General features: G+C 41.0%; 46 protein-coding genes (2 of these 46 only partly in view). 12 read left to right on the top strand and 34 right to left on the bottom strand.

Features of this window, described 5'->3' with window-relative positions:
• The 6 genes from CIT02_RS02950 to uvrB all read right to left on the bottom strand — a co-directional run.
• A protein-coding gene (locus CIT02_RS02950) for a methanogen output domain 1-containing protein (protein WP_292613858.1) crosses the window boundary here: on the bottom strand, positions 1-836 show its 5' portion. Its footprint begins 55 nt before the window's first position; 836 of the gene's 891 nt are visible here — the first part of the coding sequence; it begins with the start codon at positions 834-836; its stop codon lies beyond the left edge, outside the window.
• Positions 836-2,602 (bottom strand): response regulator, encoded by a 1,767-nt coding sequence (locus CIT02_RS02945; RefSeq protein ID WP_276699192.1) that lies wholly within the window; start codon positions 2,600-2,602, stop codon positions 836-838. Before CIT02_RS02945 ends, CIT02_RS02950 begins: the two co-directional genes overlap by 1 nt.
• Positions 2,603-2,695: 93 nt before the next feature.
• The gene (locus CIT02_RS02940; RefSeq protein ID WP_048073460.1) at positions 2,696-3,139 is read right to left on the bottom strand and encodes a response regulator; all 444 of its coding nucleotides are present in this window, start codon (positions 3,137-3,139) and stop codon (positions 2,696-2,698) included.
• A 69-nt stretch (positions 3,140-3,208) separates the two neighbouring features.
• Positions 3,209-4,111: an ATP-binding protein gene (locus tag CIT02_RS02935; protein WP_048073459.1), complete on the bottom strand. Its 903-nt coding sequence runs from the start codon at positions 4,109-4,111 to the stop codon at positions 3,209-3,211.
• A 540-nt stretch (positions 4,112-4,651) separates the two neighbouring features.
• Complete coding sequence (gene uvrA, locus CIT02_RS02930; RefSeq protein ID WP_394340424.1) at positions 4,652-7,588, bottom strand: excinuclease ABC subunit UvrA; 2,937 nt, start codon at positions 7,586-7,588, stop codon at positions 4,652-4,654.
• A gap of 78 nt (positions 7,589-7,666) precedes the next feature.
• Entirely contained in the window at positions 7,667-9,622 is a 1,956-nt protein-coding gene (gene uvrB, locus CIT02_RS02925; RefSeq protein WP_048085263.1) for an excinuclease ABC subunit UvrB, read from the bottom strand.
• A gap of 233 nt (positions 9,623-9,855) precedes the next feature.
• Here uvrB and CIT02_RS02920 point away from each other — a divergent pair, with 233 nt between their 5' ends.
• The 4 genes from CIT02_RS02920 to CIT02_RS02905 all read left to right on the top strand — a co-directional run bounded on the left by CIT02_RS02920 (position 9,856) and on the right by CIT02_RS02905 (position 14,825).
• On the top strand, positions 9,856-10,653 hold the full coding sequence (locus CIT02_RS02920; protein WP_292613849.1) for a DUF169 domain-containing protein: 798 nt from the start codon (positions 9,856-9,858) through the stop codon (positions 10,651-10,653).
• Positions 10,654-10,805: 152 nt separating this feature from the next.
• A complete protein-coding gene (uvrC, locus tag CIT02_RS02915; RefSeq protein ID WP_292613847.1) occupies positions 10,806-12,674 on the top strand; it encodes an excinuclease ABC subunit UvrC in 1,869 nt (622 codons plus the stop codon).
• 107 nt (positions 12,675-12,781) lie between these two features.
• Positions 12,782-14,059: a GGDEF domain-containing response regulator gene (locus CIT02_RS02910; RefSeq protein ID WP_292613845.1), complete on the top strand. Its 1,278-nt coding sequence runs from the start codon at positions 12,782-12,784 to the stop codon at positions 14,057-14,059.
• Positions 14,060-14,114: 55 nt separating this feature from the next.
• A complete protein-coding gene (locus CIT02_RS02905) occupies positions 14,115-14,825 on the top strand; it encodes an ATPase domain-containing protein (protein WP_292613843.1) in 711 nt (236 codons plus the stop codon).
• Positions 14,826-15,090: 265 nt separating this feature from the next.
• On the opposite strand, the gene CIT02_RS02900 is transcribed toward CIT02_RS02905, so the two are convergent.
• The 4 genes from CIT02_RS02900 to CIT02_RS02885 all read right to left on the bottom strand — a co-directional run bounded on the left by CIT02_RS02900 (position 15,091) and on the right by CIT02_RS02885 (position 17,339).
• Positions 15,091-15,399, bottom strand: a complete 309-nt coding sequence (locus tag CIT02_RS02900) for a hypothetical protein (RefSeq protein ID WP_292613841.1) — start codon at positions 15,397-15,399, stop codon at positions 15,091-15,093.
• A 143-nt stretch (positions 15,400-15,542) separates the two neighbouring features.
• Entirely contained in the window at positions 15,543-16,571 is a 1,029-nt protein-coding gene (locus CIT02_RS02895; RefSeq protein WP_048073451.1) for a M42 family metallopeptidase, read from the bottom strand.
• Between the two features lie 67 nt (positions 16,572-16,638).
• On the bottom strand, positions 16,639-16,860 hold the full coding sequence (locus tag CIT02_RS02890; RefSeq protein WP_048073450.1) for a hypothetical protein: 222 nt from the start codon (positions 16,858-16,860) through the stop codon (positions 16,639-16,641).
• A 62-nt stretch (positions 16,861-16,922) separates the two neighbouring features.
• Entirely contained in the window at positions 16,923-17,339 is a 417-nt protein-coding gene (locus tag CIT02_RS02885) for a class III signal peptide-containing protein (RefSeq protein WP_292613838.1), read from the bottom strand.
• 308 nt (positions 17,340-17,647) lie between these two features.
• On the opposite strand from CIT02_RS02885, the gene CIT02_RS02880 reads away from it, so the two are divergent.
• The 7 genes from CIT02_RS02880 (at position 17,648) to CIT02_RS02850 (ending at position 24,643) form a co-directional block, all read left to right on the top strand.
• The gene (locus CIT02_RS02880; protein WP_292613836.1) at positions 17,648-18,577 is read left to right on the top strand and encodes a hypothetical protein; all 930 of its coding nucleotides are present in this window, start codon (positions 17,648-17,650) and stop codon (positions 18,575-18,577) included.
• Between the two features lie 5 nt (positions 18,578-18,582).
• A complete protein-coding gene (locus CIT02_RS02875; protein ID WP_292613833.1) occupies positions 18,583-20,673 on the top strand; it encodes a hypothetical protein in 2,091 nt (696 codons plus the stop codon).
• Between the two features lie 13 nt (positions 20,674-20,686).
• Positions 20,687-21,760 (top strand): hypothetical protein, encoded by a 1,074-nt coding sequence (locus CIT02_RS02870; protein ID WP_292613831.1) that lies wholly within the window; start codon positions 20,687-20,689, stop codon positions 21,758-21,760.
• Between the two features lie 33 nt (positions 21,761-21,793).
• Positions 21,794-22,207 (top strand): hypothetical protein, encoded by a 414-nt coding sequence (locus tag CIT02_RS02865; protein WP_292613829.1) that lies wholly within the window; start codon positions 21,794-21,796, stop codon positions 22,205-22,207.
• An 8-nt stretch (positions 22,208-22,215) separates the two neighbouring features.
• Positions 22,216-22,662: a peptidase gene (locus CIT02_RS02860; protein WP_292613827.1), complete on the top strand. Its 447-nt coding sequence runs from the start codon at positions 22,216-22,218 to the stop codon at positions 22,660-22,662.
• 319 nt (positions 22,663-22,981) lie between these two features.
• Positions 22,982-23,785, top strand: coding sequence for a hypothetical protein (locus CIT02_RS02855; RefSeq protein ID WP_048085251.1), 804 nt, complete (start codon positions 22,982-22,984; stop codon positions 23,783-23,785).
• A 174-nt stretch (positions 23,786-23,959) separates the two neighbouring features.
• Positions 23,960-24,643 (top strand): TIGR00289 family protein, encoded by a 684-nt coding sequence (locus CIT02_RS02850; RefSeq protein WP_292613824.1) that lies wholly within the window; start codon positions 23,960-23,962, stop codon positions 24,641-24,643.
• Between the two features lie 87 nt (positions 24,644-24,730).
• Here the strand turns inward: CIT02_RS02850 and CIT02_RS02845 are convergent, their stop codons facing one another.
• From CIT02_RS02845 to gatC, 13 genes are all read right to left on the bottom strand, one after another.
• A complete protein-coding gene (locus tag CIT02_RS02845) occupies positions 24,731-25,108 on the bottom strand; it encodes an RNA-binding domain-containing protein (protein WP_292613822.1) in 378 nt (125 codons plus the stop codon).
• A complete protein-coding gene (locus tag CIT02_RS02840; RefSeq protein WP_048085248.1) occupies positions 25,098-25,685 on the bottom strand; it encodes an AAA family ATPase in 588 nt (195 codons plus the stop codon). Before CIT02_RS02840 ends, CIT02_RS02845 begins: the two co-directional genes overlap by 11 nt.
• The gene (locus CIT02_RS02835; RefSeq protein WP_292613820.1) at positions 25,686-26,444 is read right to left on the bottom strand and encodes a phosphopantothenate/pantothenate synthetase; all 759 of its coding nucleotides are present in this window, start codon (positions 26,442-26,444) and stop codon (positions 25,686-25,688) included. It lies immediately after the preceding gene.
• Between the two features lie 135 nt (positions 26,445-26,579).
• On the bottom strand, positions 26,580-27,476 hold the full coding sequence (locus CIT02_RS02830; protein ID WP_292613818.1) for a DUF2101 family protein: 897 nt from the start codon (positions 27,474-27,476) through the stop codon (positions 26,580-26,582).
• Between the two features lie 114 nt (positions 27,477-27,590).
• Positions 27,591-28,013: a hypothetical protein gene (locus CIT02_RS02825; RefSeq protein WP_292613816.1), complete on the bottom strand. Its 423-nt coding sequence runs from the start codon at positions 28,011-28,013 to the stop codon at positions 27,591-27,593.
• A gap of 126 nt (positions 28,014-28,139) precedes the next feature.
• Positions 28,140-29,300, bottom strand: a complete 1,161-nt coding sequence (locus tag CIT02_RS02820) for an A24 family peptidase C-terminal domain-containing protein (RefSeq protein WP_048073438.1) — start codon at positions 29,298-29,300, stop codon at positions 28,140-28,142.
• A gap of 24 nt (positions 29,301-29,324) precedes the next feature.
• Positions 29,325-30,938 carry a glutamine hydrolyzing CTP synthase gene (gene pyrG, locus CIT02_RS02815; RefSeq protein WP_048073437.1) on the bottom strand — a complete coding sequence of 538 codons (1,614 nt, stop codon included), beginning with the start codon at positions 30,936-30,938 and terminating at the stop codon, positions 29,325-29,327.
• Between the two features lie 274 nt (positions 30,939-31,212).
• Positions 31,213-31,935 (bottom strand): type 1 glutamine amidotransferase, encoded by a 723-nt coding sequence (locus CIT02_RS02810; protein ID WP_048073436.1) that lies wholly within the window; start codon positions 31,933-31,935, stop codon positions 31,213-31,215.
• Positions 31,936-32,036: 101 nt separating this feature from the next.
• Positions 32,037-33,461 carry a Mur ligase family protein gene (locus CIT02_RS02805; RefSeq protein ID WP_292613813.1) on the bottom strand — a complete coding sequence of 475 codons (1,425 nt, stop codon included), beginning with the start codon at positions 33,459-33,461 and terminating at the stop codon, positions 32,037-32,039.
• 95 nt (positions 33,462-33,556) lie between these two features.
• Positions 33,557-34,828, bottom strand: coding sequence for a cofactor-independent phosphoglycerate mutase (locus CIT02_RS02800; protein WP_048085242.1), 1,272 nt, complete (start codon positions 34,826-34,828; stop codon positions 33,557-33,559).
• Between the two features lie 173 nt (positions 34,829-35,001).
• Positions 35,002-36,015: a homoserine dehydrogenase gene (locus tag CIT02_RS02795; protein ID WP_048073969.1), complete on the bottom strand. Its 1,014-nt coding sequence runs from the start codon at positions 36,013-36,015 to the stop codon at positions 35,002-35,004.
• Positions 36,016-36,066: 51 nt separating this feature from the next.
• Complete coding sequence (locus CIT02_RS02790) at positions 36,067-36,555, bottom strand: amino acid-binding protein (protein ID WP_048073434.1); 489 nt, start codon at positions 36,553-36,555, stop codon at positions 36,067-36,069.
• Entirely contained in the window at positions 36,552-36,767 is a 216-nt protein-coding gene (gatC, locus tag CIT02_RS02785) for an Asp-tRNA(Asn) amidotransferase subunit GatC (protein WP_048073433.1), read from the bottom strand. Before gatC ends, CIT02_RS02790 begins: the two co-directional genes overlap by 4 nt.
• Before the next feature lie 284 nt (positions 36,768-37,051).
• On the opposite strand from gatC, the gene CIT02_RS02780 reads away from it, so the two are divergent.
• Positions 37,052-38,020, top strand: coding sequence for a transposase (locus CIT02_RS02780; RefSeq protein WP_231553394.1), 969 nt, complete (start codon positions 37,052-37,054; stop codon positions 38,018-38,020).
• Here CIT02_RS02780 and asnB read toward each other — a convergent pair.
• The 11 genes from asnB to CIT02_RS02725 form a co-directional block, all read right to left on the bottom strand.
• Positions 38,017-39,528 (bottom strand): asparagine synthase (glutamine-hydrolyzing), encoded by a 1,512-nt coding sequence (gene asnB, locus CIT02_RS02775; RefSeq protein ID WP_292613803.1) that lies wholly within the window; start codon positions 39,526-39,528, stop codon positions 38,017-38,019. The two genes, CIT02_RS02780 and asnB, sit on opposite strands and share 4 nt — an antisense overlap.
• Before the next feature lie 316 nt (positions 39,529-39,844).
• Positions 39,845-43,144, bottom strand: coding sequence for a carboxypeptidase regulatory-like domain-containing protein (locus CIT02_RS02770; protein ID WP_292613801.1), 3,300 nt, complete (start codon positions 43,142-43,144; stop codon positions 39,845-39,847).
• 703 nt (positions 43,145-43,847) lie between these two features.
• Positions 43,848-44,225, bottom strand: coding sequence for a transcriptional regulator (locus CIT02_RS02765; RefSeq protein ID WP_292613799.1), 378 nt, complete (start codon positions 44,223-44,225; stop codon positions 43,848-43,850).
• Positions 44,226-44,434: 209 nt separating this feature from the next.
• Positions 44,435-45,148, bottom strand: coding sequence for a serine O-acetyltransferase (gene cysE / locus CIT02_RS02760; RefSeq protein WP_287382299.1), 714 nt, complete (start codon positions 45,146-45,148; stop codon positions 44,435-44,437).
• A 120-nt stretch (positions 45,149-45,268) separates the two neighbouring features.
• Positions 45,269-46,255 (bottom strand): cysteine synthase A, encoded by a 987-nt coding sequence (cysK, locus tag CIT02_RS02755; RefSeq protein WP_292613796.1) that lies wholly within the window; start codon positions 46,253-46,255, stop codon positions 45,269-45,271.
• 219 nt (positions 46,256-46,474) lie between these two features.
• A complete protein-coding gene (locus tag CIT02_RS02750; RefSeq protein ID WP_292613795.1) occupies positions 46,475-47,431 on the bottom strand; it encodes an ABC transporter permease in 957 nt (318 codons plus the stop codon).
• Positions 47,428-48,246 (bottom strand): ABC transporter ATP-binding protein, encoded by an 819-nt coding sequence (locus CIT02_RS02745; protein ID WP_292613793.1) that lies wholly within the window; start codon positions 48,244-48,246, stop codon positions 47,428-47,430. The genes CIT02_RS02750 and CIT02_RS02745 overlap by 4 nt, the downstream gene beginning before the upstream one ends.
• Before the next feature lie 58 nt (positions 48,247-48,304).
• Entirely contained in the window at positions 48,305-49,345 is a 1,041-nt protein-coding gene (locus CIT02_RS02740; RefSeq protein WP_292613791.1) for an ABC transporter substrate-binding protein, read from the bottom strand.
• A 1-nt stretch (position 49,346) separates the two neighbouring features.
• Entirely contained in the window at positions 49,347-49,484 is a 138-nt protein-coding gene (locus tag CIT02_RS02735; protein WP_279845362.1) for a hypothetical protein, read from the bottom strand.
• A 221-nt stretch (positions 49,485-49,705) separates the two neighbouring features.
• Positions 49,706-49,936 carry a hypothetical protein gene (locus CIT02_RS02730; protein ID WP_144405545.1) on the bottom strand — a complete coding sequence of 77 codons (231 nt, stop codon included), beginning with the start codon at positions 49,934-49,936 and terminating at the stop codon, positions 49,706-49,708.
• A 47-nt stretch (positions 49,937-49,983) separates the two neighbouring features.
• Positions 49,984-50,000 carry the 3' portion of an AAA family ATPase gene (locus tag CIT02_RS02725; RefSeq protein ID WP_048073426.1) on the bottom strand. It continues 862 nt past the right edge of the window, so 17 of the gene's 879 nt are visible here — the last part of the coding sequence; its start codon lies beyond the right edge, outside the window; the stop codon is at positions 49,984-49,986.

The following is a 50,000-nucleotide window of genomic DNA, read 5'->3' as shown; positions in this document are numbered from 1 at the left end:
GAGTCGGCACCATCGGCAATGGTGGTTCTTTTTTCAACTTTACCCTCCATACCGGTCCAGTCGAATGTTTGTTGCATCATGGATTGGCAGTTAAGGCAGAAAATCGGTTTTTTCTTGGCATCCTCAATCCAGGGGCAATTTAGGAATTTGAAAAGGTGCACATGTCCTTTAGCATCGATTTTGGTTTGGATACCGAAACCAGCAAAGAATTTGGCCACCCAGTCCAGGTAGGCATTGTAAATACTTTCCAGATCATTTAAACCCTGTTCTTCAATGATATCGCCCAGTTCTCTTTCTAAACGGGGCCTCATATCTTCTTCTAGGCGGGATGCGAAGATTTTGAGGATGGTGTCTTTGATCTCCTCTTCAGATTGATCAGCGGTGGTGAGACTGGAGTTAAGAATGAAATCATAAAAATCAGCCAGAACCTGTTTTTTAACAACTTCGCTCTTTTTTTGATCTTCAGCATGTTTATACAGGGCCATTTCTATATTGGCATTTAGTTCGCTCTTTTTAAATGGCTTGATTATGTATCCGTAGGGTTCAGTCATACGGGCCCTTTCCAGGACTTCCTCGTCGGAATAGGCAGTCAAGTAGATTACCGGTATATCCAGCTGTTTGCGTATTTTAGCCGCAGCTTCAATACCATCCATATTTCCCTTAAGAACAATATCCATTAAAATCAGGTCAGGTTCTGTTTTTAAGGCTGTTCCAACGGCGTCCTCACCAGTGTAAACCGTGTCCACTACGTGATGACCCAGGTCTTCCAGTTTTTGTTTTATGCCCATGGCCACTATTGCTTCGTCTTCAACCACCAGTATCCGGGATTCGGTCATCAGATCCGCTCCTTATATTTGAGTTCCTTAAATTCAATTGTAAATTCTTTATTAGTTTTATTTAAAGTTATTTTTCCATCTAACTGCTGAACCAGGTTCAAAATCAATTTCATTCCCAGAGTATCAGTTTCAGCAACTTCAAAGTCTTCAGGGAATGGTTTTCCATTGTCCCTGATTTTTAAAATGTGGTTGTCCTCTTTTTTGGTTAATTCCAGGTGTATTTTTCCCTGGCCCTGGGGGAAGGCATGTTTAAGGGTGTTGGAGATGAGTTCATTTACAATGAGCCCCCCGGGTATTGCTGTTTCAATGTTCATTATAACCTCTTCTATATCCATCTCTATCCGTATCTGGTTGGGATCCACACCATAGGAATGGAAAAGGTCATCGATAAGGTTTTTCACATAGCTGGCAAAGTTGATGTTGGTTAAATCCTCGGATTGGTACAGGTTTTCGTGTATCAGGGCAATGGAAAGTATCCTGTTTTGACTTTCCCGGTAGAGATCAATAACCTTCTGGTCTTTAATTTTAGATGACTGCAGACTCAGCAGGGTAGATACGATCTGCAGGTTATTTTTAACCCGGTGGTGAATTTCCCGGAGTAACAGTTCCTTTTCCTTTAAGGATCTCATTATTCTGTCTTCAGCCAGTTTACGTTCGGTTATGTCACGTCCCACTCCTACAAATGCTTCCAGTTCTCCTTGTTCATTCATTATAGCTTTATCTGCCCAGGCAATCCACCGCCAACCATTCATGGTTAGTAGGCGGTGCTCCAGGAACACTACGTAAGGGGGTCGGTGTAGTTTTTCCAGGGCTCTCTGGGTTTTTTTAAGGTCATCCTGGTGTACCAGGGGGAGGAAATTACTTCCCAGAATACTTTCCTCGGTACGTCCCAGAACCTCGCAGTAAGATGGACTGGCAAAGAGAACTTTTCCCTCGGGATCGAATTTAACTACCATGTCGGTCTGGTTTTCAACCAGGAGCCGGTATTTTTCTTCACTTTCTTTCAGGGCGTTTTCCATTCTTTTCTGATGGGTGAGGTCCCGACCAGTGGCGAAAATTATTCTATTATCACCCAGTTCTACCGGGGTGATGGTCAATTCTAGTATTTTAACTTCACCTTTGATCTTCAGGGGTAACTCCACTATTCTCCCGGCAGTCCAGTCTTTTAACTGCACGGGGCTTGCTTCGGGGAGTGTGAAGTGATGAATTTTCTGCTGGAGGAGTTCTTCTGGTTCTGCCTCCATAAAATCAAGTGTGGCCTGGTTGAAATCATTAAAACTCCCGTCTTCAGTAAACACTATAGTAGGGTTTTTGGTTTTTTCAAAAAGTGCCCGATATTTTTTTTCACTTTCCAGGAGTGCTTCCTGGGCTATTTTCTTCTCCAAATGTTCCTGAGCCTCAGTGAGGGCTCTTCGCACAGCGTATCCTAGTTTAGATAGGTTATGTTTTAGAACGTAGTCTGTTGCTCCTTTTTTAAGCATCTCTACTGCGAATTCTTCCCCAATCTTACCACTGACAAATATGAATGGCGTGGTGGGGGATTGTTCATGGGCTATTTTAAGTGCAGAGACTCCGTCGAACTGGGGTAGGGAATGGTCAGCCAGTATTATGTGGGGGTTCCATTTTTCCACTTCACTACGGTACTCCTCTTCCCGTTCAACACGATGACTGGTAAAATCAAAACCTTCTTTTCTAAGTTCCCTTTCTATCAGTTCGGCGTCCAAAGGAACATCTTCCAGGATCAAGACTTTAATCTCTTCTTCCATAAAATCACTGGGGAATTACTCATTAAGGTTACCACTAGTTGGATTATTCTAATAATTTGGTTAAGTTATATGATTAAAGGGTATGGAATCCTATTAATCATTAGGGGGATTGTTAATTAACATCCAGTAAAATCCGAGGGTGGATACTGCTTCGATGAAATCATCGAATTCTACGGGTTTGCTGACGTAACTATTTACTCCTAACTTGTAGCTTTCCACAATATCCCGGTCTTCCTGGGATGAAGTTAAAACAACCACGGGGATGCGGTTGGTTCGTTCATCAGCTTTGATCCGCTGCAGTACTTCCAGCCCATCTATTTTAGGCATTCTCAGATCTAATAATATGAGTTTTGGAAAGTTTTCCACATTTCGGTGGGCAAACTGACCTGTGGCAAATATAAAATCAAGGGCTTCTGCTCCGTCCTTTACCCATACTACCTGGTTGGCTAGATTTTTCCTTTTTAGTGCCCTCATGGTAAGCTCGGCATCGGTAGGGTTATCTTCCACCAGTAAAATATCAGCCTCTTCTAAATCCATTAAACACACCGTCCATTTGATTATTTATACTGTTTCATTTTGATTTACATTAAAATTTTTGGAATATTCTCACTTTTGTTTGGGCATATCTTTAGGGAGGGCGAAGAAGATGGTTGCACCTTCATCCACGGATCCTTCACCCCACACACGGCCTCCATGCCGTCTAATAACCCTTTGTACTATGGAAAGTCCTACACCAGTTCCTTCGAACTCTTCTGGGCTGTGTAATCTCTGGAAAAGTCCGAATAATTTGTTGATGTATTTCATGTCAAAACCCGCACCATTATCTTTGACATAGTAAACCAGTTCCTTATCTTTTACTTCTCCCCCTACTTCAATTAGGGCTGGGTTTCGGCTACGGGTAAATTTTATGGCGTTTCCAATGAGGTTCTGGAATACTTGGCCCATCATGGCCCGGTCACCGTAGGCATGGGGCAGGTCACCCACAGTGAACTGGATATCCCTTCCTTCCACATCAGTCTGGAATTCCTGGTAAACACTGTTGGCCAGGGCAGTCATGTCCAGTTCATTGAGTTTCATTTCCTGGCGGCTGGCCCGGGATAATAACAGAATATCGTCAATGAGATGTCCCATTTTAGCGGTGTTGTCCCTTACAATGTTAAGGAGCCTTATCCCTTCTTCGTCCAGTTTGTCCTCATAATCCTCTACCAGTATGCGGGAAAAGCCGTCTATGGCTCTTAATGGAACTCTCAAATCGTGTGATACCGAATAAGCAAATGCTTCCAGTTCCTGATTAGCATCTTCCAGTTTATCAGTTTGAATTTTTAATTTCTGGTTTAATTCATTTAATTTTCTTATTTTTTCAATTCTTTCGGCGAGAATAGCTACCAGAACCACTACCACAATTAACATTAATAAACGGAAATAATCCTCACTGAGGGACATATTCAAAACATTGTATACGGGTTCTATGGCATATAAGAAAGTCAGCATCACCGCGTTGGAGACCATATTTTACCTCCTTTTTTTAATAAAATGTTAAGTGTTTTATGTTCTTTATTATACATGTAATTTACCCCTATTCACAACTTAATAAATATTCTCCATGTCCTAGGGATTATCCATCACAAATGAACTGGAATATCTTGTCCGAGGGATATTTTTAGAGTCATTATTCTCTAGGGGGGATTTGTAAAGATAACTGTTGATTATTGGGCTGTGATGGCTAAATTAAGGGGGTTTATAAATTTTTCATGATATATTCAGTTGTTTTAATTTATTTTTTGGTTTTAATCGTGTTTGTTATATTGATATAACATTGAGTAAAAAAAATCAGTGATAAGACTTTTAACAATAAAAAACGGGGTAGATGTAAAAATAATATAGCTTAAACTACGTTAATGAAAAAACTTGATTAGGGGGAGCTGTTGTTTTAAGATATTTGATTAAGAAAATACAAAAAAATTAGAATTAAAAAAAGGGATTATTATTTTAAAAAAAATGAGAAGTTAAATTTAATAATATTTTTCCTGGTGAAATGGGAAGAGCAAGTTATTTGGCCCTGTTTTCGGAGCCAGACTCACTCAATTCTTCTTCCGATTTAACATCTGGATTTAAGGTTTCCCTTTCACTAACCAAATTTTTATCCGGGTTCAGGATGTCACTTAAGAATTTTCCAGTGTGGGAACCACTGGCGGCTATTTCTTCTGGTGTTCCCTGGGCAACAACTGTTCCACCACCATCACCACCTTCGGGTCCCAGATCAATGATGTGATCTGCGGTTTTGATAACATCCAGGTTGTGTTCAATAACTATTACCGTGTTTCCACCGTCACGCAATCTTTCCAGTACTTCCAGTAACTTTTTAATATCTGCAAAGTGTAATCCAGTGGTGGGTTCATCCAGAATGTACAGGGTGCGCCCCGTGCTCTGTCTGCTCAACTCCTTGGCCAGTTTCACCCTCTGGGCTTCTCCACCGGAGAGAGTAGTGGCGGGCTGTCCCAGTTTGATGTAACTTAAACCCACATCATCCAGGGTCTGCAGTTTCTTCTTTATACGGGGGATGTTCTCAAAGAACTCCAGAGCTTCTTCCACAGTCATGTCCAGGACTTCTGAAATGTTTTTACCCTTGTAACGCACATCCAGAGTTTCCTTGTTATATCGTTTACCCTTACAAACCTCACAGGGAACGTAAACATCGGCCAAGAAGTGCATTTCAATTTTTATTATACCATCACCGGTACAGGCTTCACACCTTCCACCTTTAACATTGAAACTGAACCTTCCTGGTTTGTAGCCACGTTTTTTGGCAGTGGGTGTCTGGGCGAATATTTCCCGGATGTAGGTGAACACACCAGTGTAGGTGGCTGGATTGGAACGGGGTGTACGTCCAATAGGGGACTGATCAATGATAATGACTTTATTCACGTATTCTTTACCGGTTATATCGTCATGTTTACCAGGGTTCATGTGTTTATGGTTAAGAGTTCCATATAATCCCTTGTAGAGCACGTCGTTGATGAGGGTACTTTTCCCGGAACCAGAAACACCGGTGATGCAGGTGAACACACCCAGGGGGAAGTCCACATCGATGTTCTTCAGGTTATGTTCCCGGGCACCCTTAACTGTTAAGTACTTACCATTAGGAGGTGTACGTGACGAAGGCAGAGGTATGGTTTCCTGCCGTGATAAGTAATGGCCGGTTATAGAATCAGGGTTTTCCATTATCTCCTGAGGAGTTCCAGTGGCAGTAATCCAGCCACCATGTTCTCCGGCACCGGGACCAATATCAACCACATAATCTGCGTGTAATATGGTGTCTTCATCGTGTTCTACCACAATGAGGGTGTTACCGATATCCCTCAACTTCTTAAGGGTTTCAATGAGGCGGTGGTTATCCCGTTGGTGCAGGCCAATACTGGGTTCATCCAAGATATACAGCACACCCACCAGCCCGGAACCGATCTGGGTGGCCAGGCGTATCCTCTGGGCCTCACCCCCAGATAAACTTCCTGAAGATCGGGCCAGGGTAATGTAGTCCAGACCTACATCCTTTAAAAACTTCAAGCGTTCTTTTATCTCTTTCAAAACTTCCTGACCAATAAACTGTTCCCTTTTGGATAATTTTAATGATTCAAAGAAATCATAGGAACTTTTAATGGGCATCTCCACTACTTGGGGGATGGTCATACCACCCACAGTTACGCTACGGCTTTCGGGCCGCAGCCGGGTTCCGTTACAGGCCGGACATTTACGGTCACTCATGAAATGGCCCATGTAACTGCGCATGTAGTTGGATTTGGTCTCCATGTAAATACGTTCCATACGCCGCACTACTCCTTCAAAATAGCGGTTAACACGGTGCAGGCGATTTTTTCGCTGGAAAACAAATTCCACTTTATCCGGTGAACCGTAGAGTATAATCTCCTGGTATTTGGTGGGTAGATCCTGGAAGGGGGTGTCCATGCTGAAACCGTAGTGGTCAGCTACTGCCTGTAACATCTGTCCGTAGTAGTTATCACGGTGTTTGGATTTACTCCAGGGCAGGATAGCTCCTTCATTTAAAGATAATGCCGGGTCAGGAACCACCAGATCAGCATCAATCTCCATTTTACTCCCCAACCCATTACACTCGGGGCAGGCCCCGTGGGGATTGTTAAAGGAGAACATCCGGGGGCTCATCTCCTCGAAGTTGATTCCACAGTCTGTGCAGGCAAAGTGTTCACTGTAGATCTTCTCGGTTACATCCTCACCACTACCATAAACTGCAATTAGGAGGCCTTCACCCAGTTCCAGGGCAGTTTCCACAGAATCTGCCAGACGGGTTTCAAAGTCACGATCGTATCTGATAACGAGCCGGTCCACCACCACTTCTATGCTGTGCTTGAAGTTTTTCTCCAGCTGGAACTCATGGTCCAGGCTGTGGACTTCCCCATCCACCCGCACCCGGACAAATCCCTTACGCCGAAGGTCTTCAAATATTTTCTGGTGTTCACCCTTCCTATCCCGGATTAATGGTGCTAAAATCTGTACCTTGGTTCCTTCTTCTTTTTGCAGAATACCGTCCACAATCTGGCCGGCGGTCTGCTGGCTAATGGGTTGACCACACTGGTGACAGTGGGGAGTCCCAATCCGGGCAAACAGGAGCCGGAGGTAATCGTATATTTCAGTCACAGTCCCCACAGTGGAACGGGGGTTCATTCGTGTTGTTTTCTGGTCAATAGATATGGCGGGTGACAGTCCTTCAATGTAATCCACTTCTGGCTTTTTCATCTGGCCCAGAAACTGCCGGGCATAGGCCGAGAGGGATTCCACGTAACGCCTCTGTCCTTCGGCATAGATGGTGTCAAAGGCCAGGGAGGACTTCCCAGAACCACTTAACCCGGTGATCACCACGAATTTGTCACGGGGAATCTCCAGGTCAATATTTTTAAGGTTGTGTTCCCTGGCCCCTTTAATTAAAATATTATCTTTCTTATTATTCATCAGTCTGAAACTCCTTCTAGACTTAAAACCGTTAAACAGTTTATTCTAAATTAATTCGTTCAAATATTTTTTTAAATCTAATTATTTGGAAACTCCTTCCAGAATCAGTATTTTGTCCCTGATGTTGGCTGCCTCTTCGAAATCCAGTCGACTGGCTGCTTTTTTCATTTCTTCCTTCAAATCTTTTATAAGCAGGCGAAGTTCGTCCTTGGGCATTTTTTCCACATCGTCACGCATTATAACCTCTTTTTTCTCGGGTTTTTCTTTCAGGGTACGTACTGTGCTGCGGGGAGTAATTCCGTGATCTTCATTGTACTTCAACTGTAATTTCCGTCGATGGTTGGTGATATCAACTGCGTTACGGACAGAATCAGTTATTTTATCGGCGTAGATAACCACCTGGCCCTCCACATTACGGGCAGCACGGCCAATGGTCTGTATCAGTGCTGGTTCTGAACGAAGGAATCCTTCCTTATCGGCATCCAGTATACCCACCAGACCCACTTCTGGAAGGTCTAAACCTTCCCGGAGTAGGTTAACCCCCACCAGGCAGTCGAATTCGCCTCGGCGCAGGTCATCGATGATATCGATCCTTTCCAGGGTGCTGATTTCAGAGTGGAGGTATCTCACCTTGATACCTGCCCGGGCATAGTAATCAGTAAGGTCTTCGGCCATGCGTTTGGTTAAGGTGGTTACCAGAACCCGTTGATTTTTCTGAGTTTTTTCCTGGATTTTGGTAAGTAAATGGTCTACCTGGCCCTGAACTGGTTTCAGTATAACTTTCGGGTCCACCAGGCCAGTGGGCCTTATGATCTGTTCCACCACCTGTTGGGACAGGTTCATTTCATACTTTCCAGGGGTGGCAGATACGTAGATCACCTGATTCTCTAGGCTTTCGAATTCCTCAAAATTCAGGGGCCGGTTTTCACGGGCCGATGGCAGTCGGAACCCGTAATCAACCAGAACATCTTTACGTGCCCGGTCACCAGCATACATACCCCTGATCTGGGGTACAGTAACGTGGGATTCATCAATAATAGTCAGATAATCATCGGGGAAGTAACGCAATAGGCTGTATGGGGTTTCACCCCACTTACGTCCGGAAATGTGCATACTGTAGTTTTCAATCCCCTGGCAGTACCCCATTTCCTTAAGCATTTCCAGGTCAAATCTGGTACGCTGCTCCAGGCGCTGGGCTTCTACTAATTTGTTTTCAGCTTCCAAAACACGTAACCTGTCTTCCAATTCTTCTTCAATTCCTTTTATGGCATTATCCATTTTTTTAGGAGAGGTTACAAAGTGTTTTGCGGGGAAAACTACGATTTTATCCATTTGACGGTTCATCTGGCCAGTTACATGGTCAATGAATGATAGGCCATCCACTTCATCACCGAAGAGTTCCACTCTGATGGCGGTTTTTCCCTGGGCTGGGAATATTTCTATCACATCTCCCCTTACCCTGAATTTTCCCCGGCTGAAGTCAATATCGTTTCTTTCATACTGCATTTCAACCAGTTTGGCGAGTATTTCCTCCCGTTCAACTTGTTGTCCCATTTCCAGTTGCAGTACCAGGTTTCCATAGTCTTCGGGTGCACCGATACCATAGATACAGGATACACTGGAGACCACAATAACGTCTTCCCGGCTAAGGAGAGACTGGGTGGTGCTATGCCTCATCATATCAATCTCTTCGTTGATAGATGCCTCTTTATCAATGTAGGTATCGCTCTGTGGCACGTAGGCTTCGGGCTGGTAATAATCGTAGTAACTGACGAAGTATTCCACGGCATTATTAGGAAACAGCTCTTTAAATTCCTCGTAGAGTTGAGCAGCCAGTGTTTTATTATGAGATATAACTAGAGTTGGTTTCTGTACTTCTTTGATTACATTGGCCATGGTGAAAGTCTTACCCGAGCCAGTAACCCCTAAAAGGGTTTGATGTTTCATTCCTTTGTTTATTCCACGGGATAAAGATTTAATAGCTTTAGGCTGGTCTCCTAATGCTTTATAATTTGATACAAGTTCAAATTTTCTCATTTATCAATCCTCTCTTGTAAAAACAAAAATATTAATTAATTTCATTGTCAGATCTAAAAACAGATTATATTATCTTATCCTAACTATGGTATATATATGCACTGATTTTATGAACAGTTCGGATCAGTGGGCATACCTTAGGGATCTCAGGGTACAATCAAAATACAATAGAATCAAGGGTTTGGTTAATCATCCACCGGATGGTTATGTCTGATGTATTAGTGGGGATCAATATGTTAAACACCGTTAACCAAATTGGAAAAGCTTTAAGAAGAGCAGGGAGACTTGAAACCACACCTTTATGTATTTACGGTCAGAATGATGTTCCGGAAGATGCCAAACCATTGGTTTCCATTGATTCCTGCGCTGCCAAAGCCCTGTTAATAGCAGCCACCAGGAAAACCCCTCCCCTTTACCTGGGCCACGATGGCCTTAAGGGAGTGTGTATGGGGGGCATAACCTGGCTGGGGTTTGCCCGGAAAATATCACCTTATATTCGTTATTTTGTATCCACCGGCCATGAAAACTTCAGGGGAGGCATGGCCGAGCATCTAAAAGCCAGTCCCGAGATATTCGACAAATTCAGAGAATCAATTGGCCCGATAACTCTACCTGGCAAATATCTGGTGATGAGATCCTGTGAAGACTTCCCCCCTGATGCAGAAGGCTCGGAATTTGACCTTAGATCGGTATTATGCTTTGGAACTGGGCAGCAGATAAGAAACTTGTGCAGTTTAATTCACTTTAGAACAGAAAACCCATTCAACTCCATAATAGCTCCTTTCGGCCCGGCCTGTGCCACCATGGTCACTTATCCTGCCCACATGGCTGAAAAAACTCCGGAAGGCACGGCTTTTATAGGGCCACTGGATCCTACTGGCAACCGCTGGTTCCCTGAAGAGTACATGGCACTGGGAATTCCCCTGGACCTGGCCTGCACAATGTACCAGGATCTGGAAGAGTCATTCATAGTTAAAAATCCAGATGTTGCGTATCCACGGGAAAGGGAGGATTTAAGGCCAGAAAAATAGTTGGATTACCCTATTTAAACCCGGTTTATGGGATATTAACCCTGGTCTCCATACCTATTTTAAACTGATTGACTAAAAAAGGATCAAGACCACACACAGTTTACTTTTTAAGTGAAATTATTTTTCAACTGATAACTAAAGAGGATTAGATTTTGTCGGCAACAATCAGCAACCCCAATGATTTACCAGAAAAACCGGGTGTTTACCTTTTTAAGGATGTTAAAGATGAGATTTTGTACGTTGGAAAGGCAAAATCCCTTAAAAAACGGGTTAAAAGTTACTTTAAAGAAGAAATTGAAGATCCAAAAACCCGGGTTTTAATGCGCCATTTCCACCACCTGGATTACCTGGTAACGGACACTGAAAAGGAAGCCCTTATTTTAGAATCTAACCTTATAAAAAAATATTTACCCCGCTACAACATCCGCCTCAAGGATGATAAACGTTATCCCTACCTTCAGATAACTTCCGAGGACTATCCCCGCCTGCTCATCACCCGTTCTGTCCGGGAAGATGGTTCACATTACTATGGTCCCTTCACCGACGTAACCTCAGTTCGAAGCCTGTTAAAACTTTTAAAACCAGTATTCCAGCTTAGAGATTGTAAACGTATGGATGGGCCCTGCCTCAATTATCAGATTGATCTGTGCCCGGCACCCTGCAGCGGCCAGGTTTCCCCGGAGGAGTACCATGAAAATGTGGAAAAAGTTAAGATGTTCCTGGAAGGCCGACAAAAGGAGGTTATGAGCCTTTTACGGGAAGAGATGGATCAGGCAGCCAGAAACCATGACTTTGAAAAGGCAGTGGTTATCCGGGACCAGTTATTTTCCTTAGGGGAGGTAATGGAAAAACAGAAAATGGAATTCAACCGCAGCCTTGACCAGGATGTTATTGCTTCATCCAATGATGGGGAAGTGGTGGTGGTAGTTGTCTTCCGAGTACGCCAGGGGAAGATCATGGGAAAAGAGGATTTTCTCATGGAAGGAGCCCAGGATTACTCCATCCCTGAGATATTAGCTGCTTTCATTAAACAGTTCTACTCTGGCCCCCGACAGTTGCCGGCAGAAATATTACTCCCGGTGATGATCGAAGATAAGGATATTATTGAGAAGTGGCTGTCGGATAAAGTACAGGCAGGGAGCCCTGGTAAGGGGGATGAGGGGAACTACATTAATGTATCCTCTACTGGAAATGAGGAGGGTCAACTGGAAAACCACGGAGTAGAAACAGATGCGATACTAATTCACTTGCGGGTGCCCGAAGAGGGATTAGAGCATCGTCTGGTTCAAATGGTTACCAAAAATGCCAGTATAATTTTAAACCACCATAAACAGGCCAGAGGAGCATTACTTGACCTTAAAACCTACCTGAAAATACCCAAAATTCCCCGTCGCATAGAGGCCTTTGACATATCTAATCTGGCTGGGGAGATGGCAGTTGCTTCCATGGCAGTATTTGAAGATGGTAAACCATCTACAAACCAGTATCGGAAGTATAAACTGGAAACACCAGGCCCAGATGATTATGGTATGATGAGAGAAGTATTAACTCGACGGTATGAGAAATTAAAGAGTAAAGGAGAAACTCCTCCGGATTTAATAGTGGTTGACGGTGGTCGCGGTCAGTTAAACGTGGCCACTGAAGTCTTAGATTCATTGGATTTGAAAACAGGAGTAATAGGCTTGGCTAAAGAGTTTGAACAGGTATTCATCCCTGAAGTATCTATTCCTCTTATTTTACCTCATAATTCACCTGCTTTGCACATATTACAGTATGTGAGAGATGAGGCCCACCGTTTTGCTGTGAAGTACCATAAAAACCTCCGCGATAAAAGGCTTAAAAGTTCCCCCCTGGATGAAATCCCTGGCGTTGGACCCAAACGTAAAATGAACCTCCTTAGACATTTTGGTGACTTAAAATCCATTCAAAATGCAACTGAAGATGAAATAGCAGATGTAAAGAGCATAGACACTAATCTAGCTCGTAAAATTTACTATCATCTCCATCAAGGGGAGAATTAATCATTTTTATCATTATACTGTGCTAATTAGGTATAAACAATAATAAATCTTATAAGGTTCAAAACATAATGTAACTTGCAATAACTGTGATATGAATGGGGAATGGCATGTCTGAAGTTAAAATCTTGATTGTTGAAGATGAAAGCATAGTGGCCATGGATATTAAACACCGTGCTGAAGGCCTTGGTTATGAAGTCACGGCCATAACACCATCGGGGGAAGAAGCCCTGGAGAATGTAGTCAGTAACCGGCCAGATTTAGTATTAATGGATATTGTTCTTAAGGGAGAAATGGATGGTATTGAGGCTGCCCAAAAAATAAGGGATGCCTATGATATTCCCGTAGTATATCTAACTGCTTATTCTGATGAGAGGACCTTGAAACGAGCCAAAATCACTGAACCATTCGGTTACATAATCAAACCATTTGAAGACCGTGAACTCCACAGTGCAGTGGAAGTAGCCCTCTACAAGCATCAAATGGAGAGTAAACTCAAGGAAAGTGAAAAATGGTTATCCACTACCCTGGAAAGTATTGGTGATGCCGTTATTGCCACGGATAAAGAGGGTAAAATCAAATTCATGAATCCAGTGGCCAGTAATTTAACCGGATGGAGTCCAGATGAAGCCATTGGCCAAACGCTGTCTGAGATCTTCCGTATTGTACACGAAGAAACTGGTGCACCAGTTGATGATCCGGTGGTGAAGGTGGTTGAAAATGATTCTATAATCGATTTACCACACCCAGTTCTATTAATTAACAAAAATGGTTCAGAAATACCTATTGATGATAGTAGCGCTCCTATTAAGGATGAAAATGGGGGTATAATTGGTGTGGCTTTGGTTTTCCGTGATGTTACCCAGCGGAGAAGAGAAGCTAAGGAAAGGGAAGAGTTACTTAAGGATAAAGCCAGGGGAGAGCTTTCCAGTTTTATGGTAAGCGCCCTACCCGTATTTGCATCTAACATACCTCCCCAGGTGAGGGATAATATCGCCCGCAGTTTTGCCGACCGGTTTGAGAAGAACATGAAACCCCGTTTCCTGGAGGAAATGGAGAAATGCCGGACAAATAAGGGAGATGAAGCTCTAGCTGATTCTAAGATGTTATTCCAATGCTATCTCTCCTGGGTTGGTGAATTCATGTCCAACCTGGGTATTGGGACTGATAGTGATGTTGAAGGCAAAAAAGGTCATTTGAATTTTGATAGCTGTCCTTGGGCAAGTGAAGGAACTGTTAGCCCCATATTTTGTTTAATTTGTCGGGTGATTGTTATACGTAGTTTCACCTGGACTTCCCTCCACGGACATGCTGAACAAAGCCAGTGCCTTCTGGAAGGTAATAATAAGTGTTCATTTGAATTTACACTTTCATGGGATGATATTTAACACTAAATAAAATATTTACAACCGATTAAACATGGATTTAATTGGGGGTTTAAACTTGGAACGAATCAAAACAGGAATAGATGGAATAGACCAGTTTACAGGTGGACTTCCCCGAGGGAAAAGTATCTTACTCACCGGAGACGCAGGTTCAGGAAAAACCATATTTGGATTACAATTCGCCCTAACCAGCAGCAAACAAAACCTTAAAACAGTTTATATTACCACGGAAGAAGATTCCGATGATCTTTTTACACAGGGAGAAACTTTTGGTTGGGATATAAAATCTTTCACTGATAACGGTATGTTACGGTTCATTGAACTGGCTGGTGTCCGGGCCAGGGTAACTGAAGCCGAGATCAGTATTGATGTGGGAGCGATGAAGGGTAATTTCTCCAAATTCTTGAAAGACCTCCCTGAAGACACAGAAACAGTGGTAATTGATAACATTGGAAGTTACACGGCTAAACTCACTCCTTACGAATTCCGGGACCGTTTTGACCTCATGGTATACGAATTGAAAAAACGCAACATAACGGCACTCATCATCCTGGACAGTGCAACCTCCCGTGAATTCAATGAAATAGCACTGTTCTCAGTTTACGGGGCCATAAAAGTTATGAAACGTGAAAATCCCTACACTGGCCGCCGGGAGAGGGTTATGGATATAGTGAAAATGAGAAGTACCAAAACACCCACCCAGTTCATGACCTACGAGATCAACAACAAGGGTATTGAGATTGTTTCTGGAATTGAAAATAAGGACTAATACTTGGAAACCACTTACTTAAACGTGGTATTTACTTATACGTGTTGTGTAAGCCGGTTGTGGTGTATAAGTAACCGGTTGTTAAAAGTAAACATCCAATAATTCACTTATTTTCTTTTAAAATTAGAACTGATAATAAGGTGAATTATTAGAATGAATTAATTGTACTAAATCTTTTTAATCTAAATTTATCATTTTTTTATTCTTAGAAATAATATTTAGAAATAAGTTATATTACATAGAATAAAGATTTTTCCAATTAATATTATGCGTACTGGCGTTTGGAGTTGGAACTGGACGAAGAATCGGAAGGGGTTTGAATATAACTGCTCTCTCCATTGTTGGTACTGCTGGGAGACTCAGAACTGGAAGATCCATCACTGGAACTGCGTGAATCCGCATTGCCCGTTGGTTGGCCTGTTTGGGGGTTGGCTGTTATGCTCTGCGGACTGGCTTCGGTATTCTGCTGGTTATTTTGGGTAGTATTTGTGTTGGAATCCTGTATGATTTTGTTAATACCCACTGCTCCTAGAATCAACAGTATTATGAACATTAAAGCTATTTTTTGTTCCATAACTAATCCCTTTATTATGTTTTAATCGTTTGGAAAGTCTTATTTGAGGAATTTTTATTTGAAATTTTTTATTATATTATAGAATATTTTGGAAACTATATTGTAGATAACTGTTAATCATTAAAAAAATAAATTATGCAGTGTTAAAGTCGGTTAAGCACTGCTAATATAAGTTTTACTGCGTTTTCCACATCCTTGATATTTACCACACTCACTGGGGTGTGGATGTATCGTGATGGTGGTGAAATTACTCCCGTGGGAATACCTTCTCTGGTGAGGTGAATGGCAGTGGCATCGGTGGTTCCTCCTTCACTGACCTCTATCTGGTATGGTATTTCCTCTTCCTCGGCAACCTGAATCAACAGTTCCTTAACCTGGGGGTGAGTGATAATTCCCCTTCCACTGGCATCGGTGAGTATGATACATGGTCCTTTACCTGCTTTGGCTGGGGCTTCTTCTTCCTTCATACCGGGATGGTCACCAGAGATAGTCACATCCAGGGCCAGAGCCATATCCGGATTGATACGGAAAGCAGCAGTTCTAGCTCCTTTGAGGCCCACTTCCTCCTGCACAGTTCCTACTCCGCAGATAGTGGCGTCGCTCCGGGCTCTTTTCATGACTTCCAGGAGAATAGCACAGCCAACACGGTTATCCATGGCATTTCCCATTACCAGATCATTTTTAAGTTCAGCAAATTTCTGTTTAATGGTGATGGGGTCTCCTACATTGATCATTTCCTCGGCATCTTCCTTACTGGAAGCACCGATATCAATGAACATGTTCTCGTATTCTACTGGTTTCTTCTTTTCAGCGGCCTTCATCCGGTGTGGAGGTTTACTTCCAATCACACCCAGTATCTTTTCACCATTACTGTGGATGTACACTTCCTGGTTAAGAAGCATCTGATCGTTGATTCCTCCCAGTTTGGAGAACTTGATGAATCCATTTTTATCTATATACCTTACTATAAGGCCGATTTCATCCATATGGGCGGCTAACATTACCTTTTTACCATCTGGTTTTCCTTTCTTGATGGCGATGAGGTTACCCATATTGTCCACGTCTAACTCATCCACAAATCCTTTTAACTCTTCCATCATTAAGTTGCGAACATTGTCTTCAAATCCAGATACTCCGGATGCATTGGATAGTTTTTCCAGTAACTGTTTCATATTTAAAACCTCTTAAATTAAAATAAAATGTAAGATCAGTTCTTAGAATCTGATTTTAATTGATTGGTTAAAATGATTTAATCAGAATTAAAACTCCGATTATTACCAGGATAATGGGTCCAGCCTGTTCCTGGAGGAAGCTAAGGGGTATGATTCCTAAATTTACACCGTACCATACTAAACCTATGGCTATAAAACATAAAGCGATGCCCAGTCCCCATTTGTTAATATTCCTCTTTTTTTTGGGTTTGGAACTTTCTGTTTTCTTTATTTTAAAGTCTTCTTCCATTTTTAATCCTCAATTTATTTTTGATATATTAAGTAACGATAAGTTCAGGTAAGTAGTTGTGATCATGATATTTTGATTAAATAATCATGTTTGGAAGTGTCGATGGTCAGAGTATTGACTGTATTGGATACCGGGTCAATCTGACTGTTTACAGTGTAACCTGCAGATTCTATGGATTGCTCTACACCGCCAAGAATAGTCTGTCGTTGTTGTGGAGAAAGCGCAGTATTGGAAAGGAATATGGTGATGTTGATCTTTTCACCACTGGTCATATCTACTTTATTTACTCTGATGGGTGTGGTGGTGGTGTTCATAATTCCTATTTCTGCAGAAGCATTGGAGGCACCCACTCTTACCGCAGTGGCAATGACGTTCTGTTCACTTTGATCACTAACGTACCAGGCGAAAATAAGTACAACGGCTAGTACAAAGCCCACTAATAATATATATTCTGCGGAAAGTTGCCCTCTGCTATCCATAGTTATCATTTTTTAATTTTTTATATGTTATATCCTTTACATTATTATTATAGATTATGCTTTAAAAATAGTGGTTCTGGGCTGATGGACTATTGATTGGTGGGCACTGCTTGTAGTTATTTTGAATTTTAAATATTGCCAGAGGTAGGGGGTTAAGATTAGTACTCGCACAAAAGATTTATACCAATAAAATCATATTAGTTTATATTATTAAGACTATATAATAATGGAAGAAGAAGAGTTTCAGAAACTAATATTTATGAGTTGTTTATTTCATTTAATTGACAAGAATAGGGGAGTAAAAGAAAGTGGGACTACTGGACCGTGATTCAAGGGGTTATGCTCTTTCCCTGGATTTATTACTTGCACTCATTCCCCTTACTCTTGTTCTGGGATTAGTGGCTGCGGATATGGATAACCTCATGTACCAGATGCAAGATGTTGTTTATAGGGGATCTACCGAGCGAGTGGCTGCTGATACCATGAATGCTCTTTTAACTACCTCTGGGGACCCTTACAACTGGGAATCCAATGTCGCTGGTCTGAAAGTTCCAGGATTGGCTCGTTATGATAATGCTTCACAACAACCCAAGAGATATTATCTTTTACCGTCTAAAGTGGGTAGTATAACTTCCTCGCAGATCCAGGGCATGATGGGTGATCAGTATGGTTATTCCCTGAATATTACTAGTATAAACACAGGAACTAATGTTTTAATGAGGGGGACTCGTCTTGATTCTTCTGTTGACCCTGCTGCTAAGGATGTGGTACGTGTAGAAAGAATAGTTTTGTATGCTGATTATGATATAGTCTCTGATGCAGTTAACATCAGGGGTACGGGTACACCACTAGTAGTAACTGCCAACTCATTTCCCACTAATGCACAGTATAACAGTGTATTTGATTACTATGTTTATGTTAATAGTACAGGTTTAACTTCTGTAACCTCTGCTTCTGTTGATATTAACAGTGTGACGGTTGTTAAATCAAATGATTTCAAAAGTGGGACAAACCCTGTTGTTAAATTAATTGATCCTGCTGTATACGGGTCAAATGTTCTTTATAATCAGACAGAGTTAATGGATAATGTAGTGACTGTACGACTCCAGGGTAGCCCCACCGATAAGATGAATGTTTATATTCTTCAAGTGCCTAAGGGCACACCAGCCAGTGAAATAAGTTTAACTGGTGCTGACACATCAAAATTCAGGGCGATATTATATGTTTGGGTTAGGTGATTGGGATGGATGACAAAGGCTTTATATTCACAGCTGATGCAACACTGGCCCTAGTGGTGGTGATAGTGTTTACAGCATCACTTGTGGTCTACGCATTATTACCTGTATATCAGGGACAGGATCACCAGCATCTACAGGCCCTGGCTGACAGTGCACTGGCTACCATGGAGGAGGATGGAACACTCCGGGATGCCGCAGTGTATTATGCTAATAACAACTCCACTGCAGCTCAAAGTATCCTTATAAATTCTTTGAATTCTATACTGCCCAGTGATGTTAGTTATAAGATGACCATGAATGGTTACACTCCTGAGGCAATTAATACTCGTGGGCGGGATTATGCAGTGTCCACTGATGTTGCCACGGGGGTTAGAGTTATTTCTGGACCCCGAGAAGGATGGTTAGGTCGTTCATTTTATAATATTAAAGAAGTGGGCCTTAGCCGTCAGGATACCAATGTAACCACCACCCTATGGAATTTTCACAACTGGCTTACTAATTTTTCACCATGGAATACTTATGGATTGAATAATCGCCCTTATTGGGGTTATCAAGGGGGTTATTATGGTGGTACATATAGAGATATTGCGTTTTCAGTTCCTAATTCCACTACAGGGACGGTTAATTGGGCGAGATTTATTATAAATTCTGCTAATAAAAACCGTGGTGATGCATACAGTGCCGGTGTGAGTATCAATAACCACAATTACCAAGTCCAGCAAAGTCAGTTCCAATATCTTTACTCTTATAGTAATTACCGATTCTATAATTATCAAAGATTGATCACACCCAGTGATCTGACTCCGGGTACTCAAAATAACCTGCATGTTTCTTATGGTAATGCTAATTCCTACAGTGATATGGCTTGGTTTTCGATGATTGCCAATTACACTGTTAGTATGGTGGTACCGCAAGGAGTGGTTACCAAAAATTATTATTTCAATGATGCTGCTGGACTTGCCTATCCTGATACGAGTTGGTGGTATCCAAATCGAGTTAGTGGTATCACCTATAATCTGCTTACTGGAGCAACATCTAGTTTCACTGAAAACAGTGGACGAATGTATTCTTGGAATAACTACAACTCCAATCATCCGACCAATGTATTGGATGGGCGTCCCTTTGTTTTAACTGGTGTTCCCAGTGGAGATTATTCCACAGATGATGCAAGTGCAGTTGCCATTGAAAAAGATATTGACAATACCGATGCAGGGAGTATTAAGGATGCTTACGTTACTATAAACCCTTACGGGGCTGTTGACGGTGCCAGAGTAGAAGTTTACAGGCCCTATCCCATTAATCAATGGGTCACTGTTTTCAGTTCTGATTTGAATACCCAAGGTGGAACTGATAAGGGTTACGGTAACTTACCAGGAACTATTAACTTAAAGGATTATATGGATAAAGGACGGGTTAACAAGGTGCGAATCACTATATGGGACGTTGCTCCGGGTAATGATTATGATTTAGTAGGACTTACCAACTGTTATGCTGTGGTTAGCTCCAGTAAATTACCGGTCCAGTGGGATGAATACGCCACGGTAAGTGATCAAAGCAGTACTAACCAGATTCAAAAGAGTATAACCTATAACATTGGTTCTAATAATACGAAGGAGGCATATTTATTCTTCTCTGGTGGTCTAGATACCAAGAATGTCATGGTAGCCTATGATTCTGGTGAATTACTTTATAACGGAGCAGCTCCGTACCTGTTGAATCTGGGCGAACTAGATGCTGCTGGACCTCATAAGATGACCAATGGAACTGTTTCCAACCACACTTATATCCCTGCTAATTATACCATCAGGGTAACAGTTACTTCTGGTGAAGGTTGGGAGTCCGGTGATAATTATGCGGAGATATTTTCAGGTACCCGTGTAGCGGTGATCTACCCGGCACTGGAGCATGCTGTCTGGAGTACTTCTTATGCCAGCACTGCCCAGCAAGCTATTGACCAGGCTTACCAGATACTGGTAGATAACTTACACGATCAAGGATTTGATACGTTAGACCCGAATTTGGTCTATAATGAATCAATGTACACTGGTGATTTACCTAACTCCATCCCGGTACGGTTAGATTTATGGACTCATTGATTTGGTGATTTATATGGATGAAAAAGGCTATGTCTTTACACCGGCAACCCTGTTATTGCTTATTCCAGTTATTATCGTAGCCATAGCTTATTCTGGGATTTTGAATGAACTAAATATGGCTTCTAATGTAGTGATTGGGGGAGATGTCACTTCCACCACGGCTTTGAATGTTTTCAATTCAATGGAGAAGGGAACCAGTGATGCTGGAAGAAGTGCGGCTTTTAACACGACCCGAAAGGTCATTGATGAACATAAATTTTTCCCTAACACTGGTAATGAATCATCTAGTAAGGCCTACATAAAGGAACGTATACTCTATACTATGAATGATTACATTATACAGAGTTGTAAAGATATGGAAGTGCAAACGGGGAGGGAGATTTATCTAAACGGTGAATCAGTAACTAACACCACTACCCAGTTGATTTACCCCGAGGATATCACCATCACCCAGGAAAACCCCTACGGTTTTTATGTGATCATCCGGGGAGGTATACCCATCAGGGTAACCCAGAAGGATCAGTCCTATGAAGGTGTCACCCCTACCATAAAGGTACCGGTGAGTATCCAGGGACTGGAAGATCCCTACATCTGGCTTAACACCAATTACCTGAACAGTAATCTGATTTTCAGTTATCCTGAGTACAAGGAGGGTGCAATTAATCCCTACAACTTTGATCTAACTGTTGATAAGCCCAACCACAGAATTCAATTTTTATGGGATTGTTTAAATGGAACCGGTAACCCCAGTGATATCGGTAACCGTCCTTACTATTTCCCTGATGAACACGGTCTAAGTTTCTTTGATAGGCTTGAAAACAGGACTAACGCCACTTCAACTGCAGCACCTAATGCACGTTTCAGTTCTTTCATAATTGGCGATCCATTGTATAATTATCATAATACCAGCTATGTTTCCCGTCTGGATCACGAGTATTTTACCTACTCTCCCTCCAATCCCCCCACGGTAACTGACATTAAGATAAAATATACTGGTACTGATTATTCATTTGCTGATCCTACCGGAAGCACCTTCTATATTTCCACCTATTACCTGAATTATTTCCAATTAAAAGCAAATTACTGATTTAAGCTAAAATCAATTTGTAGTAAAGATAACATGAAGTTAGATGATAAAGGAATGGCTACAGCTGAATTACTATTTGTTACCTTGATTGCTTTAGTCATCATAGGGTCTATGTTAAGTCTGGTGAGTAATGAGATAAATCAACAACAAATTGGAAATCTGGGAGAGCCAAGAATGGCTGGAGAAAACATAGCTGCAGCATTGAACACGGTTTATAACAACGGTCATGGATACTCAGTTACCATTCACTTGGATCCTGATCCCTCCTACTCTGCCCTGATTCAAAGTGCGGGTAATTCCAGTAATCTAACCATTTTCACCAGTGGTAAGAATGTAACCATACCCATTTTACCCAAACGATTTAATAGCACCTATACTCTTAGTAGTGGTAATAACTATCAAATTTCTAACGTAGATGGTACTATTTATATAATTAAATTGGTGTAGGTTTATACATGAATTTAAGCGATTTAATTCAATATATAAAGGATTTTTGGAATGATGGTTGGGAGAAAAAGGCTCTGATTGTGATGGGGGTAGTAGTGCTCATCATCCTGGTTTATGCCTATAATCCATTTTATGCCCGAACCAACATCACGGGTAATGAAGATTCTCAGATTGGTCCGGCTACACCGGTGCCGGTAACCACGCCTAACACTGGTACGGTTGGTTCCAATAATTCCACCAATTCCACGGATAATGTCACCTATCTGATTAGTGAGGAACAGGCTAAAAGAATTGCATTGCAGGGTAATAGTGGTTTTCGTGCTGGGCAACCGATACAGGGGACAGTAGTTGTTAATCAGACCACAACAGTGGTTTGGATAGTTCCCATAACTAAAGCTTCCCAATCTAGGAATGTTTATGTGGATGTGAATACTGGAAAAATAGTAGAAGTATAATTTAACATTTCCTTTTTTGTATTTATGTTCCTTCTCCCCTTTTTAGGGGTTAAGGTAATTTTTACGAGTATTACCCTAGTTTTGCACGGATACACTCTTTCCCAGTAATGCATCCTATAAATTTACAGGTTCACACCTTAATTTTCTAAGTTTTCCATCTTAAAATAAAAAGATAAATATACTGTGAAAACTCATTTTAATCAGAATACCTAAACAATGTACATTCTTAGAAAGGTATATTGTAGGTGGGAATATTATGTCAAAGCCCGTAGGGACTGGGTAATGATTGATTTAGTTGAATTGAAGCAGAGATGAAAACATGGAAACCCTATTTGTAATCATAATGATCATACTATTTTTCCTGCTCATGGCTTTTGTATTCTCCGCTGCACTTCTCACACCATTGATCGGTAAAAAAAACTTTTTATTTGTCATTGCTTTGGGATTTGTGGTGGGTGTAATCGGTGGTGCATTCTTCATAGCCCCGGTCTACGATGATCTCCCGGATATGGCCCGGGCAGTTTACATGTCCACCAGTAACCAGCAGGAAACCATCACCCTGAACATTTCCACAGACAGTGACGTTAACAAGGCCATTGAAGATGTACGCAATATCCCCGGAGTTCAGAGTGTGGAAAGTGGAGAAATAACCGTTAAAACAACGGGTATTGGCAATGCTTGGAAGAGCAGTTTGGAGTCCCGTATAACCACCGCCAACACTAACATAACCTCAGGCAAAGTTATCTCCGGTGACACCATGATGGTGCAGTTAAAGCCAGGAAGTGACCCCACCCAGGTTATTAAACAGCTAAAAAGTTGGATGGTCTTAATTAGTGGTATAGACATTAAATACAGTATTGTCCAGGTTAAATTAGTGGTCGATGCATCTAAGGTGGATGAAGTGGTTAAGCAACTCCCGCAGGGAGAAGTGGTGGTAACTGAGATCAACGGACCCGTGGAAAAGGAGATCCAGAGCCTGAAAAACACACTCCCAGGCAAGAACAATATAATCCTATTCTGTGGATTCTTGGGTGTGCTGGTGGGGTTAGTGGGAATGTTCATAGACACCATAACCCGGGGCATACGTGGCATCCGAGATCGCTTACGCCAGAAAGGTGATTAAACAGGCCCACTCAGGGTCTTCTTTTTTCACCACACTTCTTTAACCAACAGGATGTAGATTAATTTAATGTTTACCATACTGTAAAAGATCCCTTTGTTTTCAATATTTGAATTTTTTACATTTAGGATAATTTCACAAAGTTAATTTAAGCGATATTTAATAGAAGGTAATGATATGAAAGCAGCAGTACTTTTTTCCGGTGGTAAAGACAGCACTATGGCAGTTTACAAAGCTATGAAGGATGGTTGGACTGTAGAGTATTTACTCTCCATGCATTCTGAAAATCCCCACTCCTACATGTTCCATGTTCCCAACATACACCTCACCCAGTTACTTTCCCAGGCCATGGGGATACCCCTTATTCAGGCTGAAACCCCGGGAATGAAGGAAGAAGAACTGGAAGATCTCCGCAAAGCCCTATCTGAACTTAAAGATAAGGGTGTGGAGGCAATTTTCACCGGAGCTATTCATTCCCAGTACCAGAAATCCCGTATTGACCAGTTATGCCAGGAACTGGGACTGGAATCAATAGCACCACTATGGCACCGTGACCCTCAAGAATACATGGAGGAGATCATTGAACTGGGATTTGAAGTCGTTATCACCAGTGTGTCTGCAGAAGGACTGGATGAATCATGGTTGGGCAGGGTTATCACCAGAGAGTTACTGGAAGAATTAAGGGGACTCCATGAAAAGTATGGATTGCACCTAGCATTTGAAGGAGGAGAAGCAGAAACACTGGTAACTGATGGGCCCCTGTTTAAGAAAAAGCTTGAAATTTTAGACTCAGAAAAGGTATGGAATTTTGATAATGGACACCTAATAATTAAAGATGCAAAACTGGTAGAAAAAGATTAAAAAAAGGATTTAAAAAAAATTAAAAAAAATAGGATATCCTCAATAATTTAGGTATAAAACTAAATTACATTAGTCCTACTTTTTATCTTATCCACACAGCCAGCTGGTAAACTTTTCTACATTTTCGGTACTTATCTGAACTTCAATCTCTCCCAGGGGAGAAAGATCATCTTCTACAAGGTTAACCATACCCGCAAATGCGGCTTGCTTACTCAACTTCAACGTTATGACCTTTGACTCTTCACTCCATCCTTTGATGATCATTTTACGGGCAGTTTCTCTGATCTTTCTTTTTTCAAGGAATTCCTTAAAGGGAAAGAGACAGGAAGTGTTTCCCGTGACAGTAACACTATCTTCGCCTATAACTATGTCTTCATAATGGAAAACATTGGATAGAGCTTTTATGATCTTGTCCAAATCCTCCGTAGGATTGACTGTGGCTCTAGCAACTACTTTACAATTCATTTTTAAGAATACCCCTTACTGTGTTTTTTAGCTTCCCCTTAGCACCTTCGTTAACCACCATGAAATCTGCACTGGCAATTACATCACCAATACCAAATTTTAACTCCCTCTGATCTCTTTTAAGTGCTTCCCTGGTTTCGGCAGAGTCATCGGATCTCATTCTCTTCCGTAGGCGAAGGTAACGGGTTTCTGGTGCAGAATGTATGGCAATGACTTTAAAATCAGGGAAGTTATTTTTGAATATTTCTACCTCCCAGGGGCTGCGAATCCCTTCAATAAGAACCATAGAATGGTTAGAAGCTGTTGATTTAGGGGATGATGGATTTTTTTTAGAATCATGTTTTTCTTCAGGGGTTGAAAGGTTTTTAATGTATGTTACACACCTTTCGGCTATTACAAATTTACCAAACTCCTTCCGCAGATCTACAGCTACCTTTCCGGGTGATTCGTTCCTTTTATGGGCTTCGTCGCGGATAACATCTCCCATCCGCACCACATTCATTCCCAGGTTTTCCGCCACCCTGGAAACCACACTCTTACCTGATCCCGGCATTCCGGTAACACCAATTACCTTCATTTATTTACCATCCTTTTCCAGATACTGTGCAATTAGCTGCAGTGAACTGTCAATATTCCGTTGGTTATCAAATTCATGGACAATTGCTTCCAGTTCATCAATCCGACATCCCCTCAACTTGCTTATCTCTTCAATTATAAGGGGAATAGCTCGAACCACATTGTCCACAATAGTTATGGATGAAGTTTGAGCAGTTCGAGACAGAGGATTAAGATCAATAGTTATAACTGTCTTACCCAATGCCACCAGTGCTTCGGCCCGGTCTCCATCTTCCAGTGGAACCAGTATCACATCTGCCCGGTGCACACCTTCCGGGTGAGCCCTGGACCGTGGACCTTCCAATCCATTTAGAGGAAGGTAATCATCCCCTTCTTTACCTAGTATCTCCGTGGTTCCGGCTTTCTTTAAAACTTCCTCCACCTTCATCACCCTCTGTGGTGTGCGGTAGAATAAATTGATTTCCACCTTAGCCGGCAGGATCTGGGCTAGTTTCACCATCTCATCGGCAGTCAATACAGCAGTGTTCCCATTAACTGATAAAACTGGGTTTTCAGCCAGTAAGAGTGCAGCACTTGCTGCTTTAATGGAATTTAATGCGGGGAGGTTTGTTTTTTCGCCTAAAATATAGTCAAAGGCCTCACCCCTGCCATGGGCAATAAGAGCGGTGTCAGCCAGTATTCCTTCCTGGTAAGCCTTGGCCATTTTATCCCTTAAAAGAAGGGACTGGTAACGGGGATGATGGGGGGACATATCATGCATAATTAGAACTCCAATATTATTTGTGAATTGATTTTTTTTATAAATAATATAGATTAGTCTGTTTAAAGATTAAATTCATTTTCTTACCCAGAGAAAAATTATTAAATAAATTATTTGAATCAAAAAAATGGGGATTTATACCTTGTTAACCGTTTCCATAATACGTATTGGTTTGTTACCACTGTTACTGAATATCTTCTTTTCAGTCTTTAACTTCACTGTGTCGCCATCTGAGGCACCGTAATCATTTTCCACCACGTATATATCAGGTTTCACATTGGATCGTATGTCATATTCCACCTTTACGTAGGCCATCTTCTCGCCAGTTTCAATTACCACTCCGTAGGTAAAGTCCCGGTGGTATCGTATCCTGAAGAGAAGGTAAACTACGGCCACGGCGACAATGGCAAAGATAAGGATAGTTAAGGATGGGAAATAACTCAATGAAAAGGCAGTCACCAGGGCTGAATTGTTACCTACGATAACCAGGATGATACCCACTGCCAGGTACATCAGGAAGAAATCCCTGTAAGCAGGAAATTCTGAACCATACATGACTTTAACCCGGTTAAACAGGAGATAAATTATATAACCCGCTAATAAAACTCCTAAAATTCCATATAGGATAATGGACAGGAAGTTAAACAGGTATATCACTGATAAAATTAAAAATCCCGATGATAAGAGTTGGAGACGGAATATGGTGTCTTCCTTTTCTTTAGAGGTGAATGGTGTGGATATGAGTAGGACATCAGACTGGGATGACTGTGACGTTTTACTGGTTTCTGTATTGTTTTCAGGAATTTTTCTTTCTGAGGGAGGGGTTTGGGCATTTTGGTAGTTCTTGGTGTCCAGATTGTCCTTCACTCGGGATACATTTTCCTTAAGCTTTTCTGTATCGATTTTATCTTTAATCTGGCCACGGTCAATGTTACGTAGTTTTTGGGGAATTTTGGGTATGGACAGGATAACTGCACCCAGAAGTGAGAAAAATCCAATTATCAAATCTCCAAATTTACTGAACACTCCCATAGTATTACCACTCTAATTTTCCTAATCGTAAATTAAAATTCTAGTTTTTAAAATATCTAATTCTTCTCATGGTAAATTAAAATAAAAATATTAAGTTACCTGTTTTTAGTTCATTTAATGGCTGATGGTGATGGCCTTTTTACCGACAACCCAGTTCACAGTTACCGTGCTCCATCCCTGGTTGAAGTTGGCATTATCAAAGGTAACATTGTAATTAAGGTCTGAATTTACGTATTTGGTTTCGTTTCCAGATAAAGGAACATTCATTCCAATGTTTTGGGTGTTGTTACCTTGTAAAACCAGATTTAAGGGTATATAAACATTCACAGTTCTTTTTGCCCCTGGACCATTGGCATAAACGAGATCCACAGCGTTAGCTATGTTTTGGATCGCGTTTTTAGCATCAGATGATCGGGAGATGTCCATGGTAGAATTCACAGAACTACTCACCAGTGGTATGGTAACACTGGCCAGAATAATTAGGATCACTACAATTAGTAGCAAATACTCCACTGATGCTTGCCCTTTCTCTTCCATTTCAATCACTACACTTTTCTTAGTTATGAATATGACTAAGGATTAATATAAATATTGGTACTATTCCTGGTCCGAGTAACAAAACATTAGTGGGTCTGGTTTCAACTCGGGGCATCTTTTTGTTGTTCACAGGATCCAGATAAGTATCATCTGTATTATTTGAACTAGATCTCCAATGAATAGGGATATGATGAGTCCGATCAAAATTGAGGGGGCGAAAGGAACTCCTTTTTTAATCTTGAATTCATTTGGGATCTTATTTTCCTGCTTCAATTGTTTTAACAGGTTAATATCATCGTCAGTTAAGCCTGCCGCCAGGGTGCCCACCAGACGTTTACCTTTAGGGGCGGTGACTATGCTGGGGTCCCTTTTTTTAAAGGATTCCTTTACCTTTTGGGTGAAACTCTTATCATCCACAAAGATTTCATCATCATCCTGCTGGTACATATTGTAAGCAGGTATCATTCCTTCCCGGAGTTTATCCAGGGGAACATCATCCTGTAAAGCCTTTCTACTCACAGAAGTCAGGAGTTTCACCACGGTTTCAATGATAATAATGGAGACAAACAGGATAGCCATACTAACAATGGTTATCTGGAAGTTATAGAAAAGTGCAGCCACCGTGACCAGGGATACAACCACGGCCTTAACCTGATTGGGTAGTTTGGATATGAGCAGGGAGAGTAAGTAGATCAAGATTAAGGATATCAGTATAATCTGTAAATGTGTCTGTTGGGTAATAAACAGGGTTATGTTCACAGCAGAGGTTATTACCAGGGTCAATACGATATTTTTACGGTAGTTTTTAACTGGAGCTGTTAGTTCACCCACCAGATGTCGCTTATCTTTGGCTACAATGTAAATGACATAGATCAATAGGAAAGGCAGAATAGACAGGATACTGTTAATGATCACGGTTAAGGGAAAGGGATAAATTCCCAGAACTGGGAATGGCACCTGAAATAATTGATAGGATATCAGTAAGGGATTGAAGGGTAGAAGTGCGGCCAGGGCAGTGAAGAGTTTAACATCCCCTCCAGCCCAGGCACCCATTTTCCACAGCAGGTAGCCCAGTGCAAATATTATCCCGGTAACCACGGCACAGACCACAATGATCCAGACTTCGCCCATTAAAATGGCATAAATCCCATTCAAAACTAATCCAATAGCAATGAGGGGGAAAGTCAACTTATTGGGTATGATTCCACTTTTAAGATCAGAGTAGCTGGCGTACAGGCAGGCCACTATGGCCACCATAGCAGTGATCAGGGGGATATCAATGTACATTTGATTCCTCGGTTTTTATGCCCTTTAATTTCCTGATTTCTGCTTATGGTTTTCCAGTGCCGCCTTTAAAAATGATACAAAGATGGGGTGGGCACTGTTGGGCCTGGATTTGAATTCAGGGTGGAACTGACAACCTAAAAACCAGGGGTGATCCGCCAGTTCAATCATTTCCACCAGGAAATCATCGGGAGATGTTCCGGAAATAATCAATCCTTTTTCCTTTAAAACATCCCGGTAGTCGTTGTTTAATTCAAAACGATGGCGGTGTCGTTCACTGACTTCCTCCTGCTGGTAGGCTTCCTGAGCCATGGTATTCTCCTTTAATTTGCAGGGATAGGATCCCAGTCGCATGGTTCCCCCCATGTTTTTGATCTTCTTCTGCTCTTCCATTAGGTCGATCACGGGATATGGAGTCTCCTGGTCAAATTCAGTACTGTGGGCTCCTTCAAATCCATTAAGACGGGCGAATTCAATGACCATGCATTGCATACCCAGACATATACCAAAGAGGGGAACATTGTTCTCCAGGGAGTAGCGCACAGCTTCCAGTTTCCCGTTTATTCCCCTTTCACCAAATCCGCCAGGTATTAAAATAGAGTCAAGGTGGCTTAATTTATCTTCATCAATGTCATTTTCAGCCTGTATCCATTCAATGTTTACCTTTACTCCCAGATTGGCAGCAGCATGTTTTAATGATTCCCGAATGCTCATGTAGGCATCTTCTAGCTCCACGTACTTACCAATAATTCCCACACTGACTTGGTAGGCATCCTGTTTGAGGGATTCAACTACATGTTCCCATTCTGTCAGGTCCTGTTCTCCCGCATCTATCTTTATCCGGTTAATGATGTATTCCCCCACCTTTTCCTTATTTATTATGAGGGGAACTTCGTAGATGGACCCCACATCAGGGGTGTTAATCACTGCTTCCCTTTCCACGTCACAGAAGTGGGCTATCTTGTTTTTAAGTGGTTGATCAATTGATAATTCGGACCGGCATATGATCATGTCTGGAATTATACCGGTGCTCCGGAGTTCTTTGGTGCTGTGCTGAGTAGGTTTGGTTTTAAACTCACCAGCAGCCCGCAAGTAAGGTACGTAGGTCACATGGACGAACATCACATTGTCATGCCCTTCTTCGTTTCGGAGCTGTCTCAGGGCCTCCAGGAAGGGTTGGCTTTCAATGTCCCCTACTGTTCCTCCTACTTCTACCAGAATCACTTCTGCATTGCTCTGGTCGGCTATTTTTCGCACCATATCCTTTATTTTGTTGGTTATGTGGGGGATGATCTGCACACAGGAGCCCAGGTAATCTCCTTTTCGTTCGTGGTTAATAACCGAAGAATAAACTTTCCCGGTGGTAATGTTGGATTCACCGGAGAGATTCACATCTAGAAAACGTTCGTAATGCCCCAGGTCCAGGTCAGTTTCCATACCATCCTCAGTTACGAAAACCTCACCATGCTGATAGGGGTTTAAGGTACCGGAATCCCAGTTAAGATAGGGGTCAATCTTGATAGCAGTTACATCCACACCGTATGATCTTAAAATTCTACCAATAGAAGCCGCTGTTATTCCTTTTCCAATTGAACTTACTACACCACCAGTAACTACTATGTATTTAGACAGAAAAACCATCTCCTTAAAAAGATTTTAACATTATATTAACGTTGTAACATTGTAAACTTTCTTCTGAGCGTTAAATAAGTATAAATAAGTGATTTAACACTGCTAACAGGCTTTAATAGATTTATCTTTAGGTTCCCGGGAAAGGTTCACCTGTTGAAACTCTAATAGGAACATCTATGTATATGTAAATATCATTAAAAAACATTTGCGAAAAAGGCCATTGATCTTGGGATCAGTAGTAGACCCCTTTCAATTTTAGAACTTTATTTATTTTCTAAATCATTCAGGGGGAATATAAATGCAGTGTTTTCTCATGGGCTAGATATTCCCTACTATCATCCAGTGCTGTTAACTCTTTTAAATTGTATTTCCTCTCCAGAGCTTTTAAAATAAGGTGATCTGCCAGATGGGGATTTTTAGGCAATAACGGGCCGTGGAGATAGGTTCCAATGCAGTTGTTATAAACCATGCCCTCCTCCTGGTCCTGACCATTGTTACCATAACCCACCACCACCCTTCCCAGTGACTGGTGATCATGATAGGTACGGCCCCCGTGGTTTTCAAAGCCCACCAGTGTCTCGGGAGTAAGACCTAAATTGTTTTTTATAATTATGTTCCCAATGAGTCTTCCTCCTTCACTACGGGTATGGTAATCAAATATCCCCAAACCAGGAACATCATTTCCCTCGGCATCAATGTACTTCTCACCCAGAAGCTGATATCCCCCACATATGGCCAGTACAGGGGCTCCATTTTCAATTAAATCACTCATTACATCGGTGTACTTTAGGAGGTGAGAGTAAACAATATTTTGCCCCCGATCTGAGCCTCCTCCAATGAAAAAGAGGTCACCGTCTTCCAGTGGCACCTCCTGGTTCATGCCAAAACCCACCACTTCCACCTTGATGCCCCTCCACTGGCATCGCTGGGTCAGACAGGTTACATTACCCAGATCACCGTAGAGATTCAAGAGATCCGGATACATATGATATATCTTCAATTCCATGATAATCCCCTATATTTCATTAAATGTGTTAAATCTTTAATTCAATTATTCATATTATTCTGTAAAATCCTTCAGGATGCCAATTAAGTTCCAATATAATGTTATCGGCCAGGTAACTTCAAATTCTTCAGGTATTCGCGGATCATGGACATCTTCTTACTGGAACCTTCCAGGCGTGCCAGTACCAGTTCACGGGCCTGAAACACGGCAGTGTAAGTGGGTAACAAGTAAACGATTTCCACATCTTCATTCAACACTTTCCCTATGGCCTGGTCCATGGCATCATCCACTTCCACCAGTTCCACAGGGACTCCGGCGTATTTAAGTCGCAGGGCAATATCTTCGGCCCGGCGGCCAGAACAGTAAATTTTTTTGATATTTTTCACATTACCCATCTTTTCCACTTCAGCATCCCATATCCAGGATACATCCTTCCCATCCGCGGGGTTGTCATTGAGTACAAATAGCATTGATTTTGTCCGTTCATCCAGTGACACGCTGTTTATGGTTTCACTGAGTCCAATGGGGTTCTTAACTAGGGCAATTTTTGTGATTTTCTCCGGGAACTGGAAATTCTCCATCCTGCCCAGATGGTACTCAAAGTGTTCAATGGAATGGGAAACCCGGTCCAGGGGTAAGCCCACCTCCAGAGCAGTGGTCAGTGCTGCACAACAGTTATAAGCATTGTAAATTCCCTCATACGGGAATTTTATGTCTTTTATCTTTTCATCTTTGTCCATAAACTGGTAATGGTACTGGTGGTCCTGGTAATCAATCCCGGTTATCTGATAGTCATACTCCGGATTGGAAAAACCACAATCTGGGCAATGGTATCCGCCCAGTTGTCCATAATTATAATAATCATAGTCCAGGTAGCTGCTACATGCCGGGCAGAATCGGGATTCCACAATTTTCTGTTGGGTGGTACTTTGCTGGTTGTGGGCCACCCCATAGTAGATGTTCCTTTTATGGAGTTTTCGGAAATTGGAAACCAGAGGATCATCAGCGTTAAGTATTAACGTTGTATCCAATGGTTCCAAGGCTTCCAGTATGTCCTGAAATGCCTTTTCAATCTCACCGTATCGGTCCAACTGGTCCCGGAAGAAATTGGTTACCAGGACGTAATCTGGTTTCAAGTGTTGGGTAACTCTTTTAAACGAACCTTCATCCACTTCGAAGATTCCCCAATCGTATTCCTTCCTTCGGTCATGTAAAAAGGCACTAACCAGTCCCTGGGGCATGTTAGCTCCCCGTAAATTGGAAAGAACCCGGGTGTATTCCTCCCTTAAAATATGGTTGAGGAGGTTGTTGGTGGTGGTCTTACCGTTGGTACCGGTGATGATGATCTTGTTCTGGCAGCGTTCATCCAACAGTTTCAGGATATCAGGGTAGATAGTCATGGCTACCTTACCCGGCATGGCACTGGCACTGCTTTTAAGGATCCTTTGAAGAACGAACGAGGCTACATTGCCGGCGAAAACTGCTAGATAATATCGAAATCTGGAGTAACTTATACCTAATCCCACCTTTGATCTGTACTACTTGTTTTAACTCCTTTAAATAAAGGGTATTCTGATTTATTTTTATTTAACATTTTTTTAGTTATTAGTTTCCCTGTGAGCTATTCATTTTTTGTATTTTCACTGGATTTTGGAAGGTTCAGGAATAAATTCAGGAATTTATACCCTTCCATGATATTTTTAGAACTTTCATTAAATGATTTTAAGATTGATGGTTCGTCGTACTTTTCAGTGGCATCGGCCCGGCAACCAGGAGTGTACATGGCATAGGGAATTGGATTAGAGGTGTGTGTTCGGATATTTATGGGTGTGGGATGGTCGGGTAGGACAGCCAGAGCATAATCATCCATGGATGGGAGTCCTTTTATCAATTTTCCCAGTATGCGTTGGTCAATGCGTTCTATGGCTTTTATTTTTTCATAAATATCACCAGCATGGCCTGCTTCATCCGGAGCTTCTACATGGATAAATATCAGGTCATGTTCTTCCAGAGCTTCCAGTGCATATTTAGCCTTACCACAGTAATCAGTATCATAAAACCCGGTAGCCCCGGGAACATGGATATTGGTCAGCCCCAGATAAGTTCCAATTCCTTTAATAAGATCCACACCCGTGATGGTGGCGCCCTTAAGGTTATATTTTTCTTTAAATAATGGTAACTGGGGTTGGGGGCCCTGTCCCCATAACCAGATCATGTTGCCTGGTTTTTTCCCATCTTCGATCCTTTTTTGGTTGGTGGGATGCTTTCCCAGCACATCGAAGGACTTATACATCAATTCATTCAATTTCTGTGCTAAATTGTTTAGAACCTCTCTATTTTCCACAGATTTATCTGCATCTTCACCAACTTTTAGAAGATGTTCCTGAATGGGTTCCCCCACCACATCATGGGGTGGTGTTGATTTAAGTTGAGATGCAGTTTTATCATTGTAAATAAATAAATGCCGGTAGCTAGTTCCCAGGTAAAATTTTCCGTAGCTATATAACCTTTGATTTAAGCTCTCAATGAGCTGGGCAGCCTCGATGGTGCTGATGTGCCCGGCATTGAAGTCAGCTAAAAGCCCATTTTCACAGGTGATGAAATTGCAACGGAATGCTATGTCATCTTTTTTCATTTTAGCTCCTATACTGGCTGCTTCCAGGGGGCCACGGCCAGTGTAGTACTTTTTGGGATCATAACCCATAATGGACAGGTTGGCCACATCAGACCCCGGTTCCATTCCTGGGGGGACAGTTTGCAGCATGCCACAGGTCCCATTTTTAGCTAAAAAATCCATGTTAGGGGTTTTAGCTTTTTGTAATGGTGTTTTACCATCCAATTCCTCTAATGGTTCATCTACCATTCCATCCCCAATAACCACAACGTATTTCATTAAATTTATCTCCTCTAATCAGTTGATCATTAATTGATAAACATTCTCTTTAAATAGTGGACATTTCAATTAATTATAATTTATTTTTGTAAGAGAAATAAAACTCCGGTAGTGTTTAATTGAACTTTCCAGTCACTACAAAAATAAAAATAAATTCATAGGAAGGGAGAATTTTATTTCCTTACCTTCCAGACACTGATGATATCACTCAGTATGGCCGATGCAGTTTCTACTGATCCCGCACCCTTACCCACTACGGTTACCTCATCAGCCAGGTCGGTTTTGAGGGTGGCCAGGTTGAGGGTTCCCTCCACTGCCAGGGGAGATCCCTGACGCACCAGGCGGGGTGATACCTCCAATGTATCTGGTGAAGCTTCACCAATGAGTTTAATTAGCATTCCTTCCTTCTTAGCTAAGGCAATTGATTCGGTGGTTATCCTTGATATCCCCTCAACTTCCACATCTTTGAGGGTTGCCGGTAGGTTTAGAACAGAATTGGCCAGTATAACTATTTTACAGGCAGCATCAATACCTTCCACATCCTGGTAGGGATCAGTTTCTGCTATTCCCAATTCCTGGGCTTCAGAAAGGGTCTGTTCGTATGATGATCCTTCATTGGCCATTCTGGACAGAATGTAATTGGTAGTCCCGTTTAGAATTCCGAAGATAGATTCAATACTGCATCCGGCCAGTGTTTCGTGGGCAAAATTAATGATGGGCATGGCTCCCCCAACTGATGCTTCGAATTTAAATTCCACACTGTTGGACTGTGCAGTGGTGGCCAGTTCCTGGAATGATAGGGCCAGGGGTCCCTTGTTGGATGTTACCACGTCTTTACCATCTTCCATGGCTTTGATCATGTGGCTGCGTGCTGGTTCGCCATCGTGTATATCGGTGGGGGTAACTTCTACCAGGCAGTCGTACTCTACTTCGTCCAGAATGTTAATGCTCTCCACACCAGGTATGCCGTATTCAGGGAAAGAAGATATTTTACCGGTTTTTTCCTTGGTTTTGAGAAGTAATTCTTCGTCTAAACCATCCGGGTTTATGGCCGCTCCCGAACGATCACCCACCGCCACGATAGAGGGGTTGAGACCATATTTTTTCTTTAAATAATCTTTTTTCACCGACAGGACCCGGGCCACGCCCTGTCCCACTGCTCCAAAACCTAAAATAATAATTTTCATGGGATCACCATTTATCTCTAGAATTTGCACTTTTCTAGAATTCATAATCATTTAAACTTCGTTGATAACCAGGAAGCCTTTCTGATCCCCAACTTCTTTGATACTTTTGAGTATTTTCTTTTTATGTCCAAAATCTGCTTCCATAACCATCTTGGTGGCTGAGTTCTTGGGATCATCAGACATTTTAAGATCCAGATCCGCCACCTTTACACCCTCCAGCTGGTTCAGGAGAGTTACTGTTTCCTTAACGTCCTCCTCCACAATATCCCCCACCAGAATAGTGGTGATCTGCTCCTTACGGAGAACACCATCCACTGCCATTATCTGAATATCTTTGGCTTCTAGGGCATCCATAACCATGTCCAGGGTTTCTTTATCCCCTTCTATGGTTATCTGTACTGGAACTGTTCCTCGTTCTGTTTTAACATCTCTCTGATGTATTACTGCCACTATGTTGGCCCCTAACCTCCCCATTGGTTCAAGAACTTCTAATAATTGTCCTGGAACATCTGGCAGATCTAAAACGAGATTAAATCTCATTTTACCCACTTTCCTTTCTCGGCTATAAGGTTACCCTCTTCATCCACATGGGCGTTACGCATAATTTTGGCAGAGTCCTTATCCTCAGCACAGTCTTCCCTGGATAGATTCACATTATCCACCATGTAATGGGTCTCTTCCAGTTCTGGTATGTTTTTCAGGGCATCAGAAAAGCTCTGGAGTATCTCTTCAGCCTCTTTTTCAATTTTCAACTTATTCACTCCTGACCTTTATATTAATAATAATCATGGATTTAACTGGTAATGAATTTGTATCAGGTTATTGGTATACACATTTGTATACATGGATTTAAATATCTATAAATTTATGCTTTGTAGAAACCCTAATTTTTTTATTTGAAGACAGGTTTTTTTTGTAATAAAAAAAATTTGTAAGTTTTAAGTTGTGTTTTCCTGTTTTCACTTGAAATTACACTTGCATATTTTTAAAACAGGTTGATAAAGTATTTATAATGATAAAGGGGAATAATATTATTATGATTCGCAAAATCTATTATTCCCCTGTTCATATTGGGGTTTCAAAGCAGTTAAATCTTTCGGATTTTGGTTTTAAAAATTCTAATATTCAATGTTTAAAAAGATTTTTAAACAAGAATAGCAAATTTAAAGAAAATAAACTGGTGGAATTCATTGAAAGGACATACTATTATGTTAAAATAGCGATAAACAAGTATTCTAATGCCTTTTCAAACCATTTATATTCACAACATACTTTATTCACGATATTAGCAATGAAAATTTACACAAAATCAACATATCGTGAAATCACTGATGTTATTGATGTATCGGACGTAATTAAGAGATATTTGAGAATAAAAAAGGTTCCGCACTTTACAACAATCCAAAAATTCTTTAAACGATTACCTTCAGAACAAATTAGAGAAATTAACCAATTAATACTATTATTAAACGATATTAAAGCAGATATAATAGCATTGGACGGCTCTGGTTTTACGAATGATTATGCAGACAAATATTATGCAAAAATACGGCAAAAAGAAAGAAAAAGCTACATAAAAAACCATTTAACAATAGACGTGAAAACACGTCTTATTTTATATTATCAAACTTCGCGCGGACCAAAATATGATACACAATTTGCAAAACCTGCATTAAGACAAATCAAAAAATATAAACCAGATTACATAGTAGCAGACAAAGCATATGACACAGAACCAATAAGAAAATGCATAAATGAAGAAATCAAAGCATTTGACCAAATACCCCTCAAAAACAGAGCAAAAAAAGGACAATACAGACTAAAAAGCCCAACAATATTCCGACACAAAATATACAAAAAAAGAAACAACATAGAAAGCATATTTTCAACAATAAAAAGAAAATTTAACGGCACAAACCACAGCAGAAGCACACAACTATCAAACAAAGAAACCAAACTCAAAAACACAATATACAACATCTACAGAACAACACAAATCAACTAAAAAAAAGGGTTTCTACAAAGCCTAAATTTAAAGGTTTTTTTCAGATTATCCATATATACCTGGTCTTTGAGAACCTTTTTCCTCAGGATTTTATGAATACCTGATCCATACTGGGCGGCCTTCTTGGGACGATTAACAATCTCCGGGGGCACACCCAACTCACGTGCTACTTCCCTTAAGATGCACTTGCGCCGATTGTCCTCAGGACCATTTATCTTGTAATACATAGGTATATCCAGGGCCATATTTATAATTTGAAGATCCAGGTAAGGAACCCTTAACTCCACACTGTGGGCCATGGTTACTTTATCATCACGTTCCAGGTTCACATGGTAAAGGTTCTCCACATCCTCCTGGAGGTCTTCCTGGGCTTTTTCACCCTTCTCCTGATAGAAATCGAGGTAACGGTGGTATCCGGCAAAGAGTTCATCGGCGCCCTGACCAGAAAGTATCACCCTTTGGCCATGCTGGTGGGCCATCTCCGCTGCCAGATATGCAGTCATTCCCACCCCTAATTTCATAACATTCCACTCTTCTATAGCATTTAATACAGGGGGACTGTATTCTCTCACCACTTGTTCGTCAACTATTCTGGTGTGCAGAGGAAGCCCTATATCACAGGATACATTATGGGCAAAGAGCAGATCAGGGGAATCCTCACTACCCACCGCGTATAGATCAGTTTCAATCCCCAGATCCGCACATATCACCGCCAGAATAGTGCTATCCACTCCTCCTGAAAATAATATTCCCACTTTATCCAGGCCAAGGGTTCTTTTCTGAACAGATTCCTGGATATGATTCTTTAGACTTTCTTTGAGATATTTTTTTGAGGGGGGGGTTACTATTTCTGATCTACTAATGGAATGATTGTTTTTCCAAGATAACCTTCCAGGTAGTTCTACCAGTTCCTGATTATGTAACATGTATTTAGGTGGCAAACTGTGGGTTTCGTCTATTCCCACTGTCCACAATGCTTTTCTTTCAGAGGCAAAAGCAAAAATACCATCATTTTCTCCATAATAAAGTGGTTTCACTCCCAATGGGTCCCGAACAGCCACCAGGTCTTTACCATCGTAGGCACAGAATGCATAATCACCATCCAATCGTTCCACAACCTTGGGAATCGTTTGCGATAACGAACCATGGTAATAATGGGTGATGAGGCCTAAAACCACTTCTGAATCACTATCAGTTTCAAAATTGTAGTTTGATTCATTTTTAAGCCCAGAATATAGTTGGTAGTGATTATATATCTCGCCATTACAGACGAGAACAATTTTCCCCTTCCTTAACGGTTGTACAACTTCTGATCCCACAATAGATAGAAGATTATGTCCCAAGCCGAAATTTCCAGGAGGTACAGTAAGTTCTTCCAGATTTCCATGGGAAATTACACCATCCACGAAAACGCCGGATTTATCAGGTCCGCGGTGTTTAAGGGTTAATAGCATTCTGTACAGTTCATCCTGAACATTTTCGCCGATGATACCAGTTATTGCACACATAATTAGTAATTCCAGATTTTTTAAAGATTTATTTTAATTTCAAAGTAGTTTGATCCCTATCTCAGGTGACATTTAAAGTCAGGTGACAAAAAGTTCACACTGAATAAGATATGGTACTATAAAGGGGGATTATTTAATAATGTTTTGAATCCTTGATATTAAATTTAGGAATTATAGTTTAGAAATTATAGTTTAATTCTTAAATCAGTAAGATAATGTGTTATTCTTATTCAAAATAAAATTAAACCTTCAAAATATTTTTTCTCAAAATTTAAACCCTAAAATAAAAAAAATAAAAAAAGGGGAATTAATAGGTTTACCTTTGTTTGGACACACATATACCGGTGAAAATAGCCAATAAAGCCAGTAATATCCCACCAAGGGGAATCCCAGTAGTTTGCATTCCAATGGTTTTTCCAGACGAACCATAGTATTTGCCCGAACTGGTGTTAGGGTTTGTTGTAGATGGATTATCTGGATCAGATACTGAATAGGGTCGCACAGAAACACTGGCCCGGTTGTTATCCGGGTTGGGGTCGTAATAACCTGCGGCGTAAACTGGGTCGGGATCGGTAATCACGGCTTCAACTGTCATCTGCACGTTGGAAACCATGGCCTGCATTACCAAGTGCATAACTGCCAGGGTATTGGTGGCCATGTAACCTATACTCCATAAACCAGTAGTTGAATTAAAAGCACCATTAGAGTCATCGGAAACGTAACGAAGCCCGGCTGGTGCAGTGAAGTACACTTTCACATTAGGACTATCGTCCGGTCCGTAATTGTGTGCGGTCAAGGTAAATTCAACATAATCCAGATATTGGGGGTAGGCATTGTCCACGGTAATGGCAATTCCCAGGTCAGAAGATGGTGGTACAGTGATTGTGGTGTTAATTTCGTTGTTGGTGCTGTTTTGATCGTATTCAGTGGCAGTTACGTTAGCGATGTTGGTTATGGTAGTGTTGGATACGATTACCTGTGCCAGGATGTGTAGCACGGCATTTGCACCGTTGGCTAAGTTGCCAATGGTCCATAGGCCGGTGGTGGGATTGTAGGATCCGTTACTGTTGTCTGAAATGTAACGCAGGCCAGTAGGCAGCACATCGTGTGAAACCACACCAGTTGCATTGTCCGGTCCGTTGTTGTGTACAGTTATGGTGTAAGTGATGGTCTCTAAGTAATCTGGTGTAGAGTTATCCACGGTTTTGGTTATGGTTAGGTCGGATGCGGGTGGTACGGTGATGGTGGTGTTGGTCTGGTTGTTGGTGTCATTATGGTCGTAATTGGTTCCATTAACCGTAGCAATATTGGTAATCTGTGTGTTGGATACAATCACTTGGGCCAAAATGTTCAAAATAGCACTCGAACCATTGGTCAACGTTCCTATGTTCCATAAGCCAGTGTTGGGGTTGTAGGATCCATTACTGTTATCAAAGATGTACCGTAGTCCCGAGGATAATATATCGGTTACATTTACGTTGATTGCACTGTCTGGTCCATTGTTGTGTACGGTTATGATATAGGTGATATTATCTAGATAGTGTGGTGTGGGATTATCCACGGTTTTGGTTATGGTTAGGTCGGATGCGGGTGGTACGGTGATGGTGGTGTTGGTCTGGTTGTTGGTGTCATTATGGTCGTAATTGGTTCCATTAACCGTAGCAATATTGGTAATCTGTGTGTTGGATGTAATGACTTGTGCCAGGATGTGTAGTATGGCGTTTGCACCGTTGGCTAAAGTTCCTATAGTCCATAAGCCAGTTGTGGGATTGTAGGATCCGTTACCATCATCAGAGACGTACCTTAATCCAACAGGTAATAGATCCACAGATGTAACTCCAGTTGCGTTATCCGGGCCATTGTTGTGTATGGTTAGGGTGTAGGTGATATTGTCCAGGTAGTGGGGAGTATGGTTGTCTACATCTTTGATAACCTCCAGATCGGATGCTGGACCAACAGTTACCGTCACCGAGTCCTGATCATTACCTGGTTCTGGGTCCTGTTCTGTTCCGTTGATAAGGGCCATGTTGGTTAGGCTGGTATTTGATGCTGTAACTCGTGCCACAATATGTAACACCATACTTTCACCGTTAGCCAGATCACCAATGGTCCAAATGCCAGTTATTGGATCATATGAACTGTTAGAGTCGTCAGATACCCATTCAAACCCTGCGGGTAACAGATCGTTCACCTGAACACTGGTAGCATCATCGGGCCCGTAGTTATGTGCAGTTAAGGTGAAAACCACTTCATTATGGTAGTTGGGATTAGAATTATTCACGGATTTTTCTATTCCCAGGTCAGCGGTGCCGGCATCTAAACCACCCAAGGGTACAGTTGCTTCAGCTTCAGCATGACCTAAGGTTAGAGTCAGTAACTCATAGCCGGGTATAAGATTTAAAAGCTCAATATTCAATGCATCCCCGGAAGCAAAAGCGTAGGTTCCATCAGGGGAAGTAATCTCGGTTTTATCCCCCAAGGCTATTCTAAGCACTCCTGGAAGTTGGACAACTCCAGTTATTCTAAGTTGGTCTAGAATACTTATCCCTAAAAGTCGGATGTCAGCTACACTCCAGTCATAGTGGGCAGTGGCACCTCCAGGTTCACCATTGGCAATGGCCGTTGCCTGGACATTAAAAGCTTCAATTTCCAGTAATCCGCCCAGAACTTCAATGTTAGCTGTGCTACCAACACTGGAAGAACTGGTTAAGGCCCCCGTTATAAAATCGGGTGTTATACTGCTGTTGGCATTGATCACTCCCAGATTTATGAGCTGGATTAGATTCAACAAACTCAGATCCAGGGATATTACGCTGCTTCCTCCACTGGCTGCAGGGGGATAACTGGAATCGGCAACTCCAACTAAAGCCCCTAAATCAAGGCCCAGTAACTGTAGTAGGGCGGGTAAATTCTGGGGAAGTATCCCTCCAGTCACCACTCCCTGACCACCTGTGGAATTAACATTCAATAAACCTGCAAGCAAGTCACCACTAAGCAGTCGAACCTCCAGTGGTATTCCCACACCCTCACTGTAGGGTATCACCTTACTATCAACCCATGCGTTCGACTTTCCGGCGTAAACATCCAGTAAAATTCCTGGAATTGCACCTACATTCAATACATAACTTGAAGCATTGCCACTGTAAGCTGGTAAAGCATATACTCGGAAGTCGGCAGTACCGTAAAGGTTGGGATCAGCGGGGTTGGTTGCATTGGGAGTTACCGTAATCTCTTTAAGATAAGATAAGTAACCGGTCCTGATCGCCGCCACCTTGAATACTGTTCCGGGATTGTTGAAATTTACCTGATAAGAGCCGTCAGCTCCAGTTATTGTTTCTGCCATAAGATTGTCACTGGTATCCCATACCCTGATGGTAACTCCACCTAATCCTGTATTGGAACCGCTTTCAATTACTGTTCCAGATATTATAGGGTCTACCATTGATGAATCACTGTTATTCTCGTCAAATCCTGCCGATGTATCTGATTGTATCCCAGAAATATCTGCAGAAGAATTTACAGGAGTATCACTAGACTCTGCAGCACTAACTGCACTGCAAAGTATCACTGCTAAAATGATTGTCAGAAGAACTGCTCCATGTTTTTCATACTTCACATTTGTCACCTCCTTTTTTGTTTCAAATGGAAATAACTGCTTTAATGCCGTTATTTCGGATGATAATGCATTTGAGTTTAAGATAAGTAAAATGAAGTTAGTTACTTTCAAATTTACATATCTGGTGCAACTCATAATACTAACTGAAGTATCATGCATATCATGTTTGAATAATATCTAATAGTATTTAAATATTATTATTTGAAAATAGTTTAAATCCTCATTAAGCTAATAGAATGCACATATATTTCCTTGATAAAACAATAATCTATTTTAAGATCTATATTTGCAATTAAATTAATTTATGGTCTGATTGACCGGATAATAGGCGTTTGAATTAAGAATTAAAAACCATTTAAAATCAAAGAAAATCTACATTTTTTAATACTCGACTTGGTGATTAATCATGAAATTTAATGGTTAGTGTTGGGGATTAACCCTGTAAAAAGAAATACAATTAAATTTTTCTGGCAATCTTTCATGTATTAATAATGATAGTAGGTAAAATATTTAATATATTAATAATGACAAACAAAATCTCGGGACTGGAACGTAAAAAACAATTTTTTTTGTATATAACAAAAATCAGATATAAAGACAAAAAACAAGTATTTAAGAGGAAAAAATAGCAATTCTTTTTTCTACTTTTCCAAAGGCAAAAATATTCCCATAAAAATTTAAAAGTGGCGCCTCATTATCTCGGTTATTCCGATAGGTGAGATGACATGCAGGCGTCACAGTCAGTGGGCATTTTACCCTTTTCTTGGTGCAACTGACAGAGAACTTCATCAGTTTTCACTTTTCTACATATTTCGCAAACATGTGGTATTATGTCCCGCTGGTTGTACTTTTCTTCCACCAGGCCCTTGGCAAAGTCTTTTATAAGTTTTTGGGTCTCATCGTTGAATTTGATACCGTGTCCTCTTTTATCACTGATGTATTGAGAAACAGCCGGCTGGGTTATATCTAAAAGCTCAGAAATCTCCTTCTGTTTCATTCCCAGGTTCAGGAGTTCCTTGGCCAGTTCGGATCTGATGGTGGGGATAACGTACCACACTACTATTTCACACGGAGGTCTCATTTTAATCACTAATTCCCCTTATTCTAAAATCTTAATTTTATAAAATATTTCATTCATATATCCTTTTTTTTGACAATTCTAATCAATTTATGAGTTTTAAATTCCTTATCTTATTGCACCTATCTTTACTTTAAAATGTAATGTCTTAAATGTGTGTATTATGATAATGGTGATTCTTAATATAAATCTATGTAAATTTAGTGATATTCTTATATCCCTGCTCCTTCTGAGAAAATTTCTTCCATCTCAGTTTTCCGATTTAATAAACCATTAGCTTTCATTACTTGAGATGTAATTCCCAGTTCTTTGATCTGGGCTTCCATTTCATTCTGACGTTTTAAAAGCAGGGTGATAACTTCGGCCACTGGATCCGGTAATTCTCCGTGATCTAGGTCAATGGCGCATTTACGCTGTTCCTGAACCACCCTTCCAGGTATACCCACGCAGGTTGAACCTGAGGGTACGGATTTTAGTACTACTGATCCAGCACCAATCTTAGATGCGTCTCCAATTTTAATGTTACCAATGATCTTAGCTCCTGAACCTATGACCACACCACTGCCCACGGTGGGGTGTCTTTTTGTCTTCTCCAGACTGGTACCCCCCAGGACCACGCCCTGGTAAATCAGTACATCATCCCCCACTTCTGCGGTTTCACCAATAACCACTCCCATTCCATGATCTATAAACACCCTTCGACCAATTGTGGCACCGGGGTGTATTTCAATGCCGGTTAACAGGCGGCTGATGGCTGATGTGAATCGGCCTAAAAATAATAGTTTGTGGTTCCAGAACCAGCTGGCCAGTCGGTGCCACCAGATGGCGTGTAACCCCGGATAGCAGAAGAATATTTCCAGAGTGCTCCGGGCAGCAGGGTCCCGCATACGTACCATTTCCAAATCTTCTCTTATCCTTTCAAACATTATTATTCTTCCTCCTGTTAGAGTTAAATTCTAAATCAGACGGGGTTTTAAAGAAAATATAAAATAACATTCAGCACCGAAGTATTGAATGGATTATCTCCTTTCTTTAGACATTCTAATTTATATTTGAGGGATTGTGTCTTCATAGGTTTTGTAAATTTCTTCGAAAACCCATCCCACACTCAGGTACCGCTCACCGGTATCAGGCAATATGACAACTATTTGTTTGCCTTTGTTTTCTTCACGCTGGGCCAGTTCCACTGCTGCTCTGGTGGCTGCTCCGGATGAAATACCTGCCAGAATTCCTTCTTCCCTGGCCAGTTTTAATAGGTATGCTCCGGCGTCTTCGTCTTTGATGGGAATAACTTCATCAATAAGGTTGGCATCGTATACTTCGGGCACAAATCCGGCGCCAATTCCCTGTATTTTATGTGGTCCTTTTACTCCGGTGGATAGAACTGGTGATGTTGCGGGTTCTACTGCAACTGCTTTGATTTCAGGTTTCTTTTCCTTTAAAGCTTGTGCGAGACCGGTGATGGTTCCACCAGTACCTACTCCTCCCACAACGATGTCCACCTTTCCATCGGTGTCTCTCCAGATTTCCTGGGCAGTGGTTTCCCGGTGGATTTTTGGGTTTGCTGGGTTTTTGAATTGTTGGGGTAGTACTGAGTTTGGTATTTCTGCGGCCAGTTCTTCAGCTTTGGCTACTGCACCAGGCATTCCATCTGCTCCGGGTGTTAAGACTATTTCGGCTCCGAAGGTTGCCAGAAGTTTCCTTCTTTCAATGGACATGGTGTCGGGAATGGTGAGTATTAATCGGTATCCTCGTGCTGCGGCTACAAATGCCAGGGCAATTCCAGTGTTCCCGCTGGTAGGTTCTATTAAAACTGAATCAGGTTTTATGGCTCCTATTTCTTCCCCATGTTCAATTAGAGCTACCCCAATTCTGTCTTTAACACTGCTGATTGGGTTGAATGATTCGAGTTTCACTAAAATTTCTGCATCTAAACCTTCGCTTATTCTGTTTAACCTTACCAGTGGTGTGTTTCCAATGGTTTCAGTTATATCGTTGGCAATTCCTCTTGTTAATTCTGGTATCTTTACCATTTTTTTCACCTTTTATTTTATATAACTCCACTTATATAACTATTGTTATACAACTCATCAAAATAATATCATATAACTATTGTTATATAACAATTGTTATAATTCTCATTGTGGAAAACCCTTTATAAAAGTTTCGGTTATTTGTTGCGTGGTACAATCTTTTGCAAGTTATCATTGGGTAAAAAATAAAAAAGAAATTTTAATACGATATTTCTGGGTTTAATTGGTATTCTGCCATCTTAAGATGTAATTTTGCACTCTGTCAAATATGATGGTGATAAAGATTACCACAATGGCGAGAACAATCATTCCCGCAAGCACACCATCATAATTAGCAAACTGGCTTTGGTACTGGATGTACCAACCGAGCCCAGAACTGGCGCCTACGATCTCAGCTGCAGTTAGGGTTATGAATGATATTATCAAACCAATAAGCGCTCCGGAGAATATTGATTGCATTGAACCTGGCAGCAGTACCTTTTTCATGATGGTTATTTCATCCAATCCCAGTGTCTTGGCTGAGTTTAATATCCGATGATCAATACTAAACACACCGTATATTACACCGACTAATATGGGCCAGAAAGCCCCGATAAATATCAGGAAAGTCGATGAAAGGAAGAAGGAGGGGAGTAATGCTATGGCATACGGCATGTAAACTATGGGAGGAACAGGGGACGCGACTTTGGCGATGGGATAAGCCACATTGTAAACCCGTTTTCTCCATCCTATAACTAAACCAATGGGCACTGCCAGTATTACAGCAAATAAGTACCCGGTACCTAGTATGGAAAGTGAACTGAATATTCCAGTTATTATGTTACTGTAATCCTGGGAATAAACTGCAAAAACTGCTTCAGGTGTTGGGAAAAGAATAGTATCAATCAGGCTTAATCTGGTTGCAACATCCCACAGTAATAACACCAGTCCCAGAACTAGAAAGAGATCCACGGTTTTTTGAGAGTCTTCTCTGTGGATGTATATTTCTATAGCAAATAATAATGTTAATAAGCCCAGTGCAGCGCCAAACAAATTGGTACCTACAGGAATAGAAGTATTGGGCAATACAAATGTGATGGCAAACAGCACGAAGAAGATACCAAACACAAGTAAATGCTGTAAGTTGGTCCTTAATTTGGTTGGAAACCATTGTAATGATTTTTCCTGAAAGCTCATTTTAAATCCCTCAAATGTTTTTCCTGTTCAGCAATGGATTCTAACATCTCATCATGCAGTAGAGAAATGAGTTTTGAACGTAAACTCATATATTCTGCAGATTTTGCAATATCAACCCTGCATCGTGGTCTGGGGAAGTCAACATTTATTATTTCTTTGATTCTGCCGGGGGATGGTGTCATAACCACTATTCTGTCGGAAAAAAACAAAGCCTCATCTACATCATGGGTTACGTAAAGGGTTGTTTCTCGTTTATCACCCCGGGTCCATAGATAAACCAACAAATCTTGCATATAAACTTTGTTTAAGGCATCTAATGCTCCGAAAGGTTCATCCATTAAGAAAGCTTTGGGTTTTATGGCAAACATCCGGGCTATTGCAAGTCTTTGACGCATACCGCCTGATAAAGTTCTAGGGAATTTATCAGCAAACTTGGAAAGTCCCACGGTATCCAGATATTTTTTGGATTTTCTTTTAATCTCCTCTTTACTTAATTTTTTATTGGTGTGTTCAATTGCGAAGTACAGGTTTTCGTAAGCACTCATCCAGGGAAAAAGTGAATAATCCTGAAAAACTATGCCAAAATCTGATCCTGGTTTATTAACTTCTTTATTCTCCACTAAAACTTTTCCTTGGCTTGGTTTTTTGAGTCCTGCTATAATATCTATAAGGGTGCTTTTTCCACAGCCGCTAGGGCCAATAATGGAAACAAAATCACCATCGTTTAATTTAAGATTTATACCGGTTAGTGCTGTAACTTCTGAGTCATCTAATTCAAATTTCATTGAAACATTTTCTATGGTTATATTAGCCATTTTAGAACCTCATAAAAATTTCACGGTTTAAAAAAAAGATAGGGTAAATTAATTAAATTCACGCATCATTTTGGCTGTACTCTGTTTCCAAGGTTTGGTAGTTGGCATTGTTTGGATTTTCTTTTACAATCTGATCCAGAGCTGTTTTATACACAGTTGTGTTAATATATTGGGAAAGATCAGTGTTTCCTGTATTGACATAACCGATCTTATTGAGTATAGCCCAATATTCTAACGTGCCTTTTTTGTTTGGATCTGGTGATAATGAAAGTTTATCATTGTACAATGCAGTTTTTAGCACCCCTTTATCCATATCAACGTATTTAGCAGTTATATTAACGGTTTTATCTGGATTATTTTTGTAGAAATCATAGGCTTTTATCAATGCTCTTTCGTATTTAATCCATTTATCAGGATTTTTTTGCAATGTGGATGTTTTCACGGTTGCTCTGCAGCATGGAAGGTTTGGTATGTAATCGTTTGAGAATTTGACAATTGAAAGATTCTGTTGTTCTGCAGTGTATTCAAATGGTGGCCATACAATACCGGCATCAGCTTTTCCTGATTTAACTGCCTGTATAACATCACCGGGAGTTTTGAATTCCACAATGTTTATTGAACTTTCATTTATTCCAGCATTAAGAAGTGCGGCTTTCCATATAACATCACCAGTAGAAGTTCTTACTGTAGCCACGGTTTTACCCTTGAAATTCTGGATATCTTGCAGTTCTGCAACTTTTCCTGGTGATGATATGACAGCTGAATCTCCAGCCATGATTCCACCTATAACCGAGAGATTTTGACCTTTAGAAATCAAGTTTAGAGGTTCTCCTACCCCACCAGCCATGACATCAATTTTATCCGCTGCAAGTGCATTGTTCTCATCAACAACAGACGAAAATTGGGTTAATTGAACATCTAAACCTTCATCTTTGAAAAATCCTTCCTCGTAGGCTATGAAAACAAGGGCATCACCCGTACTGGGCACATATCCCTGTTTTATAGTGTTTGCACTAGAGGAACTGACAAAATAAGCACCAACAATAACAGCAAGTATAATTATAATGGCTGCAATTCCCACTATTTTTTTATTAACCATATTAATCCCTCAAAGCCTCAAATAGTTCACTTTTCCCATTTAATTCATTATAGTGAGAACTATTAATACCACAGTCGCTCTTTTGATATGATTGGCTATTTTCGTTTATATTGTCAATTTTTTCTAATTTTCTTTTCATTTTCACTATCCTCCATTTAATTGGTTTATATGAAGAGCAGTCTAGACTGAAGAGCGGCTTAAACAATCCATTACTATCGTTATATAACGATCGTTAAATGACTGCATCTTATATAAATTTCACGATTTTTTTTTAACTGTTTAACAGATTTAACCATCCCTTTTTTGAAAATAAGAAAATATATTATTTTTAATCAGGAATAGTCCGTCAATAATCACTTTTCATGTGCAACAAGTGGGATTAGTAAGTGATCCATTTTTAGTATCATGGTTTGCATTTGTGGTTTCATTTAATGATTCACTTTGGTTTGTTGCACCACATTTAACACACGAGGAGTTCTTAGTCATTGAATTAGTACTTGTTCCTGATCCCACAACAGCCAGATAAATTCCAGCTACAAGAACAAGTACTATTATTAAAGCTAAGAAAGTCACATTTTTTTTATTTACCATATCTAATCCCTCAGCTTCTCTTTCATTGTTTGGTGATACTTCATTTATTAAACACCACTTCCTC

This window comes from Methanobacterium sp. BAmetb5, from assembly GCF_003491305.1.
Taxonomy (GTDB): domain Archaea; phylum Methanobacteriota; class Methanobacteria; order Methanobacteriales; family Methanobacteriaceae; genus Methanobacterium.
The sequence above is the reverse complement of the archived record's forward strand: the minus strand, read 5'-3'. Positions and strand labels throughout refer to the sequence as shown.

Coding starts and splice junctions, on each gene's coding strand:
- CIT02_RS02945 (WP_276699192.1), bottom strand. CDS start 2,602: ATGGAAGAAGAGATTAAAGTCTTGATCCTGGAAGATGTTCCTTTGGAC.
- CIT02_RS02940 (WP_048073460.1), bottom strand. CDS start 3,139: ATGGATTTAGAAGAGGCTGATATTTTACTGGTGGAAGATAACCCTACC.
- CIT02_RS02935 (WP_048073459.1), bottom strand. CDS start 4,111: ATGGTCTCCAACGCGGTGATGCTGACTTTCTTATATGCCATAGAACCC.
- uvrB (WP_048085263.1), bottom strand. CDS start 9,622: ATGAGAAAATTTGAACTTGTATCAAATTATAAAGCATTAGGAGACCAG.
- CIT02_RS02920 (WP_292613849.1), top strand. CDS start 9,856: ATGTTAAACACCGTTAACCAAATTGGAAAAGCTTTAAGAAGAGCAGGG.
- CIT02_RS02910 (WP_292613845.1), top strand. CDS start 12,782: ATGTCTGAAGTTAAAATCTTGATTGTTGAAGATGAAAGCATAGTGGCC.
- CIT02_RS02900 (WP_292613841.1), bottom strand. CDS start 15,399: ATGGAACAAAAAATAGCTTTAATGTTCATAATACTGTTGATTCTAGGA.
- CIT02_RS02895 (WP_048073451.1), bottom strand. CDS start 16,571: ATGAAACAGTTACTGGAAAAACTATCCAATGCATCCGGAGTATCTGGA.
- CIT02_RS02890 (WP_048073450.1), bottom strand. CDS start 16,860: ATGGAAGAAGACTTTAAAATAAAGAAAACAGAAAGTTCCAAACCCAAA.
- CIT02_RS02885 (WP_292613838.1), bottom strand. CDS start 17,339: ATGGATAGCAGAGGGCAACTTTCCGCAGAATATATATTATTAGTGGGC.
- CIT02_RS02875 (WP_292613833.1), top strand. CDS start 18,583: ATGGATGACAAAGGCTTTATATTCACAGCTGATGCAACACTGGCCCTA.
- CIT02_RS02870 (WP_292613831.1), top strand. CDS start 20,687: ATGGATGAAAAAGGCTATGTCTTTACACCGGCAACCCTGTTATTGCTT.
- CIT02_RS02865 (WP_292613829.1), top strand. CDS start 21,794: ATGAAGTTAGATGATAAAGGAATGGCTACAGCTGAATTACTATTTGTT.
- CIT02_RS02860 (WP_292613827.1), top strand. CDS start 22,216: ATGAATTTAAGCGATTTAATTCAATATATAAAGGATTTTTGGAATGAT.
- CIT02_RS02855 (WP_048085251.1), top strand. CDS start 22,982: ATGGAAACCCTATTTGTAATCATAATGATCATACTATTTTTCCTGCTC.
- CIT02_RS02850 (WP_292613824.1), top strand. CDS start 23,960: ATGAAAGCAGCAGTACTTTTTTCCGGTGGTAAAGACAGCACTATGGCA.
- CIT02_RS02845 (WP_292613822.1), bottom strand. CDS start 25,108: ATGAATTGTAAAGTAGTTGCTAGAGCCACAGTCAATCCTACGGAGGAT.
- CIT02_RS02840 (WP_048085248.1), bottom strand. CDS start 25,685: ATGAAGGTAATTGGTGTTACCGGAATGCCGGGATCAGGTAAGAGTGTG.
- CIT02_RS02835 (WP_292613820.1), bottom strand. CDS start 26,444: ATGCATGATATGTCCCCCCATCATCCCCGTTACCAGTCCCTTCTTTTA.
- CIT02_RS02830 (WP_292613818.1), bottom strand. CDS start 27,476: ATGGGAGTGTTCAGTAAATTTGGAGATTTGATAATTGGATTTTTCTCA.
- CIT02_RS02825 (WP_292613816.1), bottom strand. CDS start 28,013: ATGGAAGAGAAAGGGCAAGCATCAGTGGAGTATTTGCTACTAATTGTA.
- CIT02_RS02820 (WP_048073438.1), bottom strand. CDS start 29,300: ATGTACATTGATATCCCCCTGATCACTGCTATGGTGGCCATAGTGGCC.
- pyrG (WP_048073437.1), bottom strand. CDS start 30,938: ATGGTTTTTCTGTCTAAATACATAGTAGTTACTGGTGGTGTAGTAAGT.
- CIT02_RS02810 (WP_048073436.1), bottom strand. CDS start 31,935: ATGGAATTGAAGATATATCATATGTATCCGGATCTCTTGAATCTCTAC.
- CIT02_RS02800 (WP_048085242.1), bottom strand. CDS start 34,828: ATGAAATACGTTGTGGTTATTGGGGATGGAATGGTAGATGAACCATTA.
- CIT02_RS02795 (WP_048073969.1), bottom strand. CDS start 36,015: ATGAAAATTATTATTTTAGGTTTTGGAGCAGTGGGACAGGGCGTGGCC.
- CIT02_RS02790 (WP_048073434.1), bottom strand. CDS start 36,555: ATGAGATTTAATCTCGTTTTAGATCTGCCAGATGTTCCAGGACAATTA.
- CIT02_RS02780 (WP_231553394.1), top strand. CDS start 37,052: ATGATTCGCAAAATCTATTATTCCCCTGTTCATATTGGGGTTTCAAAG.
- asnB (WP_292613803.1), bottom strand. CDS start 39,528: ATGTGTGCAATAACTGGTATCATCGGCGAAAATGTTCAGGATGAACTG.
- CIT02_RS02765 (WP_292613799.1), bottom strand. CDS start 44,225: ATGAGACCTCCGTGTGAAATAGTAGTGTGGTACGTTATCCCCACCATC.
- cysE (WP_287382299.1), bottom strand. CDS start 45,148: ATGTTTGAAAGGATAAGAGAAGATTTGGAAATGGTACGTATGCGGGAC.
- cysK (WP_292613796.1), bottom strand. CDS start 46,255: ATGGTAAAGATACCAGAATTAACAAGAGGAATTGCCAACGATATAACT.
- CIT02_RS02750 (WP_292613795.1), bottom strand. CDS start 47,431: ATGAGCTTTCAGGAAAAATCATTACAATGGTTTCCAACCAAATTAAGG.
- CIT02_RS02745 (WP_292613793.1), bottom strand. CDS start 48,246: ATGGCTAATATAACCATAGAAAATGTTTCAATGAAATTTGAATTAGAT.
- CIT02_RS02740 (WP_292613791.1), bottom strand. CDS start 49,345: ATGGTTAATAAAAAAATAGTGGGAATTGCAGCCATTATAATTATACTT.
- CIT02_RS02735 (WP_279845362.1), bottom strand. CDS start 49,484: ATGAAAAGAAAATTAGAAAAAATTGACAATATAAACGAAAATAGCCAA.
- CIT02_RS02730 (WP_144405545.1), bottom strand. CDS start 49,936: ATGGTAAATAAAAAAAATGTGACTTTCTTAGCTTTAATAATAGTACTT.